The following is a 56,732-nucleotide window of genomic DNA, read 5'->3' as shown; positions in this document are numbered from 1 at the left end:
CGGGCATCCCAGCCGGGCCTGGAGCGCGGTGGCCATGATCTGGTAGGCGGGCTTCAGCTTGGCCGGGTCCTCGTACGGTTCGATCCCGAACCGGACCCTGCCGCCCGGGCAGGCGGCCGAGGAGCCCCCGCCCTCCGGAGCGGAGCCGCACGCCGACAGGGCCAGGACCGACGCGGCCAGCGCGGCGACGGCACGTTTGGTGATCTTCATCGTCTCTCTCCAGGGAGGTGGGTCGCGGACTTCAGTCGAGAAGGTCGTCGAGGACCGCGGGGGCCAGGCCGAGCGCGGTGGTCATGCCGATCCCGGACGTCACCGAGACCACCCGGACGCCGTCCGCCGGGGTCTCGACCAGGAACGGCTCGGGGGCCGACGCGTACACCCCGCGCCACCGCTCGCGCACCCGCAGGCGCGGCACTCCCAGCAGCCGCGCGGCCTGGGCGAGCACCAGCTCGTCCAGCCGTTCGGCCCGGTAGGGGCTCGGGGTGCGCGCGTACGCGTGGGTGTCGCCGATCGTCAGGTCGCCGTCGGGGAGCTGGGTGAACATCAGGTTGAGGCCGCAGTCGAGCAGCTCCGCGTGCTCGCGCGACAGCCGTTCCCGGACCGCGCCGGCGCTCGGGCACTCGGCGAAGCCGCCGTAGCGCAGCAGCGAGAACCCGGTCAGCACCGCCGGGTCGACCGTCCGCCCGTGCGGGTCGGCGACCCGCAGCATGTGCAGCGAGCACCGCCGCACCCGCCGCCACTCGGCCAGTTCGGGGAAGTGGCGGTCCACGTCGTGTCCCACCGCGACCACGACGCGGCGGCCCCGCACGACTCCGCGGCTGGTGACGACCTCGCCGGGCCCGATGCCGTGCGCGGCGGTCGACCACAGGAACCGCACGCCCCGCCCGGCCAGCGCCGCCGCGATCGCGTGGACGGCCCGGCGCGGGTCGACCCGCAGGTCCAGCGGCAGGAACGCGCCGCCCACCACCCCGTCGCCCACGGGCACGCGGGCGCGCACCGCCGGCTCGTCCAGCAGCCGCGCCTGGTCGCCGCGCAGGGCGGCGAACTCCTCCAGCACCGCCATCTCGTCCGCGGCGCGCGCCACGACGACCGTGCCGCTCTCGCGCACCCGCACGTCCGCCTCCTTGGCGAGCGCGAGCCAGCTCTCGCGGGCGGCCAGCGCGTACTCCAGCGCCCGTCCGGACTGCGCGGTCAGGCAGCCGTGACCGAAGTTGCGCACCGAGGCGCCGCGGGCCCGCTCGTCGCGTTCGACCACGACCACCGACAGGCCGCGGCGGACGGCGGCGTACGCGTGCGCCAGCCCCACGATCCCGGCGCCGACCACGACCACATCACTTGTCATGACAAGAACGTTCGGGGCGCGCGATCGAGGTCGTCAACAGTACGGACGAGAAGTCCAGCAGCTGTTTACCCGTCGTTAACAATGCAGGTGAAAGCGTTAAACTCCCGACACAGCCCGCTTCCGCGACGTGTCATGACATGTATAGTCACCTCCGTGGAGACGCCGCTGCACGAGCAGATCGCCGACGACCTCCGGCGCCGCATCGCCTCCGGCGAGCTGGCGGTCGGCGCGCCGCTTCCGTCCGAGTCGCAGATGTGCGCGCAGTGGAACGCCTCGCGCGGACCGGTCCGCCAGGCGCTCGCCGCGCTGCGCGCCGAAGGCATGATCGGCGGCGGCCGCGGCAAGCCGCCGGTGGTGCGGCGCCGCGCGCTCAGCCAGCCCTTCGAGACCTTCCTGTCCTTCTCCAGCTGGGTCCAGGGCATGGGGCACACGCCCGGGCAGCGCACGCAGGAGATCGCCCTGCGGCCCGCCCCGGCCGACGTCGCCGACGCCCTCGACCTGGAGGAGGGCGCCCCGGTCGTCCAGCTGCTGCGCCTGCGCCTGATCGACGGCACCCCCACCATGCTGGAACGCACCACCTTCGTCGAGCCCGTCGGACGCATGCTGTTCGACTTCGACTGCGACTCCGGTTCGCTCTACGCCCACCTCGGCGCGCGGGGCGTGGATATGTCGGTGGCCCGCCACCTCATCGACGCGGTCGCCGCCGACGAGACCGACAGCCGCCTCCTCGGCGTCCCCGCGGGCTTCCCGCTCCTGCGCGAGAGCCGCACGGCGGGCGGCGTGGACGGCCGCCCCGTCGAGTACTCCGACGACCGCTACCGCCCCGACATGGTCAGCTTCACCATCGAGAACGTCCAGCAAGCGCAGCCCGCCCTGCTGCGGAGCTGGCAGGCATCCTAAGGAGACCAATGATCGAGCTCGTCGCCCTGGACATGGCCGGCACCACCGTCCAGGAGCACGGCGCCGTCTACGTCGCCCTCCGCGAGGCCGTCGAGGCGGCGGGCGGCGCCCCCTCGGCCGAGGACATCCGGCGCTGCATGGGCGCCGACAAGCGCGAGGCCATCACCGAACTCCTCGCCCATCCCTCCCCCGCGACCGTCGACGCCGCCTTCGACGACTTCCACCGGCGGCTGGCCGCCGCCTACCGCACCACCCCGCCCGTGCCGCTGCCCGGCGTCGAGAAGGCCCTGGCCGCCCTCCGCGCCGCCGGTGTCAGGGTCGCCCTCACCACGGGCTTCGACCGGACCGTCGTCGACGGCCTGCTGACCGTGCTCGGCTGGGACGACACCGTCGTGGACGCCGTCGTCTGCACCGACGACGTCCCCGCGGGCCGCCCCGCCCCCTACATGATCTTCCGGGCGATGGAGGCCACCGGCACCCGGTCCGTCGACCGCGTCCTCACCGCGGGCGACACCGTCCGCGACCTCCAGGCCGGGACCAACGCCGGCGCCGCCATGGTCGTCGGGGTCCTCACCGGAGGCCTGACCGCCGAGCGACTCGGCGCCGAGCGCCACACCCACCTGCTGCCCAGCGTCGCCGACATCCCCACCCTCCTCGACCACTGACCCCGGCCGACAACGCGCGGTTCACCATGCCGCCGCTTCCTCGCCGAGTGGATCCCGGCCACCACGTGACGGCCGACGCATCTCCACGTCAGCGACGACCGGGATTGCTTGTCACCAGGGGCAGAAAGACCGCTTCCGGCTCGGCACGATCGGCGCCCCGGCGTCTGGGCGTTGGAATCGGTCCCCAAGGCGGGTGACCGCACGGCCACCGGCTCCGAAGCCATGATCCAGATCATCGCGGTCCCTGGCCCGGCGCGGAAGTCCCGGCGACCGCCGGACGGCACGGCGATCGTCATGGTTCGGCGGCCCGTCGCCTTACCGAAATACCCGGGTCCGTGCCCGGCGCGGGAGTTCCGGCGGTCGCCGGACGGCGTGGCGATCGTCGTGGCCCGGTGGCCCGTCGCCTCATCGGGGACACCCGGGGTCACGCCCGGCGCGGGGTTCAGTGACGCCAGCCGGCGTGGCAGGGGGCGTCTGTGGGTTTTAGGGGTGCTCGCCGGGATCCGGTCGGCTGGGCCGTGCCGTTCCGGAGGGTCCCGTACCTCGCTGGTCGGGCGTGGGACGCCGGCGGGTCGTCTTTCGTCGTGCGGCGTGGCCTTCGAGGCCCCGCGCGGGTGGCTGTCGTGCCGCTCGCCCGCCTTGCGGGGGCGCGGTTCGGGTCGCGGGGCGCCGCGTGTCGGACGCCCCGCCGGTCGGGCGGGCGTTCAGGCGGCCGTCAGCATGCGGTCCGCGTAGGCCACCGCCACGGTCGCGAGCGCCCAGCGCATCCGGGGCGCGTACGTCTCGGGGTGGTCTCCCGCCTCCTGTGCGACCAGCCCGGCGTAGATCATCGGGTCGCCGCCGCAGGTGTGCAGCCGGTCGTCGATGGCGGCCCGCACCTGTTCGGGGCGGGGGCGATCGGAAGGCCGCAGGCGCGTCGTGAACAGAACCTTGGCCAGGTCCGCCCTGCTCATCGGGATGGTGCTCGTCGGGGACATGGTGCCCTCCTTCGCTGCGTGTTCTCCACGCTATCGGGGGGCACTGACATTTTCGGGGGCGTCGGCGGGGGCCACCGAGACCGGGATTCCGTTGAGGTGCGCCATGCCCGCCAGGCGTTCCAGATCCTCGGGGTCGGGCGAGGCGAGCACGTTGACGTTGGCCCCGCCCGCGGCGTTGGCGACGGTCCAGCCGCCGTCGTGGCCCCAGCCGTGCGGGACGGCGACCGTCCCCGGCGTCATCTCGTCGGTGACGACGACCGGCAGCTCGATCGCGCCGTGCGGCGAGGTGATCCGGCAACGCGCGCCGTCGGCGATCCCGTGCTCGGCCGCGTCCTCGGGGTTGAGGCGGGCGGCGTGGCGGCGGTCGCCGCGCATGAGCGCGGGGGCGTTGTGCATCCAGGAGTTGTGCGAGCGGATCTCCCGCATCCCGATCAGCCGCAGCGGGTACTCCGGCGGGGGCCCGGGAGCGGCGGCGAGCCGTTCGATCTCGGTCAGGATCTCCCGCGGGGCCAGGTGGACGCGCCGGTCGCGGTGCCGGAGGCGGCGGCGCAGCGTTCCGGTGGGCTGGTGGTCGGCCAGCACGACGCCGTGCGGTTCGGCGCGCAGTCTCCGCAGGCTGAGGCCGCCGCGCCGGAGCCCGTACCAGTCACCGCGCGGCCCGGTGCGCAGCAGCGCGTCCAGCAGGAACCGGGGCGAGGGCCGCACGCCGAGCCGGTGGGCGAGCCGCTGCGGGCCGAACGCCCCCACCCCGAGCCCCATCCGCCGCGCGAGACCGTCGATGATCTCCCACTCCTGGCGGGCCTCGCCGCGCGGCGGCACGACGGCCTCGGTCCACGTGACGTACGGGGTGAGGTGGAGCTGCAGGAACGGCAGCGGGAAGTCCTCGCGCTCCAGGAACGTGGTGGCGGGCAGCACGTAGTCGGCCTTCCGCCCGGTCTCGGTGACGTACAGGTCGATGCAGACCAGCAGGTCGAGTTCGTCGAGGGCGCGGTCCAGGGCGGCGCTGCCGGGCACGGTGAGCAGGGGGTTGCCGGCCGACACCAGCAGCGCGCGCAGCCTCCCCCGCCCCGGCGTGGTGATCTCCTCGGCCATCACGCCCGCCGGGAAGGTGCCCAGCACGTCGGGGAACGCCCCGACCCGCGACCGCGTCCGCCCGTAGGTCGCCAGCCCGGACATCCGCAGCAGCTCGTCCACGCGCAGCGGCGAGTCCCCGAAGATCGCGCCGCCGGGACGGTCGAGGTTGCCGGTCACCAGCGTCACCGCGTCGATGAGGAACGCGACCAGCGTGGCGTGCCGTCCCAGGCAGGTGCCGGTCCGGCCGTACACCACGGCGCGTCCGGCGGCGGCGAGGTCGCGGGCCAGGGCGCGCGCGGCCGCCGCGTCGACGCCGCTGCGCCGCCCGGTCTCCTCCGGCGGGAAGTCCCGGACCGCCCGCCGCAGCGCCGCGATGCCCGTGGCCTGCCGGGCGCAGGCGGCCTCGTCGGCCAGGCCCTCGTCGAACAGCACGTGCAGCAGCGACAGCAGCAGCCAGGCGTCGCCGTCCGGCGCGACCGGCAGGTGCTCGAACGCCCGCGCGGTCTCGGTGCGGCGCGGGTCGGCGACCACGACCCGGCCGCCGCGCCGCACGATCGCCGTCAGGTCCTCGCGGACGCGCGGCGCCGACACCAGGCTGCCGTGCGACACCAGCGGGTTGGCGCCGAGCATCACCAGCAGGTTGGTGCGCTTGAGGTCGGGGATCGGCACCAGGTGCGGCGAGCCGTACAGCAGGGCGCTGGCGGCGAACCGGCTGTTGGTGTCCTGCGACCCGGCCGAGTAGAAGTGCGGGGAGCCGAGGGCCTTCATGAAGCCGTTGAGCCACAGGGGGTGACTGTAGGAGAACGTCGCGGGGTTGCCGAAGTACCAGCCGATGGACTCCCCGCCGTGATCGCGGCGCAGGGCGTTGAGCCGCCGGGCGATGTCGTTCAGGGCCTCGTCCCAGCTCACCCGCTCGAACGTGCCGTCCCCGCGCCGCCGCAGCGGGTGCAGCACGCGGTCGGGGTCGTTCTGGATCTCGCTCATGGCGATGCCCTTGGGGCAGGCGAACCCCTTCGACAGCGGGTGCTCCCGGTCGGGCCTGATCCGGGCGGCCCTCCCGTCCTCGACGGTGACCGTCAGCCCGCACAACGGCTCACAGATCCGGCAGTAAGTGACCGCTTGCCTCGTCGCCATAAGGCGATTGTGCCTCAGTCCTCGGCGTCGCAGCGGACCGGACGGCCTGCGGACCGCGCCGGGCCCTCGTCCGGCCAGGCGTCGAGCCGGAGCAGGTCACCCCCGCCTGACCGGCCACGACGCCGTGGACGCGCCATGAACCGCGACCACCACGCGTCCGCGGCGTTCCGTTGCGAGAATGAAGTCACTCGCGACCCACCGGTCACTCCGTTCCCGGTGTACGGCATGTCGTGCTCTCGTACGATAGGTCTGTCTAGTAGCGTTCAACTGTTTTACTCCTTACGCAAGGGTTCACGTCGATCGCGGAAGGACGGCGTGGTGTGATCACTGCCCTGGTCCTCACCTCACTGGCCGCCCTGTTCGGCCTGTGTCTGCCACGCCTGCTGCGCCCGATGCCGCCGCCGGACGAACCCGCGTCGGCGGGCTACCCCGAGTCCATGACGGCCGAGCTCGACCCGGGCGACGAGGAGTACCTCGCCTGGCTGGCCGACCACCTGTGGCCCGAGGACGAATATCTCGACGTGGAGCCCACCACCGACGGCGAGGAGGGGTCCGGCGGCAGCGTGTGCCGCTGAACCGTCCACACCACGCCACCGTCGCCATTACAGTGACACTCCGTAGTCGCCCCCGACACTACGGAGGAAAGTGCCCGAGGATCTGGAGCCGCTGTGCGTGCACTGCGGCGTGGAGATCGCGACCATCGAGATCGGCGAACCCGGCCGGATCGAGAGCCTGGTCCACCGCCACCTGCTGCGCGTCGAGCCGTGGGACCACCCCCTGGAGATGGGCCTCGGCGTTCCCACGCCCCCTCCCCCTGCCTGCGACCTGTGCGGCGCGCCCGATCCGGCCTGGACCTACCCGCGCGGCCCGGCCCCGCGCGAGGAGCACGGCGACGGCACCCCCACCGTCGAGACGACCGACCTGGGCGGGAACGAGTTCGAGATCGCCCTGAGCTTCGAACGCCACCCCGACCTCCCCGCGGACGAGGCCCCCGCCCTCCTGCTGGAACTGCTCTTCCACGACTGGCGCGCCTGCGACCCGTGCTCGGTGATGATCGCCGACCGCAACCTGGACGGCCTGGTCGAACGCGCCCTGTCCCGCCGCCCGGCGGACGGCGAGGCGGCGATCACCCGCCTGCGGGGGACGTTCGGCACGTTCCTGAGGTTCAAGACCCGCCACCCCGAACCGGCACACGACTGACGCTCGGCTACCTCGCCGTCACAAAGCGGTCTACTTTTCGTGAAGCCGGGCGACAGCGCACCCCGGCCCGCGGAAGATGAATCCCTCGTCCGTCCCCCGCCGTCCCGCCCACCGACCGACGAGGACACGATGACGGACCATCCCTACCTCGGGACCGAGATCGCCCCCGCCGAGACCGACCGCCTCCTCCGCCTGCTGGCGCTGTTCCGCCGTGGTGACGAACGGGTGCGGGCGCTGGTGACCACCGTCCGGGCACTGCCGACGCTCACCCACGTGGCGATCACGGACCAGCGGATCCTCGGCTTCCGCGCGGCCGACCTCGCGCAGAAGGGCCCGCAACTGGCGGTGGAGCTGTCCGGGCTGGCCTCCGTCCAGACCCGCCCCTCCTACCAGCAGCGGCTCTCGCTCGTCGCCACGGACGTCACCGGCGAGGAGACGGACTTCGGCAACATCTCCGCCGCCGACGCGCCGCACGTTCTGCGCCTCACCCAGGCCGCCCCCGTCCCGGCTCCGCCGCCCGACCCCGCGGGCCGGCACTACAACCCGCCGCCCAACTGGCCCGCTCCCCCACCTGGATGGACCCCGCCGCCGGGCTGGCAGCCCGACCCGTCCTGGCCCCCGCCCCCGGCGGGCTGGCGGCTCTGGATCCCCGCCGCGCCCTCCGCTCCCCCGGCGCCGCCCGCACCGCCGCCCGTTCCTTCGGCGCCGCCCGCGCCCCTGGCCCCGCCCCCGCCTTCCGCGCCGGGCGGTCGCCCGCTCTTCGGCGGCAAGAAGCAGCGCATCACGGAGCTCGAAGCCGAGAACGCCCACCTGCGCGCCGAGCTGGCCCGTCTCGGCGCGCTGGAGGCGGTCCAGCTCCAGACGGAGATCGACGACCTGCGCGCCAAGATTCGCGAACTCCGCCAGGAGGCCACGGCCAAGCGCCGGGAGCTCACCCGCCTCCGCTCCGACATCGTCGAGACCAAGGAGGTCGCCCTCCTCCAGGAGGCCGGGATCTACCAGTACCGTCACCGCCTGGAGGACGCCGTCGCCTACAAGGCCGAACTCGACAAGCTCAGGAACCGCATCAAGGCCATGGCGCGCGACGACCGCGCCGTCGTCGGCGCCACCGACTGGACCGTCAACGGCTCGGCCACCGAGGGCCGCAGGATGGTGCGCGACTTCTCCAAGCTGATGCTCCGCGCGTTCAACGCCGAGGCCGACAACCTCATCCGCACGATGCGCCCCTACAAGCTGGACTCGGCGGTCGACCGGCTGGACAAGACCGCCCAGACCATCGAGCGGCTCGGCAGGACCATGCAGATCAAGGTCAGCTCCGAGTACCGGAACCTGCGGATCAAGGAACTCCGCCTCACCGCCGACCACCTGGCCAAGCAGGAGGAGGAGAAGGAGCGCGTCCGCGCCGAGCGGGACCGCCAGCGCGAGGAGGAGAAGGCCCGCAAGGAGTTCGAACGCGAGAAGGCCAAGCTCCTCAAGGAACGCTCGCACGTCGAGCAGGCCCTCGCCCGCCTGGAGGCCAACGGCGACACCGCGGCCGCCGCCGAACTGCGCGCCAGGCTCACCGACGTCGAGTCCGCCCTGACCGATGTGGAGAGCCGCGCCGCCAACACCCGCGCGGGCTACGTCTACGTCATCTCCAACATCGGCGCGTTCGGCGAGCGCATGGTCAAGATCGGCATGACGCGGCGGCTGGAGCCCATGGACCGCGTCAACGAGCTCGGCGACGCCTCGGTCCCGTTCCGCTTCGACGTCCACACGCTGATCTTCAGCGAGGACGCCGTCGGCCTGGAGAACCGCCTCCACCAGGAGTTCTCCTCCCGGCGGGTCAACCAGGTCAACCTGCGCCGCGAGTTCTTCCACGCGACGCCCGCCGAGGTCCGCGCGGCCCTGGAGCGCATCGGCGGCAGCCATCTCCTGGAGTACACCGAGTTCCCCGAGGCTTCCGAGTACCGCGCCAGCCAGGAGGCCGAGCCCGCGGCCTGACGCCTACCGCTGGTCCGCGTCCCGGGTCCCGGGCGCGGATCGCATGGCGGGCAGGTATCCCAGCTGGTGTCCGCGAGCCGTCGGGTGGAAGGAGTCGCCGAGCGGAACGGTCGTCCCGTTGAGCCATCCGTCGCCCGAGCACAGTTCGTGCCCGTCGAATTCGTCCCGCACATCGGAAAAGACGAACCCGGACCGCACCGCCGCCGCGCCCACAACGGTGGCGAGGGTGTCGGACGCCTTATTCAGCGCGTTCCGGCGCGTCGTGCTGACCCCGGGGCAGTAATCGACGTCCATGTAGAGATGCGGATATCCGAGCACGACCACCCGCGCGCCCGGAGCCCGCGCCGAGATCTCGCCGTAGAGCCCGTCGAGCCGTTCCGGAAGAACGGTCTCCATGAAGATCTCCGCCGCGCCGGCCTCCTTGACGCAGGCGGCGGTCGACTCCAGAACGCAGGCCTTCATGACCCGCCCGAACCCGGCGTCGTTGCCGCCCACGGTGATCGTCACGAGCGTGGTGGCCGCGTTCAGCGCCCCCAGCTGCCCGGCGCTGACGCTCCCCGTCGTGGCCCCCGCACACGCGACGAACGCGAACGACCCGACCTGACGCGACCGCGCCCACAACTGCGGATAGGCGTTACCGCTCCGCGTACAGCGCCCGCTGCCCTTGTCGTAGGCCCCCGCCCCGACCCCGGAGGAATAGGAATCGCCAAGCGCGACGTAACGCTCCACCGCGACTTCGACGGGTCGCGCACAACCGCCGACAAGCCCGGACAACGCCACCCACAAGAGGGCAGCACACCATCGCCCAACCCGCACCGAAACCCCGCCACGAGAACCCCAGAAATGTACCGCCCCGCTTATACCCGGCCCTACACTCACGGAATCCAGCTCACCAAAGAATAAGAAAAGTTCCTCAATCAAACCCCCGATGGAACTGTCCTTCAGATCCTTTCGGACTCCTCCAGGTCCAGCCTCTCGCAAGAACCACACCCGGACATCAACAAAAACGACAACAAATTATCCTGCTTGCGAACGTATTAACGGATCAGCGCGGCCTCGAACAAGAACAACGACCGTCGGCCGCGCGGCAACGTTCAGGAAGTCCCTCCGGGGCGCGCCGCACGAGCGCACGCCCATCGGCTGTCGGCCGGGCCCTAACCTGGCGGGATGCAGGAGATCGAGGAGTTGGCGGCGCGGCTGCGGGCGTTCGCCGAGGCGAGGGACTGGGAGCAGTTCCACACTCCCAAGAACCTGGCGATGGCCCTCGCCGGCGAGACCGGCGAGTTGCTGGCCGAGTTCCAGTGGCTCACCCCGGAGGAGTCGGCCACGATCATGGAGTCCCCCGCGGGGCCGCGGGTGCGGGCGGAGCTGGCCGACGTGTTCTCCTACCTGATCCGTCTGGCCGACGTCCTCGGGGTCGACCTGCCGCAGGCCGCACACGCCAAGATCGACGAGAACGAACGCCGCTACGACGCCGACGCCTATCGAGGATCGGCCAGAAAGGCCCCTCCGCTTTCGGGTGCGTGAATGTCGGTGATCGCCGATAGCCTTTGCCCGTAAGCGTTTGCGGCCCGACGGGCTTCCACTGATCCGCGTCACACCGGGTCCGGGACATGCCCCCATACCGCACGAGGTTCTCGTGCTGCCTGGGGGTAGGTTCGTTGACGGCCGTCCGTCTCACCGCCGAGTCCGTCCTTTCGCCCGTCGAGCGCCACCTTTCCGACCTCTTGGCCGAACAGCTGAAGATGAAGAGCGGTGTTTCGGTCTCCGCGTCCGAGAAGCGGTCCTGGGAACGCAGCCTTCCCGCGCTTGCCCGGGATCTGCTCGAGGCGGGCCTCGGCCAGGTCGAGATGCTCGTCGAGTACAAACTGCCGTTGACCAGCAGGCGGGTCGACGTGGTACTCGCCGGGGTGGACCGCAGGACCGGCGGTGACGCGTTCGTGGTCGTCGAGCTCAAGCAGTGGAGCCACGTCGAGGTCTGGGACGAGGACCCCAGCCGGGTGCTGGTGCACAACATGTCGGGCAGGCCCAAGCTGCACCCGGCTCTTCAGGCCAAGGGCTATACCGAGTACATCGACGGTTTCCTCACCGAGCTGGCCGACCACCCGGACGCCCTGCACGCCGTCGCCTACCTGCACAACGCCTCGAAGGCCGACGTCATCGACCTCTACGACGCGGTCGAGGACGAGAAGACCTTGTTGTTCACCCAGTCGACGCGAGGGGCTTTCGTCGACTATCTGAAGGACCGCTTCGCCCCGGTTCCGGGCCGTGCGGTGGCGGACCGTTTCCTCAACAGCGAAGTGCGTCCTTCCAAGCAGTTGCTCGCGCACGCGGCGAAGGAGATCAGAGAACGAGAGCAGTTCGTCCTGCTGGACAAGCAGCGTCTGGCCTACGAGCTGGTCATGCACGAGGTGAACAGGGCGCGGCGCTCCGACCGCAAGACCGTCGTGGTCATCACCGGCGGACCCGGCAGCGGCAAAAGCGTGATCGCGTTGTCCTTGCTCGGCGAATTGTCGCGCCGCAAGGTGCCCGTGCTGCACGCCACCGGGTCCAGGTCGTTCACCCAGACGATGCGACAGCACGTCGCCAAGGGTTCGACACGCACCAAGGCGATGTTCAGGTATTTCAACGACTTCATGGAGTTCGAGCGCAACAGCCTGGAAGTCCTGATCTGTGATGAGGCGCACCGTATCCGCAACGTGTCGGCCACCCGGTGGACCCCGGCGCGGCTGCGGACCGGGCGGCCTCAGGTCGACGAACTCATCGACGCCGCGCGCGTCCCGGTGTTCTTGCTGGACGCGCAGCAGAACGTTCGCCCCGGTGAGATGGGGACGTTGGAACAGATCCGCGAGCACGCCGAGGCCAAGGGGCTGACCGTCGAGCACGTGTCGTTGGACGACCAGTATCGCTGCGGCGGCAGCCGCGTGTACGAGGAGTGGGTGCTGCGGCTGCTCGGCCTGCATGAGGAGCCGATCCGGCCGTGGCAGGGTGATGAGGACTTCGACGTCTCCCTCGCGGACTCCCCGTATGAGCTGGAGGCGATCCTGCGCGACCGGTCGGAGAAGGGGCACTCGGCCCGGATGACGGCCGGGTTCTGCTGGCCCTGGAGCAAGCCCGTCGAGGATCCGATCAGCGGCGAACACTCGCTGGTCCCCGATGTGGTCATCGGGGACTGGGCGCGCCCCTGGAACGTCAACGGCGACCGAAGCGTCGGAGACGCCCCTCCCAGTGCGCTGTGGGCGACGGAACCCGGTGGGCTCGGACAGGTCGGCTGCGTCTACACCGCGCAGGGATTCGAGTACGACTGGAACGGCGTGATCCTCGGTCCCGACCTGGTGTACCGGAACGGCAGGATGGTCACCCGCCGCTCCGAGAGCAGGGACCCGGACCTGCGGCCGTCGAAGGCGACCGACGAGCAGGCCGACCGGTTGATCCGCAACACCTACAAGGTGCTGCTCACGCGGGGCATGGTCGGCACTGTGATCTGCTCCGTGGACGAGGAGACCCAGGAGTTCCTGGCCGGCCTGCTGCGCTGACCGGCTGTCGAGGGGATCGCCCCTCGTGTGGTTCCGACGCCGCCCGTTCCTGTGGGACGGGCGGCGTTCCCGTGTCGCGGCAGGGCGGTGGAGGAGCGTCACGGCTTCTGACATTCCGCGTTCGGCTCCGGTGCGCCGCCCCGCCGTCACGCCCCTGAGCGATCACGCTATGGACCTGCGAAATCACAGAATGTCACACCCCTGCGGCATGATGCCGGGCATGGAGGTGGTCGCCATGAGGAAGACGGCGAAGGTGGATCTTCGGTGCTCCCGGTGTGTCGTTCGCGGGGTCCGTAGGTCGGTGATCGGGGGTCGTGCGCCGCCGGGGAGGCGGTGGTACGGCGAGGAGAATCCCGGCGCGGATGCGTACTTGGAGTCGGGCGGCAACGGAAAGGAAGCGAGGCGTGTCATGAGTGGCAAGAGGATCGGCCTTGATGAGCTGGAGGCCTGGGCCGAGAGGAACGGGCGGTACGCGCCCGGGGTCACGTTGCTGGCGGTCGTCGCGGAGGAGCGGCTCGGGCACGGGCTGGGGAGACTCACCCCAGAGGAACTGCGGACCCTCTTAACCGAGGTGTATCCGGAGGAGCTGACGGTCGCCGGACGGGACGCGGCGGCCGTGGTGCTGGAGAACGTCGGCGATCTCATCGACTTCCTGGTCGAGACCGGGCGGATGGAGGCGACCGCCGCGGTGCGGCTGTACCAGGAGCTGGTGCGGTCGGGAACGTGGTTCGTCGAGGCGGTCGAGGCGCTGGCGGTGAAGGAGGTCACGCCGCCGTGGCCGCCCGTGCGGCTGCCGGAGGAGGGCGGGCTGGCCGCGTTGGTGGCGGCGGCTCCGTTGGCCGGGGTCCTGCTCGCGCTGGCGGAGTGGACCGGGGACGGCCGGGAGATCGGCGAAGGCGGCGAGCTGACGGAGGAGGGGGCGCGTGCCGCCGGTGAGGCGGTCGGGGTCGGTGACGCGGCGGAGCTGCGCCGGTTGTGGGAGGTGGCGTGCGATGCGGGGATCGTGGAGATCGACGCGGTGCGGGGCCTGGCCCGGCCGGGAGCGGGAGCCGAGGGGCTGCGCGGTGGCCCCGGAGCGGTCCTGGACGCGTGGCGGCAGGTCGTGCTCGCACTGCTGTTTCCCGGGGCGGCGGTGCACGAGGGCGGTACGTCGGTGGTGTGCTCACTGCTGATGGGCCTGTTCGAGCGGCGGGCGCCGGTCACGGTCGCGACCGTCCGGATGGAGCTGGAGGGGTCTCCGCCGATCGGTGAGGTGGAGGCCGCCGCGGGTGAGCTGGAGCGGGCCGGGCTGCTGGTGCGGTCCGGGGCGGAGCTGTGGCTGTCGCCGCTCGGGACGTGGGCCGCTGTCGTGTTCGTCGCGGCCATCGTCGGTGAGGACGTTCCGGTGCTGGGCGCGTACGCGCATGTGGGAGCGGCGGAGCTGCTGTACGCGATGCGGGGTTACGCGGAGTCGGAGCGGCGGGAGGAGCTGGCCGGGTGGCTGGCCGGACGCGGAGAGGAGGCGGGCGCACGGGAGATCGCGGGGGCGCTGGCGGAGGTGAGCCCGCTGGCTCGCCTGATCGGGCTGAGCGTGCTCATCGAGGACCTCGGGGAGGCGGGCCGGGCCGCGTTGGAGATGTTCAGGGACGATTCGTTCCTGGGGCGGCTGGTGACGTTGACGCTGGCCGCGCGGGGCGAGTCGTTCGAGTCGGCGAGTTCGGTCGAGGGCTCGTCGTGGGTGCTGGTGGACATGGTCGCGGCGGGGCTGGAGCTGTCCGGCGACCCGTTCCTGTCCATGGAGGACTGCGAGCCGACGGGCATCGTGCGTGTGGTCCGGAGCTTCGGGTCCGGTGGCCATCCCTGGACGGAGGCGGTTCTGGAGGCGATGGCGGAGTCCGCGACCGCCCCGGAGGTGACGCGGGCGGCGCGCGAGGAACTGCGCCGCCTCCGGAACGCCTCGCAGCGGCCTGCCGGCATGCCGGAAAGCCCCTTCGGCAAACGGAGGAAGGGAGACGACAAGAACAGCTCCCCGTGAGGAGACTCCGGCTGGCAGGGCCACTCCCGACTAGAACACCTCTCGGCCGGGCCCGCTCTCGACGAGACCTCGCGCCCAGGGCGCCTTCCGGAAAGGCGCCTCCCGGGGAGGACTCCGTCTGGTTACAGCCCTTGCTGCCGCCGAAGAGCGGTGCCGCATGGACGGGCGCTCGCGGCACCGCTCCAGGGCGACCCTGCCGACACATGACCACTGCTCACGCCAGCCCATCCTTCACGTCGGCCCATCCTTCACGTCGGCCCGCCCTTCACGTCGGCCCGCCCCTCACGTCGGCCCGCCCCTCACGTGCCGGGTCGCCCTTTACGGGGAGCCGTGCGGTTGGGATACGGATCTGCGGAAGAGGAGAGTTTGAGCAGGTAGAAGGAGCCTTTCATGCTGCCGGTCTCTGACGGTTCTTCAGAAGCGGCCTGCTTTTCCCGCCGAGATCCATGCAACGAGAACGTGTGCGTGTAGCCGATGGCTGCGTGCCGTCTATCGACGATGGCCGTCCGAGCGGCGATGGTGCTGTCCGGAGTGCGCAAGAGCGCGTTGGTGGAATCGCGACAACAGTTCCATGCTGCGGGGCGACAACGCGGGAGGCCGGGGGGTGAGCTGCGGAGTTGCTGGTCCATGAGGTCGAACAGCTCGGTCTCGAGTCGGCTTCCGGAGCGGACGAACGCCGTGTCATCGTCCGGCGTGCCCCCACGCACAGGCGTCCGGGAAACTTGTCGGAGCAGAGCGTCCACCGGCTGTCGGCTGCGTCCCTGACCAGCATCGTTCCGGTGCCGCCGTCCCGATGGATGACGGCCTCGGTGATGCGCAGCAGCCGTCGGGGTTCGACATACCAGGTTGACGGCTCAGGCGAACCCGGAATTCCGTCGAAGTCCTCTCGCCGCCGCTTGCGGGCATGGGTGCTCTTCGTCACCTGGCCATCAGGGAGGCAGGACCACGAACTCGATCACGGCAGGTGAGGGACGTCGAGCGAACAGGGCTCTGAACGCCCGGATTTCCCGGCGGGGATTCGCACTCGGAGCTGGTCGGTGCGTGGGGGGCGCTTCGTGAGGGGTCGTTTTGCGGGCGGGGGGTGGGGAAGGTCGCGGGGGGATGGTGATCGTTTGTTGGGCGTGTTCGGGGGGTCGGTGGCCGAACCGAAGATCGTTGACTGTTAAGGTAAGCCTTACCTATCTTCGACCATGGTTCGCTCACCCGCTGGGGGCCTCGTGACGACCGCAGTCGCCGTTTCCATGACCCGCGCCGATGTCCTGTGGGACACCTACGCGCGGCTTGGCGACGCGCTCGGGCCTCTCGTACGCCTGAGCCCCCGGCTCCGGGTAGGCGGCGAGCCGGTCACCGGTGAACGGCTCGTCCAGGACGGACCGCTGCGTGAACGGCTCGTCGACGCCGCGCAGCGCCGGATCGCGGATGACCATGGCGTGACCCCCCGGCGCGACGTGGCGGCCATGGACGTGCTGCACCGGTACGCCTTCTTCGCCACGGTCTCCATGAGCGGTCCCTGGTTCCTGGAGCGGCGCGTGCCGTGGGTCGGCCTGGACGGGATCGCCTACAACGAGGAGTCGTCCTCGTTGGCGGTCTCCCCCGCGCGCGTCGACTGCCTCCCGGACGACCCGGTGGCGGGGAGCCCGGGGACGCGCGTCGTCGCGGACGAGGAGCGGCTGCGCCGGGAACTGCGTGGCGCGGTGGCCGCTCACCTCCAGCCGGTGCTGGAGGCGTTCCGTCCCCTGATGCGCCGAGGACCACGGGCCATGTGGGGCCTGGCCACCGATGAGCTGGTGGAGGGCCTTTGGTACGTGGGCCGGGTCGTCGGAGAGGAGAAGCAGGCGGTCCGCGCCGCCGAGGAACTCCTGCCGGGCGGCACCTCGCCTTTCGTGGGCGCGACCGGGTTCCGTTCCTGTGGGGACGAGGAGGGGAGCGGAGGCGGCGAGACCACACGCACCCGCATCAACTGCTGCCTGTGGTACACCGTCACCCCGCAGAAGCCCTGCGCGACCTGCCCGCGCCGCACCCGTCCGTAACGCGCGTCCGTAAGACGTCCCAGGCGTTCCACGTTGCGTCCGACTTCGTGCGGTGCCTGGCCCCTCGTGTCCGGATTGCTCACGAGATGTTCTCGTCACTGGGGTACGGGCGGTTGAGGCTACGCACGTCTGGATGAGCTGTTGCCTGGGGCGCGATCTCTCTTCGCAGGGGCCAGGTGCGATCCGCCCACGTCGTGTGTGTTCGTGAGGTGTTTCACGATGTGCGTAACCACGCCGCGTGGTGTTCGTTTGCTGGCGTGCGGACCGCTCGGAGGTGGCTCCCGGGGGAAGGCGGGGGCGGTGCGTGTTGGCGCGGTGGCGTTTCTCACGTTCGAGATCGGGTCGGACGTCGTTCTGTGGGCTGAGCGCGGCCGCAAGTGGCCATCAGGTGTTCGGCGCGTCCGGTGCGCGAGCGGATGACCGGGGTGAGGTCGCACGCGAAGGCCGGGTGAGCCCTGTGGGGCTCACCCGGCCTTCGTCGCGCGGTTACCGGGTCAGGCTCGGGCCGCGTCGACCTCGTAGGTCTTGGCCACGTCGTCGAGGACCGCGTTGGCGCCGTAGAGGCCCACGGCGATCATCCAGGTGATGTCGTCGACCTCGTGGACCTTGCCCTTCAGCTGCTTCCACAGCGGGTTGGCCTGGAACTTCTGCTTGCTCTTGGCCGAGGCGCCCTGCGGGTCGGGGAAGGTGGTGACGAAGATGTCGTCGGCGTCGACCTTCTTGATCTGCTCCTCGGAGATGTCGGCGTTGAAGCCGGTGCCCTGGGCGTCCTTGGGCTTGTCGAAGCCGAGGTCCTTCACGATGACGCCGATGTAGGTGTCCTCCTTGTACAGGCGCGTCGGCCCGTCCACGAAGCGCACGACGGAGACGGCGGGGTTGGCCCCCTTCTTCTTGCGGACCTCGTCGCCGATCGTCTTGGCGCGCTTCTCGTAGGCCGCGACCTTCTGCTCGGCCTGCTGCTCCTTGCCGAGCGCCTTGCCGACGAGCCGCAGGTTGTCCTTCCAGGTCGCGCCGGTGTCCTCGGTGAAGACGGTGGGCGCGATGCCCGAGAGCTGCTTGTACAGCTTCTCGTGGCGGACCTTGGCCGACAGGATCAGGTCGGGCTTGAGGGCCTGGATCTTCTCCAGGCTGGGCTCCTCCAGCATGCCGACCGGGGTCGCCTTGCCCGCGTACTTGGCCGCGTCGCCGCCGAAGTAGGGCGGCAGCTTCTCGTTCGGGGCGGCGAAGGTGGTGTAGCCCACGACCTCGGTGCCCAGCGCCAGCGAGGCGTCGACGAAGGTCATGTCGAGCGCCACCACGCGCTTGGGCTCGGCCTTCAGCTCCGTCTTGCCCATGGCGTGGTCGATGGTGCGGGGGAAGGCGGTGCCGGCGGCGCCCGAGGGCGCGTCATTCTTGCCGGCCGCGTCGGAGCCGCCGCCACAGGCGGAGGCGGCCAGCAGGCTCGCGGCGACGGTGACGGCTCCGAACGTGCGGCTGAAACGACTGAGCCAACGGGCTCTCATCGGCGGATCCCTTCTTCGGTCACATTGTGCGGGATAAGGATAGGCTCGCCTAAGTTTCAGATACGTCGCCGGGGAGGGGATCGTGACCGAAGCGCTACCTGCGCCGCCCACGAAACGTGGGCGGACACGGCAGGTCGCGTCCGAAAGCGCGACACGGCGGGGGGTGTGGACCGTCGTTCTGGTGAGCGGGCTGGTCCTGGCCGTCATGCTGAGCATCGCGCTGGGCGCCGAGCCGCTCAGCCCGGGTGAGATCTGGCACGGGCTGTGGCACGCCTCGGGTTCCGAGGGCGACGTCATCGTACGGTCGCTGCGGCTGCCCCGCACGGTGACGGCGGTCGTCGCCGGTCTCGCGCTGGGCGCCGCCGGGGCCCTGATGCAGGGGCACACCCGCAACCCCATCGCCGACCCGGTCGTGCTCGGCATCAGCGCCGGCGCGGGCATGGGCGTCGTGGCCTCGATCTTCCTGGTCGGCGTCACCGGCCTGTACGGCTATGTGTGGTTCGGGTTCCTCGGCGCCGCGCTCGCCGGGGCCGGGGTGTACGCGGTGGGCGCGCTGACGCGCGGCGGCGCGACGCCGGTGACGCTGGCGCTGGCCGGGGCCTCGGCGCACGCGCTGTTCACGGCGCTCACCGCCGGGATGGTGCTGTTCGACCGGCAGGCGCTGGAGACCTACCGGTTCTGGACGGTGGGGTCGGTCAGCGGCCAGCCTCTGGAGCTGACGGTGAAGGCCCTTCCGTTCATCGTGGTCGGGCTGGTGGTGGCCGCGCTGAACACGCCGGGGCTGAACGCGCTGTCGCTCGGCGAGGACGTGGCGCGGTCGCTGGGCGTGCGGGTCGGGCTCAACCGCGCGCTGGGCATGACGGCGGTGACGCTGCTGACCGGGACGGCGGTGGCCGTGTGCGGGCCGATCGGGTTCGTCGGCCTGGTCGGCACGCACATCGCCCGGTACCTGTCGGGGCCCGACTACCGCTGGATCACCGCGCAGGCGGCGCTGATCGGGGCGGTGCTGATGGTGGCGGCCGACACCCTCGGGCGGCTGGTGGCCCGGCCCGGTGAGCTGCAGGTGGGCATCGTGCTGGCGCTCATCGGCGCGCCGGTCTTCATCCAGCTGGTGCGGCGGCGCGGGGCGGTGCGGATATGAGTGTCGTGCCCGGACGCGCGGCCCTGCGCGTCGGTCCGGTCTCCGCTCCGTGGCGGCCGCGTACGGTGCTGGTCCCGCTGGTGACGCTCGGCGTGCTGTTCCTCGGGGTGGTCGTCAACTGCGGGCGCGGTGACATCGACATCCCGTTCGGTCAGGTGGCCCTGGCGTTGTTCGGCGGCGGGGACGAGGCCGACCGCCTGGTGGTGACCGGGCTGCGCCTGCCGCGGTCGGCGACCGGCGCGCTGGTCGGGGCGTCGCTGGCGCTGGCGGGGGCCATCATCCAGGGGCTGGGCCGCAACCCGCTGGCCAGCCCCGACATCCTCGGGATCACGGCGGGCTCGGGGGTGGGCGCGGTGACGGTCATCGTGTTCGGCGGCGCCTACGGGGGCGTCGGCGGCGCGGTGGCCGACGTCGGCATCCCGGTCGCGGCGGCCGTGGGCGGGCTGCTGGCGGCCGTGGCCGTCTACCTGCTGGCCGTGCGGCGCGACCTGTCGGGGTACCGCGTGCTGCTGGTGGGGGTGGGCGTCAACGCCGTCCTCACCAGCGTGCTGTCGTGGCTGCTGCTCAAGGCCGACATCGTCGACGCCGGGCGCGCGCTGCTGTGGCTCAACGGCAGCCTCAACGGCGCGTCCTGGGACACCGCGCGGGCGCCCCTGTGGGCGCTGGTGGCGCTGCTGCCGGTGGCCCTGGCGCTGTCGTTCCCCTTCGGGGCGCTGGCGTTCGACGACGACACCGCGCGCGGCCTGGGCGTCCGGATGAACGCGACCCGCGCGGTGCTGCTGCTCACCGCGGTGCTGCTCACCGCCGCCGCGACGGCCGCCGCCGGTCCGATCGCGTTCGTGGCGCTGGCCAGCCCGCAGCTGGCGGTCCGGCTGGTGCGCGCGGGTTCGCCGCCGCTGCTGGCGTCCGCGCTGGTCGGGGCGGCCGTCACGGTGTGGGCCGACGTCCTCGGCCGCACCGCCTTCGGGAGCGTCGAGCTGCCCGTCGGCATCCTCACCGCCGCGCTGGGCGCGCCGTATCTGCTGTACCTGCTCGTTCGAAGCGGAAGGGCCCGCACGTCATGACCGACACCACCCCCACCCGGTCCGCGAGCGCCGCGCCGCCGGAGGAGGCCGGCCCCTCGGTGCGGCTGCGCGCGCAGGGGCTGACGCTCGCCTACGGCGACCGGACGGTCGTCCACGAGCTGGACCTCGACGTCCCGGACCGGACGGTCACCGTCATCATCGGGCCGAACGGCTGCGGCAAGTCCACGCTGCTGCGGGCGTTCGGGCGGCTGATGAAGCCCGCCGCCGGGTCGGTGCTGCTGGACGGCCGGCCCGTCCACCGCATCCCCACGCGGGAGGTCGCCGAACGCGTCGGGCTGCTCCCGCAGTCGCCGATGGCGCCGGAGGGGCTGAGCGTCGCCGACCTGGTGGCGCGCGGGCGTCACCCGCACCAGACCTGGTACCGGCGGTGGTCCTCCGACGACGAGGCCGCCGTCGCGGAGGCGCTGCGCGCCACCGGCATGGTCGAGCTGGCGGGGCGGACGCTGGACGAGCTGTCGGGCGGCCAGCGGCAGCGCGCGTGGATCGCCATGGCGCTGGCGCAGCAGACGGAGCTGCTGCTGCTGGACGAGCCGACCAACCACCTGGACCTGGCGCACCAGGTCGAGGTGCTCGACCTGGTGCGCGACCTGCACCTGACGATGGGCCGGACCGTCGTGATGGTCCTGCACGACCTGTCGCTGGCGGCTCGCTACGCCGACCGGCTGGTGGCGATGCGGCAGGGGCGCGTGGTCGCGCAGGGGACGCCGTCGCAGGTGCTCACCGAGGAGCTGGTGGAGGAGGTCTTCGGGCTGCGGGCCCGCGTGCGCGTCGACGAGGAGACCGGCGCGCCGCTGGTGATCCCGCTGAGCCGCCACACCGGGCTCGTCGAGGGGCCCCGGGACGAGCGGATGTGAGCAACGACGCGGGGACCGGGGCGTCCGGCCGGTGGACGACGGCGCACATTTTGCTAGGTTAGCCTTACCTAAGTCTGCGGGCGGTGAGCCGCCTCCTTCCCAGGCTTGTCCCCGCCAGGCTTGCCCCGGCCCTCCCGTCCCCGCTCGTGACCGAAGGATCCCCCATGCTGCGTGCCCGTCTCCTCGACCGACAGGCGCAACGTGAGTCCGCCGCCCGGACCTACGCGCGGTCCCTCCCGGTGGCGCCCGTCTCCGCCGCCGGCGCCCGCGTGACCGGAGCCGACGGCCGCGCCTACCTCGACTGCCTCTCCGGGGCGGGCACCCTCGCCCTCGGCCACAACCATCCCGACGTGGTCGCCGCCCTGCAGGAGGCGCTCGGCTCGGGCGCCCCGCTGCACGCCCTGGACATGATCACCCCGCAGAAGGACGCCTTCAGCGGCGAGCTGCTGCGGCGGCTGCCGGGCACCCTCCGCGACAACGCCAAGCTGCACTTCTGCAGCCCCGCCGGGACCGACGCCGTCGAGGCGGCGCTCAAGCTGGCCCGCAACGCCACCGGACGCCAGGGCGTGTTCGCCTTCACCGGCGCCTACCACGGCATGACGCTCGGCGCCTCCTCGGTGTCCGGCCCCGGCCGGATGCGGCGCGGCTCGGCCGCGTTCGGCCCGGCCGAGGCCCAGCCCGTGACCCGGCTGCCCTACCCCTACGGCTACCGCTGCCCGTTCGGCGTCGGCGCGGACCGGGCGGGCGAGCTGTCGGCCCACCTGATGGAGAGCTACGTCACCGACCCCAGCAGCGGCGTCGGCACGCCCGCCGCCGTCATCCTGGAGGTCGTCCAGGGCGAGGGCGGGGTCGTGCCCGGCCCGGACGCGTGGCTGCGCGAGGTGCGCCGCATCACCGCCGAGCACGGCATCCTGCTCATCGTCGACGAGGTGCAGACCGGAATCGGCCGCACCGGCGACTTCTGGGCCTGCGAGCGCGCCGGGATCACCCCCGACATCCTCGTCACCTCCAAGGCCGTGGGCGGCGGCCTGCCGCTGGCCCTGATCGCCTACCGGCCGGATCTGGACACCTGGCAGCCGGGCGACCACACCGGCACCTTCCGCGGCAACACCCTGGCCATGGTCGCCGGGGAGGTCACGCTGCGGACCGTCGCCGAGCAGCAGCTCGCCGAGCGCGCCGCCAAGCTGGGCGAACGCCTCCGCGCCGGGCTGCGCGAGCTGGCCACCGAGCACCCGCAGATCGCCGAGGTGCGCGGCCGCGGCCTGATGATCGGCGCCGAGCTGGTCGACCCGGCCGCCGAGCCGGACGCCCGGGGCTCCCTGCCCGGCGACCCGGCCTTCGCCCGCGCGCTCCAGGCCGCCTGCCTGGAGCACGGCCTGATCCTCGAACTCGGCGGGCGCGGCGACAGCGTGCTGCGGCTGCTGCCGCCGCTGGTCCTCACCGACGAGGAGGCCGACTCGGTGCTGCACCGCATCGCCGACGCGCTGGCCGACGTCGCCGTGGAGCGTGCCGCGTGAGCGAGACCGCCCGTCCCGACCCGATCCGCCCCGACGCGACCGCCGATCCGGCCGCGCCGCACGCGCTGCGCCGCCTGGCGTCCGTCGCGCTCGACGCGCTGGCCGACGGCGCCGCCGCGCGCGGCGGGCCGCTGCCCGCCGGCGGCCCGGAGGCGGTCGCGGCCCGCACCCGCGCCCGGTGCGTCCCGATCCTGCCCGAGGAGGGCCTGCCGGTGGAGGAGGCGCTGTACGGCGTGGCCCGCGCCGCCGCCGAGGGCGCCGCCGACCCCTCCGCCCCCCACTGCGTGGCGCACCTGCACACCCCGCCGCTCGCCGTGGCCGCCGCGGCGGACCTGGCGGCCTCCGCGCTCAACCCCTCCATGGACTCCTGGGACCAGGCGCCCGCCGCCGCGGTCGTCGAGGACGAGGTCACCGCCGTCCTCGCCCGGCTGGTGTACGCCGGCCGCCCCGCCCCCGACGCGGTCATCACCAGCGGCGGGACCGAGTCCAACCTGGTCGCCCTGCTGCTGTTCCGGGAACGGGCGCTCGCCGCCGGGGCCCGCGCGCCGCGGGTGTTCGTCGGCGCCAACGCCCACCACAGCGTGCGCCGGGCCGCGTGGCTGCTCGGCCTTCCCGAGCCGGTGGTCGTCGACTGCCCCGGCGGCCGGATGGACCCCGCCGCGCTCGGCCGGGCCCTGGCCGCGCACGCCGGACGCGACGGGTCCCCGGCGCTGGTGGCCGCCACGGCCGGGACGACCGACGAGGGGCTGGTCGACCCCCTGCCCGAACTCGCCGAGGTGGCGCGCGCGCACGGCGCCGAGCTGCACGTCGACGCGGCCTACGGCGGACCCCTGCTGTTCAGCGAACGGCTGGCGCCGCGGCTGGCCGGGATCGAGCACGCGGTGTCGGTCACCTACGACCTGCACAAGCTGGGATGGCAGCCGGTGGCCGCCGGGGTGCTGGCGGTCGCCGACACCGCCCTGCTGGAGCCGCTGTCGCTGACCGCGGACTACCTCAACGCCGACGACGACACCGAGGCCGGGCTGCCGGACCTGCTCGGCCGCTCCATCCGCACCTCGCGCCGCCCGGACGCGTTGAAGATCGCGGCGACGCTGCGGGCCCTGGGCCGCCGGGGCATGGGCGGCGCGGTCGAGCACTGCGTCGGGGTGGCCGAGGAGTTCGCCCGCGCCGTCGACGCGCATCCGGCGCTGCGCCGCCACGCGGGCTCCCCCGGCATCAGCACCGTGCTGTTCCGGCCGGTGGCGGCCGACGCGCTGGCCGCGACGGCGGGCGAGGAGGCGGGCGACGAGCTCGTCGCGGGCATCCGGCGGGAGCTGCTCGCCGAGGGGCGGGCGGTCCTCGGCCGGGCCCGGGTCGCCGACGGCGACGGACGCCGCCGCCTGTGGCTGAAGGTGACGCTGCTGCACCCGCGCACCACCGCCGCCGACCTCGACGCCCTGCTCAAGCTGGTCGCCGAGCGGGCGGAGAACCCCGCCCCGGCCGGTACCGGCCACTAGCGGCCCCGTCCCCCAGCCGGGGACGCCCGGCGGCCGCGCGCCGCCGGACGCCCCCGGCCGACCCCCGGAGAAGGACCATGACCGAACTGCTCACCGACGCGGGCCCCGCCCCCGCCTCCCTCCCGAACGCCCCGGCCCTGCGCATGGAGCGCCTCGACGGCCCGGCGGCCGGGGAGCGGCTCGCGCTGTGGGTGGACGCCTACGAGGACGTCTACGCCCACGCGCTGGACCTCAGCGACCACAACGACCCGCCGATCGGCGAACGCCTGGAACGCCACCGCGGGCGGCCCGGCTTCGAGCTGGTCGCGGCCTTCGACGGCGAACGCGTCGCCGGGTTCCTCTACGGCTACACCCTCCCCGAGGACTCCCTGTGGTGGGAGGGCCTCACCCCCGCGCCCGACCCGGAGTTCGTCCGCGAGCACCCCGGACGCACCGTGGGGCTCTGCGAGCTCCTGGTCGGCGTGCCCTGGCGGCGGAGCAGCGTCGCCGCCACGCTGCTGGAGTCGTTCCTGGCCCACCGTCCGGAGGAGCGGGCCGCCGCGCTGGTCACCGACGGCAACGCCGTCGTCCTCGGCCGCTACGCCGCCTACGGGTTCACCCCCGTCGGCACCATGGAGCCCTACCCCGGCTGGCGCCCCCACACCATGATCGTGCGTTCGCTGCGCCCGGCCTGATCCGCGCCGCGCGCCCGTCCCTCCCCGCGTCCCCTCCCACCAGCAAGGCAGCCGTCGTGTCCATAGAACTCCCCCCGTCCGCCGCGCCCCGCTCCGCCTACCCCGCCGACGTCGTGCCCGCGCACGTGCGGCGGCGCGTCCTCGACCTCGCGCGGGCCGGGACGCCGGTCGCGGCCTACCTGTACGACGGCCGGGTCGCGGCGGGGCGCGCCCGCGAACTGCGCGCGGCGCTGCCCGCGTGGGCGGCCGTCTACTACGCGGTCAAGGCCAACGCCTTCCCGGGGATCGTCGAGGCGCTGGCCCCGCACGTCGACGGGTTCGAGGTCGCCTCGCTGTCGGAGCTGGCCCTGGCCACCGCCGCCAGGCCCGCCGCGCCCGGATCCCCCGCGCCGGTCGTCGCGGCGGGACCGGCCAAGTCGGTGCCCGTCCTGACCGGGCTGGTCGAGGCCGGGGTCGAGGCGATCAACGCCGAGAGCCCGCTGGAGCTGCACCGCGTCAGCCGCATCGCCCGCGAGCGCGGCACGACCGCGCGGGTCGCGCTGCGCGTCAACCCCGCCGAGATCCCCGTCACCGGGTCCCTGCACATGGGCGGCGAGCCCTCGCAGTTCGGCGTGGCCGAACCGGACGTGGCCGACGCGGTCGCCCTCGCCCGCCGCCTGCCGGGCATCGACCTGGTGGGCTTCCACATCCACGCCGCCTCCAACAACCTCGACGCCGAGACCCACGCGACCTACCTGCGCTGGTGCGTGGAGTGGAGCCTCGCCACGGCCGCCCGGCACGGCGTGGACCTGCGGCACGTGGACGTCGGCGGCGGCATCGGCGTGAACTTCGAGGGCGAGAAGCCCTTCGACGTGGCCCGGTTCGGGGAGCTGGCCGCCGACGTCGCGGTGCCCGAGGGGGTGAGGGTGGCGCTGGAGCCCGGCCGGTTCCTGGTCGCCGACTGCGGCTGGTACGCCGCCGAGGTCACCGACGTCAAGCACTCCTACGGGCGGTCGTTCGCCGCGCTGCGCGGCGGCATCAACCACTTCCAGCTCCCCACCTCCTGGGACATCGTCCACAACGTCGCGGTCCTGCCCGTCGAGGAGTGGCCGGAGGACTGCCCGCGCCCCGAGGCCGCCGACACCCGCGTCACGTTCGTCGGCGAGCTGTGCACCCCCGAGGACACGCTGCTGCGGGACGTGCGGGTGGACCGCGTGCGCGCGGGCGACATCGCCGTGTTCCCCTACGCGGGCTCCTACGGCTGGGAGTTCGCCATGCACTCCTTCCTCGGCCACCCCGTCGCCGACCGCGTCCTGCTCTGACCGGGCCCCGCCCGTTCCCCTCCCCGGAGTCCCCGATGCCCCTTCCGCCGCCCCCGCCGACCACGGTCGGCCCCGGCCCCCTCGACCACCGGACCCCCGCCGGCGGGCCCGACCCGCTCGACCACCCCGACGCCGCGCGCGCCGCCGACGCGGCCGCCGTCGAGACGCTGCTGCGCGCCTACGTCCGGGAGACCGGCACCAGGGTGCCCGCACCCGGCCGCGACCTGCTGCTCGACTTCCCCGCCAGCGGCCTGCGGCTGAGCGTGCCGGTCCGGTACCGCTCGGCCACCGGCTGGCACCGCTTCGGCGTGCCGACCGTGCTCGGCACCGGCCGGGACGACGCGCCGCCCGCCGACGTGGCGCTGGTCGCGGCGGCGGCGGTCCGCGAGACCACGACCGGCCGCGGCCACCCCGCCCACCTGGGCGCCGACGCCGTCGGCCGCGTCATCGGCTCCGCCGCGCGGATCGCCGCCCACCTGGCGTCCCGCCGCGCCGAGCCCGACGGGGCCGCCGGGCCGACGCCGTTCCTGGACGCCGAGCAGGCGCTCCTGCTGGGCCACCCCTTCCACCCGGCGCCCAAGAGCCGCGAGGAGGCCACCGAACGGGAACTGGCCGGCTTCTCCCCCGAGCTGCGCGGCTCGTTCGCCCTGCACTGGTTCGCCGCCCGCCCCGAGATCGTGGTCGGCGACAGCGCCGACGGCCGCGCGGTGGCCGACCTGCTGCTCCCGCTGGCGGGCGGCGTCGACCTGCCGCCGGGCACCGTGCCGGTCCCCGCGCACCCCTGGCAGGCGCGGGAGGCGGCGCACCGGCCGGAGCTGCGGCGGCTCGTGGACGAGGGGCTGCTGATCCCGCTGGGGCCCGGCGGGGCGCCCTGGTTCCCCACCTCCTCGGTGCGGACGGTCCACCGGCCCGACGCCGAGGTGATGCTCAAGCTGTCGCTGGGCATGCGCATCACCAACTCCCGCCGCAACAACCTGCGCGGCGAGATGCGCCTCGGGGTCAGCGCCGCCCGGCTGCTGGCGGCGGGCCCCGCCGACTGGCTGCGCGCCGAGCACCCCGACTTCGCGATCCTGCGGGACTTCGCCTGGGTCTCGGTCGGCACCTCGGGCGCCGAGACCGGCCTGGAGACCGCCGTGCGCGACAACCCGTTCCGGGGCGGCGGCCGCGAGGGACTGTGCGTCGCCGGGCTGCTGGCCGAGCGGACCGGCCCCGGCGACGGGTCGGCGCCCCGGCACCGCAGCCTGCTCGCCGCGGCCGTGGCGCGGGCCGCCCGCGTCCACGGCACCACGGTCGCGGCGGCCGCCGCGCGCTGGCTGGAACGCTACCTGGACGTCCTGGCCGTCCCCCTGATCCGGTTGCAGGCCCGCTACGGGATCGCCCTGGAGCCGCACCACCAGAACACCCTGGTCGCCCTCGGCGACGACGGCCTGCCGGACGCGGGCTGGTACCGCGACAGCCAGGGCTACTACCTCGCCGAGTCCCGCCTCGGCGAGGTGGAGCGCCTGCTGCCCGGCGCGACCGACGACGTCGAGCTGGTCTTCGACGACGCCTTCGTCGACGAACGCGTCGGCTACTACCTCGGCATCAGCAACCTGCTGGGCCTCGTCGGCGCCCTGGGCTCCCAGGGCCTGGCCGACGAGGGCGACCTGCTGGCGGTGCTGCGCGCGCGGCTGGAGCGGCTGCGCGCCACCGAGCCCGGCGCCAAGGGCCTGCTGGACCTGCTGCTCGACGCGCCCGCGCTGCGCTGCAAGGGCAACTATCTCACCTGCGTGGACGGGCTCGACGAACTCGTCGGCGACGTGCACACCCAGTCCGTCTACATCGACCTTCCCAACCCCCTCGCGGAGGAGCGGCGTTGAACCCCCAGACCCCCCATGACGCCCCGCACGGCACCCCCTACGACCTCGTCGGCGTCGGCATCGGACCGTTCAACCTGTCCCTGGCCGCCCTCGCGGACGGCGTGCCGGACCTGAAGGCGCTGTTCCTGGACGCCAGGCCCGCCTTCTCCTGGCACCCGGGCCTGCTGCTGGACGGCACCACCCTCCAGGTGCCCTTCCTCGCCGACCTGGTCACGATGGCCGACCCCACCAGCCCCTGGTCGTACCTGAACTACCTGCGGCACCACGACCGGATGTTCCCGTTCTTCTTCTCCGAGCGGTTCCTGATCCCCCGCCGCGAGTACGACCACTACTGCCGCTGGGTCGCCGAACGGCTGCCCTCCTGCCGCTTCGACGCCGAGGTCACCGCCGTCACCTGGGACGACGCCGCCGGGGCGTTCGCGGTGACCCACCGGTCGGCCGACGGCGCGACCGAACGGGTGCTGGCCCGGCAGGTCGTCCTCGGCGTCGGCACCACCCCGGTGGTGCCCGAGCCGCTGCGGCCCCTGCTGACCGACGCGCACCGGGGCCGCGTGCTGCACAGCGCCGACTACCGCGACCACCGCGACACCCTGGCGGAGGCCGACGACGTGACCGTGCTCGGGGCCGGGCAGTCCGGCGCCGAGGTCGTCCTCGACCTCATCCGCCGCCAGGACGGGGACGGGCGCGGCGGCCCGTTCGTCCGCTGGCTGGCCCGCACCCCCGCGTTCGCCCCGATGGAGTACTCCAAGATCGGGCTGGAGCACTTCACGCCCGACTACATCCGCTACTTCCGCGGGCTGCCCGAGGAGCGCCGCGAGCGGCTGGTCCGCGAGCAGTGGCAGCTCTACAAGGGCGTCAGCGTCGAGACCCTCGCCGAGATCCACGACGAGATGTACGAGCGCACCATCGGCGGCGGGCGCCCCCGCGTCGACCTGCACCCGGGCGTCGAGCTGCGCGCGGTCGAGGCCGACGGCGACGGGTACGCGCTGACCTGCCACCACGGCCAGCAGGACCGCTCCTTCACCTTCCGCACCTCGGCGATCGTCGCGGCCACCGGCTACGCCGCCACCCGCCCGGCGTTCCTGGACGCCATGGGCGACCTGGTCGACTGGGACGCCCGGGGCCGCTACCGGATCGACGACCGGTACCGGGTCGCGCTCGACCCGCGCGTCGACGGCACCCTGTACGTCCAGAACGCCGAGATGCACACCCACGGCGTCGGGGCCCCCGACCTCACCCTCGGCGCCTGGCGCGCCGCGAAGATCCTCAACGCGGTGTGCGGGCGGACCGTCCTGCCGGTGCCCGAGCGGGCCGCCTGGACGACGTTCGGCGCGCCCGAGGGCCCCGCCGTCACCGGCTCCCCCGCCGCCTCCGGCGACGACGTGCCCGTCCCGGCCGAACGCCTGCCGGACCCGATCGGACCCCGGCGGTGACCCCTTCCCCGGCGGCCGGGAAGGCCGCCCCCGCGCGGCCCGGGGTGCCGCTGCGGGCCCTCCTGATCGCGGTGATCGCGCTGTACCTCATCGCCGAGACCGCGCTCGCCCCCTTCTTCCCCCAGCTGTTCGAGCGCCTCTACGACGTCGACGACCCCGAGGCGACCGGCCTGTACCTGTGGGTCTGCCGCATCATGGGGCTGGCCGCGCTCCCGCTGTGGGGGCTGGCGGCCCGCCGGTGGCCGCTGCACCAGTGCGTGGTCGCCGGGCTGTGCTCGGCCGCCGCGGTGGACGTGATGCTGGGGTTCGCGCCGAGCTACGTCGCCTTCACCGCCCTGTCGGCCGTCTCGGTGGCGTGCAACGCCGCGCTGCTGCTGGCCTATCCGGCCTTCGTCGCCGAGTGCACCCGGAAGGCGGCCGAGGAGCAGGGCGACGCCGAGCACGCCGAGCTGGCCGCGGTGCGCTCCATCGTCGTGGTGTTCCACGTGACGGCGGTGGCGGCGACCCTGGTGGGGGCGGCCGTGCTCGCGCTGCCCGACCCGCGCCTCGGCGTGTCGGCGTTCGCGGTGGCCGACGTGCTGCTGGCGGTCCTCATCCTGCGGGCGCTGCGGCGGCTGCCGTCCGGCGAGCGGCGGCCGGCGCCGTCGTCCGGGAACGCGGGCGGGGGGCGGGCCGCCGTCCCGCGCCGCCGCTGGTGGCTGCTGCTGGCGCAGGCGGCCCTGATCGGTGTCGCGTTCGACTTCGCGCTCGCCGTGGCGCGCCCGTTCTTCACCGAGTTCGCCGAGGGCCTCGGCAGCGGCTCGCTGGGCGGCGCGGTGCTGTTCTTCCTGCCGAGCCTGGGCGCGCTGGCGACGCTGCCGCTGGCGCGGCGCTGCCACGACCGGTTCGGCCACCGGCTGCTGCCGGTGGCGGCCACGGTCTGCGCGGCCGGGTTCGTGTGGCAGTACGCGGCCGACGGCCTGCCGGAGCTGGTCTGCGGCCGGCTGCTGACGGGGCTGGGGCTGGGCCTGGCGCAGGTGGCCGTGGAGATGCGGATGTTCCACTCCACCGGCACCGCCGGGCCCGCCTTCACCGCCGTGGAGACCGTGCGTTCGGCCGGGCTGCTGGCGGCCCCGCTGGTGTCGGCGGCCATGGTCTCCCACGGCCTGGCCCTGCCGCTGACGGTCGCCGCCGCGGCGCTGCTGTGCGTCGCCGCGGCCGCCCTGCCGCGGGCGCGGGCGTCCGGTCCCCCCGCCCCCCTTCCGGCCCCATCCGACACCGCTTTCGCCGCCGTCCCCGGCGAAGCGCCCGTGCACGCCTCCATGCGAGTCAAGGAGTACGACCGATGAATCCCGTCACCCGAGACGCCTGGGCCGAGGCGGGCCGCCGGCTGCTGGTCAAGGCCGTCGAGGAGTTCGCCTACGAGGAACTGCTGGTCCCCGAGCCGGACCCGGCGGGTGGCGCCGGCGCCTACCGGCTGGAGTTCGGCGACGGCGTCCGCTGGACCTTCCGCGCCGCCCGCGGGACCTTCGGCACCTGGCGGCTCGCCGGGCCGCCCGCGCGCCACCCCGCCCCCGGCGACGGCGAGGCGGGTCCCGAACGGTTCCTGCTCGACGCCCGCGGCGTGCTCGGCTGGGACGGCCCCACCACCGCCGAGGTGCTGCGGGAGCTGACCGCCACCCGGCGCGCCGACGCCGGGTCCCTGGCCCGCGCCCTGCCCGCCGCCGACCTGGCCGACCTGGACCACCTCGCCCTGGAGGCCCACCAGGACGGGCACCCCTGCATGCTGCTCAACAAGGGACGGCTCGGCTTCTCCGCCTCCGACTCGGCGGCCTACGCGCCCGAGACCGCCGCGGCGGTCCGCCTGGTCTGGGCCGCCGTCCATTCCGGCCTCGCCGGCTACTCCGGCGTCCCCGGGCTGGACGCCGAGACCCTGCTGAAGGAGGAGCTGGACGAGGAGGTCCGCGAGCGGTTCGCCGCCGCGCTGGCGGCGGCCTGCGCCGGCGGCCCCCACCGCCCGGCCGACTTCGTCTGGATGCCGGTCCACCCGTTCCACTGGGACGAGGCGGTGGAGACGCTGTTCGCGCCCTACCTCGCCGAGGGCCGCATCGTGCGGCTCGGCGAGAGTCCCGACCGGTACCGCCCGCTCCAGTCGATCCGCACCCTCGCCAACCTCGACCACCCGCACCGCCGCAACGTCAAGGTGCCGCTGCTCATCCGCAACACCCTGGTCTGGCGCGGCCTGTCCACCGAGCCCACCTCCGCCGCGCCGGACGTCACCGCCTGGCTGCACGGCGTCCGCGCGGCCGACCCCTACCTGCGCGACGAGCTGGTCTTCCACCCCCTCGGGGAGGTCGCCGCCGTCGCGGTGCGCCACCCGCTGTACGAGTCGGTCGGGGACGCCCCCTACCGCTACCACGAGCTGCTCGGCGCCGTCTGGCGCGAGCCCGTGGACGCCCTGCTGGGCGACGGGCGGCGCGCCCGCACCATGGCGGCCCTGCTCAAGGTCGGCTCCGACGGCCGCGCCCTGGCCGCCGAGCTGGTCGCGCGCTCCGGGCTGCCCGCCGACCGGTGGCTGGAGGCGTTCCTGTCGGCCCTGCTGCCCGGCCTGCTGCACTACCTGTACCGGTACGGCGTCGCGTTCTGCCCGCACGGCGAGAACACCGTCGTCCTCTACGACGAGCGGGACGTCCCCGTCGGCATCGCCGTCAAGGACTTCGCCGAGGACGTCAACCTGCTGCCCGGCGACCACCCCGAGTACGCCGGCCTGCCCGAACGCGCCGACCGCGTCCTGCTGCGCTGGCCCGCCCACGAGCTGGCCCACTCCCTGCTCAGCGCGGTCTTCGCGGGGCACTTCCGGTTCTTCGCGCCGCTGGCGGCCGAGCACCTGGGCGTCCCGGAGCAGGAGTTCTGGGCCATGGTGCGCCGGGAGGTCGAGCGCTACCACGCCCGCTTCCCCGAGCTGGCCGACCGCTTCGCCGGATTCGGGCTGCTGGCCCCCGAGTTCGACCGGGTCGCCCTCAACCGCGAGCAGCTTCTCGGCGGCGGCTTCCACGACCGCGCCGAACGCGACGAGGGCTTCGACGTCGTCCACGGCCGCGTCGCCAACCCGCTCGCCACCGCGCTCCCCGAGGAGAAGTGATGTCCGCCCCCTCCTTCGACCCTCTGCGCGCCGAGGCCGAGGCCGGCCGCCTGGAGGAGGTCGTCGTCGCGGTGCCCGACCTCCAGGGACGGCTCCAGGGCAGCCGCCTGTCGGCGCCCTACTTCCTGGACGAGGCCGCCGGCGACGGTTTCAACGCCTGCGTCTACCTGCTGGCCACCGACGTGGAGATGGACACCGGCCCCGGCTACGCGATCGACGCCTGGCAGAGCGGGTTCGGCGACTTCGTGCTGCGCCCCGACCCCGGCACCGTCCGGCTGCCGCCCTGGGACCCGGGCACGGCCGTGGTGCTGGCCGACGCCTCCTGGCCCGACGGGCAGCCGGTGCGGGTCGCGCCCCGCCGCGTCCTGCGCGAGCAGCTCGACCGGCTCGCCGCCCTCGGCCTGACCGCCCTCGCCGGGACCGAGCTGGAGTTCCTGGTGTTCGGCGAGTCCTACGCGCAGGCCTGGGAGCACCGCTACCACGGGCTGCGGCCCGCCACCCGGTACAACGTCGACTACTCGTTGCAGGGCCTGGAGGGCGTCGAGCCGCTGGTGCGGCGCGTCCGCCGCGAGATGACGGCGGCCGGGCTGCGGATGGAGACCGCGCGGGCGGAGGTCCACCCCGGCCAGTACGAGATCGTCTTCCGGTACGACGAGGCGATGCGGACCTGCGACAACCACGTCTTCTTCAAGAACGGCGTCAAGCAGATCGCCGCCGCCGAGGGCCGCGCGGTCACGTTCATGCCCAAGTTCGACGAGGGCGAGGGCAACTCCTGCCACGTCCACCTGTCGCTGCGCGGCACCGACGGCGCGGCCGTGCTGGCCGACCCGGCGGCCGGGGACGGCATGTCCGACCTCATGCGGCACTTCATCGCCGGGCAGCTCGCGTGCATGGCCGACTTCGCGCTGCTGATGGCCCCCAACGTCAACTCCTACAAGCGGCTGCGCCCCGGGGCGTTCGCGCCGACCGGCATCGGCTGGGGCCGCGACAACCGCACCTGCCCCGTCCGGGTCGTCGGCGCCGGTCACTCCCTGCGCATCGAGCACCGGGTGCCCGGCGGCGACGCCAATCCCTACCTGGCCGTGGCCGCGATCATCGCGGCCGGGCTGCACGGCGTCGAGAACGAGCTGCCGCTGCCCGCGCCCCACCGGTCCAACGCCCTGGCCGACCCGGCGGTCCCCCGCCTGCCCGGCACCCTCACCGAGGCCCTGCGCCGCTGGGAGAACAGCCCCGTGGCGGGGAAGGTCTTCGGCGACGACGTGGTCGGGCACGTCGCCCAGGCCGCGCGGGCCGAGCTGGAGGCGTTCGAGGGCGCGGTCACCGACTGGGAGCGGGTCCGGGGCTTCGAGCGGCTGTGAGGCGGGCCCGCGGGACGAGCGCGGCAAAAGAAAAGGGTGCGGGAGCCGTCCCCCCGGCGACCCCCGCACCTTGACGCCGTGTTGGCGACGTCACCGGTGTCAACGCAGGCAGTAGGGGGTTTGTTCCAGTTGGCACGGTTTTTACCCGGGCCCGCCGCCGCGCGGCGTCCGGGCGGGCCGCGTCACCGGCCGCGTCACCGGCCGAGGCGGGTCAGCGCGGCCCGGGCCACGCCCCGGGCCGAGGCCGCCAGGAGCGTGGCCCAGTCGAAGTGGTCCCGCCAGAGGGTGATCTTGCCGTCGTGGACCTCGAAGGTGCCGCAGACCCAGAACTCCGCGCGCCAGGGGCCCGCGACCAGCACGTCGGTGCGCTCGGTCAGCACGACCGGGCCGTTGGCGGCGATGTGGTGGACGCGGGCCTCGAAGCCGGTGCCGTAGCGGGCCATCGCGCGCAGCGTCCGTTCCACCGCCTCGCGGCCCCGGGCCGGGGGGAGGGGCACGTTCTGGTAGACGATCCCGGGGGCCGTGAAGGACAGCGCGTGGTCGACGTCCAGGGCCTCCAGCGCCTCGAGGAAGTCGGTGACGGCCTGGATCTCGGTGGGTGCGTCGGTCATCCTTCGCACGCTAACGCGCCTTCCGCGCCCCGTACACCGCGCCGGGCCGTACGCCGGGCCATGCGGAAGAATCGGGCCATGCGGTTCGGCATTCTGGGGCCCGTGGAAGCGCGCCGCGGGGACGACGTCATCGCCGTGGGCGGCCCGCGGGTGCGGGCGCTGCTGGCGTTGCTGCTGCTCGACGCCGGGCGGCTCGTCCCCGCCGAGCGGCTCATCGACGGGCTGTACGGGCAGGACCCGCCGGCCGGGGCCGCCAACGCCCTGCAGTCGCAGGTGTCGCGGCTGCGGCGGGGGCTCGGGGACGCCGGGCTCGTGGAGGGGCACGCGGCCGGGTACCGGCTGGCCGTCGAGCGCGACGCCGTCGACGTCCACCGGTTCGAGCGGCTGGCCCGGGAGGGGCGCGAGGCCCTGTCGAAGGGGGCCCCGGGGCAGGCGGCCGCGCTGCTGCGGGAGGCGCTGGAGCTGTGGCGCGGGCCGGCGATGGCCGATCTGGCGGCCCCGTTCGCGGCCGCGCGGGCGACCCGGCTGGAGGAGGCGCGGGCCGCGGTCGTCGAGGACCTCGCCGAGGCGTCGCTGGCGACCGGGCGGCACCCGGAGGCGCTGGGCGCGTTGCGGGGGCTCGTCGCCGAGCACCCGCTGCGGGAACGCGCCCGCGGGCTGCTGATGCGGGCCCTGTACCTGGACGGGCGGCAGGCCGAGGCGCTGGCCGCCTACGAGGACGCGCGCGCGGCGCTGGCCGAGGAGCTCGGCGCCGATCCGTCGCCGGAGCTGGCCGCGGTCCATCTGGCGGTGCTGCGGGGCGAGGTCGCCGCCGCTCCCCCGGCGTCGGTGCGGTCCCACCTGCCCGCGCAGCTCACCAGCTTCGTCGGGCGCGAGGAGGAGCTGCGGCGCGTGGGGGCGCTGCTGTCGGAGGGGCGCCTGGTGACGCTGCTGGGGCCGGGCGGGGCCGGCAAGACCCGGCTGGCCGTGGAGGCCGGGCAGCGCGAGCCCGGCGAGGTCTGCTTCGTCGATCTGGCGCAGGTCGGCGACGGGCGCGACCTCCCGCAGGCGGTGCTGGGCGCGCTCGGGCTGCGCGAGCACGGGATCCGGGACGGGGCCCCGCAGGGCGACCCGGTGGAACGGCTGGTGTCGGCGCTGGCCGACCGCGCCCTGCTGATCATCCTGGACAACTGCGAGCACGTCGTGGCCGACGCGGCGCGGCTGGCGCACCGGCTGCTCAGCGCGTGCCCGGCGCTGCGGGTGCTGGCGACCAGCCGGGAGGCGCTGGGGATCACCGGGGAGCGGCTGCGGCCGCTGCCGCCGCTGCCGCTGCCCCCGGCCGGGACGGCGGCGGAGGACGTGCTCGGCTACCCGGCGGTGCGGCTGTTCGCCGACCGGGCGGCGGCGGTGCGCCCCGACTTCGCGGTCACCGCGGGCAACGTCGGGTCGGTGCTGCGGATCTGCGGCGCGCTCGACGGGCTGCCGCTGGCCATCGAGCTGGCGGCGGCGCGGCTGCGGTCGCTGCCGGTCGAGGAGGTCGCGGCGCGGCTGGACGACCGGTTCCGGCTGCTGTCGCGGGGGAACCGGGCCGCCGCGCCCCGGCACCAGACGCTGCGCGCGGTGGTCGAGTGGAGCTGGGACCTGCTGGACGAGGACGAACGGGCCCTCGCGCGGCGGCTGACGGTGTTCTCCGGCGGGTTCACCGCGGAGGCCGCCGCGCGGGTGTGCGGGCTGTCCGGCTTCGCGCTGGACGACCTGCTGGCCGGGCTCGTGGACAAGTCGTTCGTGCAGGTGGACGGGGTCCGGTACCGGATGCTGGAGACGGTGCGGGCGTTCGGCCTGGAGCGGCTGGCCGAGGCCGGTGAGCGGGAGCGGTTCCGGCGGGCGCACGCGGCGTTCTTCCTGGACCTCGCCGAGACCGCCGACCCCCGGCTGCGCTCGGCCGAGCAGCTCGACTGGCTGGCGCGGCTGGCCGCCGAGCACGGCAACCTGCGGGCCGCGCTGCGGTGGGCGGTGACGGCCGATCCGGGGACCGGGCTGCGGCTGATGGCGGCGGCCTCGTGGTACATGTGGCTGCGCGGGCGGCGCGGCGAGCTCGGCGGCCCGGCGGCCGGGCTGCTGGCGGCGGTCGGGCCCGTGCCGCCGGAGGGGCTGGCCGAGGAGTACGTGACGTGCGTGGTGAACGCGCGCGCCACCGGTGCGCTGGGCGCGGACGGCGCGGCGCACCTGCGGGCGGCCGAGACGGTCATGGCGACGATGCGGGGCGTGCCCCGGCGGCCGGGCTGCCTGGTGCTGTGGGCGATGGTCAACCCGCTGCCCGCCGCCGACGACGTCGCCGAGCGGCGCTCCCACCTGCTGATGTCCGAGGACCCGTGGCTGCGCGCGCTGGACGCCTTCAGCATGGGCTACCAGATCCTGTTCTCCGGGGAGACCGATCCGGCCGAGCCGCTGTTCGAGCGGGCCACCGTGATCTTCCGGGCGCTCGGCGACCGGTGGGGCATCGCCAACACGCTGGACGCCCAGGCCCAGCTGGCCGAGCTGCGGGGCGAGGTGGAGCGCTCGCTGACGCTGCTGGCGGAGGCCCTGGAGCTGGTCGAGGAGCTGGACGCGCGGGAGGACCAGAGCGACCTGCTGGTCCGGCGCGGCGACCTGCTGCTGCGCGGCGGCGACCTCGACGCGGCCGGGCGCGACTACGAGCGGGCGGCCGGGCTCGCCGCGCGGGCCGGCGCGCAGCCGAAGGCGATGACCGCCCGGCACGGCCTCGCCGAGATCGCGCGGCTGCGCGGCGACACGGCGACGGCGCGCCGTCTGTACGAGGAGGTCCTGGCGGCGCCGATCGCCGAGTGGGGCTGGAGCGGCGACACACCGGTGCGCGCGCACGCCGGGCTGGGCTGGCTGGCGCTGGCGGAGGGCGACCCGGAGCGGGCCAGGGGCCTGTTCCGGCGGGCGTTCGACGGGACCGGCGGGATAGGCGGGACCGATGGGACCACGGTCGCCCTGTCGGGAGGGGACACGGCGCTGGGGATGGCCGCGGTCGCCCTCGCCGAGGGACGGCCCGAGCGGGCGGCGGTGCTGCTGGGGGCGGAGCGGACGCTGCGCACCATCGGACGGCTGCTGTCCCCCGACACCGTCCGCGTCGCCGCGGCCGCGCGGGAGGCGCTCGGGGACGCCGCCTACGAGAAGGCGTTCGCCCAGGGAGCGGCGATGACCCGTGAGGAGGCGGCGGACGCGGTGCTGACGGCGTGACCGAGGACGGCGCGCGAGGACGGCGACCGCCTCCTCTCGCGGGCGGGACGTCCTTGCGACCCGCGCGTTGACCGTGCCGCCGCCCGACCTCGCCACGAACGACGCCGCACCGGGCCGCTGAGCCGGTGCGGCGTCGTTCGTGGTGGTGGCTGTACCGGCCTCCCCACCGTGGCCGCCATGTCCGTTCCGTGGTGTTCGGCGGGGAATCCCTCTGGCGAAAAGTGATATCACTTTGCTAGATTGGTGCCATATCCCAAGGAGGGCTCATGACAGAGCTGAACGCGGAGGTCGCGCCGGTGGAGATGCCGCGACCGCAGATCGTGGAACGTCCGGCGCGCAACGTCAGTGGCTGGCCGATGCTGGGCCTGGCGCTGCTGCTGGTCCCGGGAGGGGTGGCGCTGTTCCTCTGGGGGATCTCCGCCGAGGGCGGCGCGGCGGTCGCCGGGGTCGCCGGCGGGGTGCTGCTGTTCCTGGCCGGGCTGGTGGTCGGTGCGGGGCTGACGCCGGTCGCGCCGAACCAGGCCCGCGTGCTCCAGGTGCTCGGCCGCTACACCGGGACGGTCCGCGAGGACGGCCTGCGCTGGGTCAACCCGATCACCGACCGGCGGCGGATCTCGACCCGGATCCGCAACCACGAGACCGGGCTGGCCAAGGTCAACGACCTGGACGGCAACCCGATCGAGATCTCGGCGGTGGTGGTGTGGCAGGTCGAGGACACCGCGCGGGCGGTGTTCGAGGTCGACGACTTCGTGGAGTTCGTGGCGTTCCAGACCGAGGCCGCGGTGCGGCACATCGCCGGGAGCTTCCCCTACGACGCCGCCGACCGGACCTCGCTGCGCGACAACGCCGACGAGATCACCGCGATGATGTCGCAGGAGCTGTCGCTGCGCGTCGCGTCGGCCGGAGTGAAGATCATCGAGTCGCGGATCACGCGGCTGGCGTACGCTCCGGAGATCGCGCAGGCGATGCTGCGGCGGCAGCAGGCCGGGGCCGTGATCGCCGCCCGCAAGCAGATCGTGGACGGGGCGGTCGGCATGGTCCAGCAGGCCCTGGCCAGGCTGGAGGAGGACGACGTGGTCGAACTGGACGAGGAGCGCAAGGCCGCCATGGTCAGCAACCTGCTGGTGGTGCTGTGCGCCGACCGCGACGCGCAGCCGGTGGTGAACGCCGGTTCGCTGTACCAGTGAGCCGCGAGCGCAAGAAGATCCTGCTGCGGCTCGACCCGGCCGTGCACGACGCGCTGGCCCGTTGGGCCGGGGACGAGCTGCGCAGCACCAACGCGCAGATCGAGTTCCTGCTGCGGCGGGCGCTGGCCGACGCGGGACGGATGCCCGGCGACGCCGGGCGGATGCGGCGGCCCGGCCGGCCGCCCAAGAACGACGACCCGGACGAGACCCCCGAGGAATAGGTCATGGTCCCCACGCCCGACTCCCTGCCCGCGAGGATGTTCCTGCTCGCCTACGACCCGAAGAAGCAGCGGCTCACGCGACGCGACAAGCTCGGCTACCTGCTGCGCGCGGCGGCGCTCACCGAGCTGTACCTGGACGGACGGCTGGTCGACGACCGGCGTCGCCCGTGTCCCGACACCCCCGGCGCGGACCCCTACGGGGTGTGCGCGCAGATCGCGGCGTCCCGGCCGAGGTCGTGGCAGCACTGGGTCCGCAAGGACCACCGCGCCATGGTCGCCACGGTCCGCGAGGAGCTGCGGCGGGACGGCTGGATCCGGGTGGAGCGGCGCAGGGTGCTGGGGCTGTTCCCGGTGCACCGGGTCACCGTCCGCGACCCGCGCGTGGTGAAGACGCTGTGGGGCGGCGCGTCGGCGGCGCTGCGCGGCAAGCCGTCGGCGCACGTCAACAGCTACGACGCGGCGACGGCCGCGCTGGCGGCGGCGGCCGACCTCAGGACGGTGCTGCCGCGCGGCGACCGGCGGCGGTACAAGCGGCGCATCGCCGAGCTGACGGCCCGTTCCGGTCCGGCGGTCAAGGCCATGCGCAAGGTGATCCAGGCGGAGGAGGCCGCCGCCGCCGCGGCCGGCTGACCGGCGGGCCGGCCCGCGGGGGCACGACGTCACCGGCTCGTAAGATCCGGCGGCCCCCGGCGCGGTTAGCCTGCCGTCATGAACAAGCTCCTTCCCCTGGTCACCGGCGCGATCCTGCTCGCCGGATGCGGGGGCTCCGGCGGATCGGGCGCGGGCGGGGGCACCCCGCCCGCGCCCGTCCCGTCCGCCACGGCGCCCTCGCCGTCCGGTTCCCCTGCCAAGGAGCAGCAGAGGCTGCGCAAGCTGCCGGACAAGCTGCGGTTCGAGGCCACCACGCTCGACGGCAGGCCGTTCACCGGGGTGAACCTGGCCGAGAAGCCCGCGGTGTTCTGGTTCTGGGCGCCCTGGTGCCCCAAGTGCCGCGCCGAGGGCCCGGCGGTCGCGAAGGCCGCCCGCGCCAACGCCGGGCGCGTCGAGTTCGTGGGCGTCGCCGGGCTCGACCAGAGCACCGCCAGGATGAAGGAGTTCGTCACCCGGACCGGGACCTCGGGCCTGCCCCACCTGGACGACCGGAACGGACGGCTCTACCGGCACTTCGGCGTCACCACGCAGTCGTCGTTCCTGTTCATGAGGCCCGACGGGACGGCCGAGCGCGCGTCCGGCCCGCTGGGCGAGGACGAGCTGGCGGCGCGGGTGCGGGCGCTGGCCGGTGGCTGATCCGGGCGTGCTGTCGCTGGCCCTGGCGGCGGGGCTGGTGGCGGCGTTCAACCCCTGCGGGTTCGCGCTGCTGCCGTCGTACCTGGCGCTGCTGGTCGCCGCGCCGGGCGCGGGCGGGGTGTGGCGGGCGCTGCGGCTGTCGGCGGCGATGACCGCCGGCTTCGTCGTGGTGTTCGGGGCGTTCGGGCTGGTGGTGACGGTCGCGACCACGTCGGTGCAGGAGTACCTGCCGTGGGTGACGATCGTGGTGGGCGCGGTGCTGCTGGGGCTGGGCGTCCGGCTGCTGGCGGGCCGCGAGCTGACGGTGCGGGTGCCCCGGCTGAGGGTGGGCCGGGTGGACGGCTCGGTCCCGGCGCTGTTCGGCTACGGGGCGTCCTACGCGGTGGCGTCGCTGTCGTGCACGATCGCGCCGTTCCTGGCCGTCACGGGGGTCGCGGCGGGCGGCACGGTGGGCGACGGCGTGCTGGCGTTCGTCGCCTACGGGGCGGGCATGGGCCTGGTGGTCGGGCTGCTGTCGATGATGGTCGCGCTGGCGCGGGGCGCGGTGGTCGCGCGGACGCGCCGGGTGCTGCCGTACGTGTCGCGGGCCAGCGGGGCGCTGCTGGCGCCCGCCGGGCTGTACGTCGCCTACTACGGCTGGTACGAGCTGCGCGTCAACGCGGGCGGCGCGGCCGACGACCCGGTGGTCGGGGCGGTGACCGGGGCGCAGGGCGCGGTGACGGGGTGGCTGGAGTCGGTCGGGGCGGGGTGGGTGGCGGTCGCGTTCGTCGCGTGCGCGGCGGCCGGGTGGGCGGCCGGACGGGCGGCCCGCCGCCGCGCACGCGACCGCGACGTCACTCGATGACCAGTTCCACGGGGATGTTGCCGCGGGTGGCGTTGGAGTAGGGGCACACCTGGTGGGCGCGCTCCACCAGCTCCTTGCCGGTGCCGTCCTGGAGCTCGTCGGGGAGCTCGACCCGCAGCACCACCGCCAGGCCGAAGCCCTGCTCCAGGTTCCCGCCGATGCCGACCTCGGCGGTGACCGACACGTCCTTGACGTCCTGCCTGCTCTTGCGCGCGACGGCGGCCAGGGCGCTGGCGAAGCAGGCGGCGTACCCGGCGGCGAACAGCTGCTCGGGGTTGGTGCCGTCGCCGCTGCCGCCCATCTCGCGGGGCGGGGCCAGGGGCAGGTCGAGCCGGCCGTCGGAGCTGACGGCGCGGCCGTCCCGGCCGCTGGCGGTGGCGACGGCGGTGTACAGGGCGTCCATGGAACCTCCTTGAGTTGTACGCAACTAAACATAGCACAACTTAGTTGCGCGCAATTGAATTGTAGGATGGAAGCCATGGACACCCCGACGAGCTGGGACGACGCCTCCCCCGACGAGCTGCTGAGCCTGGACGGGCAGCTCTGCTTCGCGGTGCACGCCACGGCGCGCGCGTTCGACGCGGCCTACCGTCCGATGCTGCGCGAGCTCGGCCTCACCTACCCCCAGTACCTGGTGATGCTGGCGCTGTGGGAGCAGGGGGCGCTGACGGTCAAGGAACTGGGCCTGGCGCTGCGGCTGGACTCGGGAACGCTGTCGCCGCTGCTCAAACGGCTGGAGACCGCCGGGCTCGTGCGCCGCGAACGCGACGCGCACGACGAGCGCTCGGTCACCGTCTCCCTCACCGCGCAGGGCGCGGCGCTGCGCGGGCGCGCGGTGCGCGTGCCGCGCCGGATCCTGACCGCGACCGGCCTCGGCCCCGCCGAGCTGACCGAGCTGCGGGCCTCCCTGGAGCGCCTCACCACCGCCCTGGACACCGCCGCGCGCGACTGAGGCGCAAGCGCCGATCCCTACAAGATCGCAGGCGCTCCTTTTGTACGGCGTGGTCAGCGACCGGCGAGTAACGAAAACCTAGCCTTCTCGGACATGACTCCCGAACGCCTGGTCTACCCCCTGCTGAAGCACGTCCTGCTCGGGCCGCCGATGCGGCTGGCCCTCCGCCCCGAGGTGACGGGACTGGAGTCGCTGCCGCGCACCGGGCCGGTGATCCTGGCCGCCAACCACCTGGCGGTCTGCGACTCGTTCGTGCTGCCGCTGGTGGTGCCGCGCCAGGTGTTCTTCCTCGGCAAGCAGGAGTACTTCACCCGGCCGGGCGTGGCGGGACGGGCGATGGCCGCGTTCTTCCGGGGCGGCGGCGCGATCGCGGTCGACCGGTCCGGCGGGCGGGCGGCGCTGGCCGCCCTCGACGCGGCGGCGCGGGTCCTGGAGCGCGGCGACGTGTTCGCCCTGCACCCCGAGGGGACGCGCTCCCCCGACGGGCGGCTGTACCGGGGGCGCACCGGGGTGGCGCGGCTGGCCCTGCGCACCGGCGCGCCGGTCGTCCCGGTGGGGCTGCTCGGGACCGACCGGGTGCAGCCGCGCGGCCGGGTCGTGCCGCGGCCGGGCCGGATCGAGGTGCGCCTCGGGGAGCCGATGACGTTCGCCGGGCGCGGGCCCGCCTCGCACCGCGACGTGACGCGCGCGGTCACCGACGAGATCATGCAGGCGATCCGGAGGCTGTCGGGCCAGGAGTACGTGCCGTCCTACGCGCCCCGGCCCGGTTCCTGAACTTTTCCCCTCCCTCCGGCATAACACCACCAAAGCGGGTATGGCGGTGTCGAGCGGCGGAGGGAGAACGCGATGGCGAACCGTTCCGGAACCGGCGGGCTGGCGCTCGGGATCGTCTCGGCCACCTGCTTCGGATTCTCGGGGCCGCTGGCCCGGATGCTCATCGACGCGGGACTGAGCGCGGTCCAGATGACGTGGCTGCGGCTCGGCGCGGGCGCGCTGGCGCTGCTGGCCGTCGGGCTCCTGCTGCGCCCCCGCGACCTGGTCGTCCCCCGGGGGCACCGCTGGTTCGCCGTGCGGTACGCGCTCGTGGGCTTCGCCGCCGTGCAGGGCCTGTACTACGCGACGGTGGCGCGGCTGCCGGTGAGCCTGGCGTCGCTGCTGGAGTTCACCGCGCCCGTCATCGTGGTGGCGTGGCTGTGGCTGGCGCGGCGGGTGCGCGTCCCGGCGTCGGCCGCGGTCGGGGCGGTCTGCACGCTGCTGGGGATGGCCCTGGTCACCGAGGTCTGGACGGGGCTGGCCATGGACCCGCTGGGGCTGGTGCTCGGGCTGGCCACCGGCGTGACCGCCGCCGCCTACTTCCTGATGACGCAGAGCTCGGGGGAACGGCTGCCCCCGTTCACCGCCGTCACCTGGGGGCTGACCGGCGCGGCGCTGGCGCTGACGGTGCCCGCCCGCCCCTGGGAGATCCCGTGGGAGGTGCTGGCCGGGGACGTCCCCGCCGCCGGGCACCGGGTGCCCGCGCTCCTGGTGCTGGGGTGGCTGGTGCTGGTCACCACCCTGCTCGCCTACTTCCTCAACCTGGCGGCGATCCGGCGGCTGTCGGCGGCCGTCGGGGCGCCGGTGGCCGCGCTGGAGGCGGTGGCCAGCGCGGTGCTGGCCTGGGTGCTGCTCGGGCAGTCCCTCGGCCCGGCGCAGATCGCGGGCGGGCTGGTCATGCTGGCCGGGATCGTCGTCGCGCAGCGCGCCGTCGCCCGGCTCACCGCGCCGCGCGCGCCCGCGCCGGCGGAAAACCGGTCGTCCCGGGAGAAGGCCGCTCGGTAGCTTGCCGCCCATGGAAGAGATCGGGCGTTTCCTCAACGTCGTCGACGTCGAGGCCACCTGCTGGAACGGGCCGCGGCCGCGCGACCAGGTCAACGAGATCATCGAGATCGGGCTGTGCGTGGTGGACCTCAGGGAGCGGAGGCGGGTGGAGCGGCACGGCATCCTGGTGCGGCCGCGACGCTCGCGCGTCAGCGCGTTCTGCACCGAGCTGACCGGGCTGACGCAGGAGAAGGTGGACACCGGCGTCACGTTCGCCGATGCGTGCGCGCTGCTGGAGCGCGAACACCGGTCGCGCTCGCGGGCGTGGGCAAGCTGGGGCGACTACGACCGCAAGCAGTTCGAGCGGCAGTGCCGGGAGACCGGGACGCGCTACCCGTTCGGCCGCCGCCACACCAACGCCAAGGCCCGCTACGCCGAGGCCCGCGAACTGCCGCGCAAGCCGGGGATGGCGGGGGCGCTGCGACACGCGGGGCTGCCGTTGGAGGGGCGCCACCACAGCGGCGAGGACGACGCGTGGAACATCGGCGCACTGGTGCTCGACCTGCTCGGAAGCGGGGCGTGGCCGTCCTGGGACGAACTGTCACACCGGTAGGCGAGGTTTGGTCCGCCCGGGACGGGCAGGGATGAGAGCGCGGGGCCACAGCAGGAGATGCCGAACGGGACGACGGAGGCGACGGTGGAACTCAATCTCGACCTTCGATTGCCGCGTGACGCGGCGAGCGTGCCCGCCGTCCGTCGGCTGCTGGACGCCGCGCTCCAGGCCCTCGGGGTCGAGGAGACGATCCGCGGCGACATCGAGCTGATGCTGAGCGAGGCGTGCGGCAACGTGATCCGGCACGCCCAGGCGGGCGACGACTACACGGTGAGGGTGACGATCCTCGGTGAACGGTGTGTCATCAAGGTGATCGACTCCGGGCAGGGGTTCGACCCCGCCCGGGCGGAGGGGGAGGCGGCCGGGGAGTCCGACGGACGCGCCGAGCACGGCCGCGGCATGATGATCATGCGGACGCTCGCCGACGACGTGCGGTTCCGCAGCTTCCCCGAGAGCGGGGCGCTGGTGGCGCTGGAGAAGCACCTGCGCTACGGGCCGGGCAGCCTGGGCGGGCAGCTCCACGTGGACGAGTCGAACGGGCTGAGCAGTAGGGTGCGTTCCATGAACGGCACCGACTCCGACCTGGAAGAGTTCGCGACCCGGCTGTTCGACATGGCCCGCACCGGGCAGACCGGGCCGCTGGCCGCCTACGTGGACGCGGGGGTGCCGCCCAACCTCAGCAACGAGAAGGGCGACACCCTGCTGATGCTGGCCGCCTACCACGGCCAGGCCGAGACGGTGCGGGCGCTCGCCGAGCGGGGGGCCGACCCCGAGCGCTCCAACGACCGGGGCCAGCGCCCCCTGGCGGGCGCGGTGTTCAAGAAGGAGCCCGAGGTGGTGCGGGTCCTGCTGGACGTGGGCGCCGACCCGTGGGCGGGCGAGCCGTCGGCGGCCGACACCGCGCGCATGTTCGGCCACTCCGAGTTCCTGGCGTGGTTCGAGGAGCGCGCGCCGCGCGGCTGACCGCGTCCGGCCGTTCCCGCCCGGCCGTTCCCGCCCGGTGGCGGCCCGCCGTCAGTCGACGGCGACCGGGCGGGCGGCGGGGCGCACGCCGTCGTTCATGACGCGCAGCACCGGGAACGGGATCTCGATGCCCTCGGCCCGGAAGCGGCGGTGCAGGCGCTTGACGAACTCGTGCTTGATGCGGAACTGGTCGCCGAACTCGCTGGTGCGCAGGATGACGGTGAAGCCGATGCCCGAGTCGGCGAAGGTGTGGTAGCGCACCAGCACCTCGGCCTCCTTCACCCCGCCCTCGACCTCGGCCATGACCTCCTGGCCGACCTCGATGACGACCTTCTCGACGCTCTCCAGGTCGCTGTCGTAGGACACGCTGGCCTGGATGAGCAGGCCCATGTCCTGGGCGGGCCGGTGGAAGTTGGTGAGGATGGTGTCGGAGAACCGCTGGTTCGGGATGACCTCGATGTTGTCCGACAGGGTGCGGATCGAGGTGTTGCGCCAGTTGATGTCGACGACGTAGCCCTCCTGGCCGGTGGCGAGCTTGATGTAGTCGCCGGGCTCGATCGTCTTGGACGCCAGCACGTGCACGCCCGCGAACAGGTTGGCCAGGGTGTCCTGGAGGGCCAGGGCGACCGCCAGGCCGCCGACGCCCAGCGCGCCGAGCAGCGGGGTGATCGACACCCCGAGGCTCTGCAGCATGACGAGCATGCCGATGCCGAGCACCAGGACACGGGTGATGTTGGCGAAGATGGTGACGTTGGCCGCCACGCCCTGGCGGGCCGAGGCGACCGAGGTGACGACCCCGGCGAACAGCCGGGCCAGCGCCAGCGCCACGATGATGATCGTGATGGCGGTCAGCACCTTGCCGGTGTAGTCCAGCGTGCGCCGGTTGACGATGAGGATCTCGGCGGCGATCCAGGCACCGCCCAGCAGGGACATCGGCACCGCCAGGTCGTGCAGCAGCTTGGCGGCCAGGTCGTCCCAGGCCCACCGGGTGTCCCCGGCACGGCGGTTCAGCCGGCCCGCCAGCACGCGCGAGATGACGGCCACGGCGAGCGCGACCGCGAGCACCGCGGCCGCCGCGATCACCTTGGCCCAGTCCCACGACTCAGGCATGGTGAGGATCTCTCCTTGGATGGGGGATAGTTCGGATATCGCACGATCGTAAGTGAAGTGCCGCACCTTACCGGCCGGTCGCGGAATGCCGGGGATACGATCTGTGGAGTGGTAGGCGAGGAGAAGGTGCGTCGGCTGGGGGTCACGGCGCTGGGCTTGCGGAACGGCCCCCATCAGGTCCGGGTCGAACGCGACCTGGAGGTGCCCACCACCGACGGGGTCGTGCTGCTGGCCGACCACTACGCGCCGGTCGGCCTGGAGCGGCCGCCGACGGTCCTGGTGCGTTCGCCGTACGGGCGGCGCGGGCCGTTCGGGCTGATGTGCGGGCAGGTGTTCGCCTCGCACGGGTTCCAGGCCGTGGTGCAGAGCGTGCGCGGCGGGTTCGGCTCCGGCGGGGTGTTCGAGCCGCTCGACGAGCGCGAGGACGGGCTGGCCACCATCGAGTGGCTGCGGGCGCAGCCGTGGTTCGGCGGGACGTTCGCGATGCACGGGCCGAGCTATCTGGGCTACGTGCAGTGGGCGGTGGCCGCCGAGGCGGGACCGGAGCTGCGGGCGCTGTCGATGCAGGTCACCGCGTCGCAGTTCCGCGACGCCATCAACGTCGGCGGCATGTTCGCGCTGGAGTCCACGCTGACCTGGGTGGACCTGACGGCGCGGCTGAAGCACCCACTGTCGGGCGTCACCACCGGGATCATGTCGCCGCGGCGGGCGCGGCGGGCCGCGCTGTCGGGCCGCCCCCTCGCCGAGCTGGACGTGCTGGCGACCGGCAGCCAGCAGAAGTTCTTCCAGGACCTGCTGGTCAACGAGCCCGACAGCCCGTTCTGGGACCGCCGCGACTTCAGCCCGAGCGTCGCGCGGGTCGAGGCCCCGGTGAACATGACCGGCGGCTGGTACGACATCTTCCTGCCCTGGCAGCTGAAGGACTACGCGGCGCTGCGCGCGGCCGGGCGGCGTCCGTACCTGACGATCGGCCCGTGGTTCCACGCCGACCAGCGGATGATGCGCGGGTCGGTCGGCGAGGCGATGCGGTGGTTCCGCGCGCACCTGCTGGACGACCCGTCGGAGCTGCGCGAGCAGCCGGTGCGGCTGTACGTGACCGGCGCCGACGAGTGGCGGGAGTTCCCCGACTGGCCGGTGCCGGGGATGCGCGGGCGGCGCTGGAACCTCCAGCCGGACGGCGGGCTCGGCACCGCCGAGCCGCCGGAGTCGGAGCCGGACCGCTACCGCTACGACCCCGAGCACCCGACGCCGTTCCTGGGCGGGCCGTCGCTGCTGGGCGACAACAAGCCCGTCGCCGACCAGGCGCGGGTGGAGGCGCGCCGCGACGTCCTCGTCTACACCTCCGACGCGCTGGCCGAGGACGTGGAGGCGATCGGGCCGGTGACGGCCGAGCTGGTCGTGCGGTCCGACCGCGCGCACACCGACTTCGTGGTGCGGTTGTGCGACGTCGATCCCGACGGCGTCTCGCGGAACCTGTGCGAGGGCATGCGGCGGCTCGTCCCGGGCGTGAACGACCCCGGGCAGGACGGCGTGCGGCGCGTTCCGGTGGAGCTGTGGCCGGTCGGGCACCGGTTCAGGGCCGGGCACCGCATCCGCGTGCAGGTGTGCAGCGGCGCCTACCCGCGGGTCGCCCGCAACCCGGGGACGGGCGAGCCGATCGGCACCGCGACCCGGATGCTGACCGCCGGCCAGGAGGTGTTCCACTCCCCCGGCCGGGTCTCCTCGGTCACCCTGCCGATCGTGCCCTGAGGACCTCCAGCGCCCGGTCGGCGTGCGCGGCCATCTTGATCTCGCTCTTGACGATCTCGATGACCCGCCGGTCGGTGTCGATGACGAACGTCTGCCGCCTGGTCGGCATCAGCGCCAGGCCGCGCTTGACGCCGAAGCGGGCGCGGACCGTCCCGTCGGGGTCCGACAGCAGCGGGTAGCCGAGGGAGTGCCGGTCGGCGAACTCCCTCTGCTTGTCCACGCCGTCGGCGCTGATCCCGACCGGGTGCGCGCCGACGTCGGCGAGCTCGGCCGCCAGGTCGCGGAAGTGGCACGCCTCGGCGGTGCAGCCGGGCGTCATCGCGGCCGGGTAGAAGAAGAGCACGACCGGGCCCTTCTCCAGCAGGCCGGACAGGGTGCGGGGGGTTCCGGTCTCGTCGGGGAGTTCGAAGTCGTCGACGGTGTCACCGATCTTCATGCCCCGACGCTAGCAGCGCCGCGATCGCGGCCGCGCTCCAGGCTCCGCGCGCGCCGGGGCGTCCGGCCAGGTAGGCGGCGGCGCGGACGGGCCGCCAGCCGTGCGCCTCGCGCAGCCCGTGGCCGAGCATGGCCAGATAGGGGGCGGTCGGCGGGTTGAGCTCCGCGCCGTCCACCCCGTGCGGGGCGGTGAAGGTGAGCATGGGGTGGCCGTCGCGTTCCCCGGTCTTCAGGACGGTCTCGTAGCGTCCGGGGCCGAGCCGCTGGCGGCCCTCGCCGAGCACCCGCGACAGGTCGGGGTCGGCCCCGGTCGCGCGGCGCATCTCCTGGGACATCACGTCGCAGAACTGCTGGAGGGTCAGCAGGTAGGCGCGCGCGGCGGTCCGGCCCGGCAGGTCGGGGTCGTAGAACGCCATGCCGCCGCCCCAGGTCAGCGACCGGTGGGCGAAGTAGATCCCGCCGGGCACGGTGACCGGCGCCTGCGCCCGGGCGGGGCGGGGGTCGCGGCAGCCGGTGTAGTGGCGCGCGCCTCCGGCGGGACGGCCGCCGGCCAGGTAGCAGGCGAAGCGCTCGGCGTAGAGGTTGGAGCCGTAGGCGACGTACCAGAGGCGCATGCCTTCCAGGATGCCCGGTCGGGAACGGGTGGGGTCAGGAGCGGGTGGGGTCGGCGACGCGGGCCAGGAACAGCGGCTCGCCGGTCCGGGTGTCGCGGACCAGCAGGACGTGCGGGCGGTCGAAGACGATCTTCTCGCCGCGGGGCGGGGCGGCCAGGGCCTCGATGCCGCTGCCCGTCGCCGCCGCGGCCTCGGTGCCCTTCTCGTCGACCAGCAGGGTCGCGGCGTGCTGGACGAACTGGAGGCGCACCGCCTTCGGGGACAGGCCCTTGAGATCGGCCTGCCCGCCGAACGCCTGCGCCATGCCCAACTCGCCGAGCAGGGGCTTGAGGTCGGCCTGGGCCTTCAGCCTCACCTTCGGGATCGACAGGTCCACGGTGGTGGGGCGCAGGGCGCCGGTCAGGGCGTCGAGGGTGGCCGGGGACAGGCCGGGGCAGCCCTTGGCGCGGGCGTCGGGGAGCAGGGCCGTCATGGACAGGCGGCCGTCCCGGTAGGGCAGGTCCACCGCCGTCCAGCCCCGGTGGCGGGCCACGCCGTAGTCGGTGGTCTTCCTCATCATCGGGGCGCTGACCGAGCGGCCCGCGGCGGTGGCGAAGGGGGCGGGCGCGGTGTCCTGTTCCTTGAACTCGGTGGCCCACTTCGCCTTCATGGAGAGGGCGTCGGTCAGGATCCAGCCGGTGTTCGCCCTGACCGAGTTCTCGGGGAGCAGCCGGGGGACCATCCCCTCGGTGATCTTCTTGATCTCCTCGTTGACGGTGGCGCGGGCGCCCTCGGGGTCGCTGCGGATGTCGAGCAGCTTCAGCGAGGCGTCGTAGGCCGTGGCCACCCGGTCCAGGTAGTCCTTGTGGGGGGTGAGCGCCCGGTCCGACCAGACCTGGTCGACCGTGCGCAGCTTCACGTCCTTGGTATTGAGGGCCTTCAGCGCCTGGGTGCGGGCCCTCAGGCCCGGGAGCGGGTCGCCCGGCGGGAGCCGCAGGGTGCGGGCCATCGCGGCGGCCGTCTCACCGCGCGCCGCCTGGTGGACCATGCCGAGGCCGCTGGACAGGCTGCTGGGCGACAGCACCACGTTGGCGGACGGGTCCCGGCGGCACCAGGCGTCCAGGACGGAGAGGCCGAACGCGGAGGAGGCCCGCGCCAGGGGTCCGGGGTCCGCCGCGGCGACCGGGGCCACCGCGCCCCGGACCGTGCGGACCTCCTGGGTCGCGGCGCCGCACGCGGTGACGGCGGAGGCCGCGGAGACGAGCAGTGCTCCCGTGGCGAGTCGGTGTCTGCGTAGGAGTCCCATGGACCTGGGACGCGGCCCGGCGGAACCGGGTTTCACGGCACCAAGAACTTTTTTCGCGACGAATCGCCATTAGCGGGTTTGCTTTCACTCAGGGGTGGGGTAGACATGTGACTGTAGGTGTCCAAGACGGAGATACCTCCCAGTTGCTCATGCCTTGAGTACGGAGGATCCGTCATGCGCCACCCTCTGAACATCGCCCTTGTCACCGCCGCCGACCTCGACGCCGAGACCGTTCAGGCGATCGCGGTGCGGGATCTCGCCCGTGCGCTGGCCGCTCCGCTGTCCGAGGACGCCGAGGGCCACCAGGTCAGCGTTTACACCCGGCGGTGCAACCCCGCCGCCCGCATGCGTTCCCGCATCGCTCCCGGTGCCACGGTGTACCAGGTCGACGCCGGTCCGGCCCGGCGGCTGAGCGATGACGACACGCTGCGGCACGTGCGGGACTTCGCCGACGCGCTGCGCCGCCGGTTCAGCGGCCCGGGGCGCCCCGACGTCGTGCACGCGCACGGCTGGATCGGCGGGCTGGTGGCCTGCGCCGTCGCCAAGGAGCTGGACATCCCGTTCGTCGCCAGCTACCACGGGCTGGCCGCCGGCGAGCGGCGGCTGGGGCACGAGGTGCACCCGGCGCGGATGCGGCTGGAGGCCGCCGTCGGGCGCGGCGCCGACCTGGTGCTGGCCGCGCACTCCGGCGAGCGCAACGCGCTGGTGCGGATGGGCGTCCCCCGGCCGTCGGTCGGCATCCTCCCCTACGGGGTGGACGGTGAGCTGTTCAGCCAGGTCGGCCCGGCCATGCCGCGCGGTGACCGGCAGCGGCTGGTGACGGTCTGCCGCGACCTGGAGGACGGCGGGGTCGCCACCGCGATCCGCGCGCTGGCGCACGTCCCGGACGCCGAGCTGGCGATCGCCGGCGGCCCGGCCCGCGAGGAGCTGGAGAACGACCCGGCCGTGCACCGGCTGACCCTGCTGGCCAAGGAGCTGCACGTCGCCGACCGGGTGATCTTCCTGGGGCGGCTGCCCCGCCGCTCGCTGCCCAAGCTGCTGCGCACCGCGCGGCTGGCGCTGGTGCTGGCGCCGTTCCAGCCGTCGTCGATGGCTCCGCTGGAGGCCATGGCCTGCGGCGTCCCGGTGGTCGCCACCCCGGTCGGCGGGAACACCGACAGCGTGCTGGACGGCATCACCGGCATGCACGTCCCGGCGGACCGGCCCGTGCTGATCGGCCGGGCGATCCGGCGGCTGCTGGCCGAGGAGACCACGCTGCACGGCTGGGCCATCGCCGCCGCCGACCGCGCCAACTCGCGGTACTCCTGGAAGCGGATCGCCGCCGAGACGCTGCGCGCCTACGAGCGGATCCTGCCCGCTCCCCCGGTCGAGGAGCCCGAGGTCGAGGACGAGACCGCGGAGCCCGTGGAGGCCGTGGAGGAGACCGAGCTGGCCGCCGCCCTGGCGGGCTGAGCCCCGCCCCGGCGGGGCGAGGACGGGTGACGCCCGTCCGCGCACGACGGGCCCTGGTCCCAGAGGTGGACCGGGGCCCGTGCCCGTTTTCGGGGTAGGTCACCGTCCAGACCATGATCCGTGCTCTGCGAACCGGGGGGTTTCCCATGCGCGCTGTCACCTACGACGCCTACACCACCGACGATTCCCGGCTGCGGGCGGGCGAGGTGCCCGATCCCCGGCTCGGCCCGGGACAGGTGCTGATCGAGGTGCGGGCCGCCGGGGTCAACCCGGTGGACTGGAAGATCATGGCGGGCGGCCTCGACGCGATGATGGACGCGGTGTTCCCCGTCATCCCCGGCTGGGACGTGGCCGGGGTGGTGCGGGCGGCCGGGCCCGACACCCCGGAGTTCGCGCCCGGCGACGAGGTGATGGCCTACGCCCGCAAGCACGTCGTCCACGCCGGGACGTTCGCGCAGTACGTCGCGGTGGACGCCGCCGCGTGCGCGCGCCGGCCCGCGGCGCTCGGCTGGGAGCAGGCCGGGGGTCTACCGCTGGCGGGGATGACCGCGCAGCGCACCCTCGACCGGCTGGCGGTCGGCGCCGGGGACGTGGTGCTGGTGCACGGGGCGGCCGGGGGCGTGGGGAGCCTCGCCGTCCAGATCGCGCGGACGCGCGGCGCCCGCGTCGTCGGCACCGCCTCCGAACGCAACCACGACCACCTGCGCGGCCTCGGCGCCGAGCCGGTCGTCTACGGCGACGGGCTCGCCGGGCGCGTCCGCGACCTGGTCCCGGGCGGGGTGACCGCCGTGGCCGACTTCGTCGGCGGGCAGCTCGACACGACGCTGGCGGTGCTGGCCGGGGGCGGCCGCCACGCCTCCGTCGCCGACAACACCGTGGAGGAGCACGGCGGCCACTGGATCTGGGTGCGTCCCGACGGGGCCAGGCTGGCCGAGCTGGCCGCGCTGGCCGACAAGGGCGAGCTCACGGTCGAGGTGGCCGGGACGTTCCCGCTGGAGGAGGTCGGCGCGGCGTTCGCGGCCAGCCGGACCGGGCACACCCGCGGCAAGCTCGTGATCACGCCCTGACCGGAAAGCCGGTTCCGGGTGGGATACTCGGCGGATGGAGGAGCTGATGGGGGAGCTGGTCGGGCGCGCCGCCGAGGCCGCCGCGCTCGGCGCCGCGCTGGACCGCGCCGCCGCCGGGAACGCCGGGATCGCGCTGGTCAGCGGTGACGCCGGGGTCGGCAAGTCCCATCTGGTGGGCGCGCTCACGCGGCAGGCCGCCCGGCGCGACTGGACCGTGCTGACCGGGCAGTGCGCCGAGCTCGGCGAGTCCATCCCCTACATGCCGCTGGCCGACGCGCTGTGGCGGGCCGCGCGCGAGCCGGGGGCCGAGGTGCTGCGGGAGGCCCTGGAGACGCGGCCGGTGCTGGGACGGCTGCTGCCCGACGGGGACGGCGCGCCGGACGGGGCGTCGGAGCTGGGGCAGCAGCAGCTCTTCGGGGCCGCGCTGGGGCTGCTGGGCGAGCTGGGGCAGCGGCGCCCGGTGCTGCTGGTGCTGGAGGACCTGCACTGGGCGGACCGCTCCACGCGGCATCTGCTGACGTTCCTCAGCCGCGTCCTGCAGCGCGAGCGGGTCTGCCTGGTCGGCACCTACCGCTCCGACGACCTGCACCGGCGGCACCCGCTGCGCCCGGTGGTGGCGGAGCTGGTGCGGCTGCCGAACGTGACGGCGGTGGACCTGCGGCCGTTCGCGCCGAGCGAGACCGCCGAGTACCTGGCGTACCTGGACGGCGGGACGCCGCCGTCCGCCGAGGAGGTCGCGCGGGTCCACCAGCGTTCGGAGGGCAACCCGTTCTACGCCGCCGAGCTGCACGCCGCCGCCCGCACCGGCGAGGACCTGCCCGCCGGGCTCGCCGACCTGCTGCTGGCCCGCATGGAGCGGCTGTCCGACGACGCCCAGCGCGTGGTGCGGGTCGCCGCCGTCGCGGGCCGCCGCGTCAACGACGAGCTGGTCCGGCGGGTGTCGGGGCTGGACGAGCGGGCCGTCGGCACGGCGCTACGGGAGATCGTCGAGCAGCGGCTGCTGGAGCCCGACGGTGCCGACGGCTACCGGTTCCGGCACGCGCTGCTGGCCGAGGCCGCCTACGCCGACCTGCTGCCGGGCGAGCGGACCCGGCTGCACGCCGCGTTCGCCGCGCTGCTGGCCGAGCCGCCCGCCTCGCTGCTGCCGCGCGCCGCCGCCGAGCGCGCCCACCACAGCCTCGCCGCGCACGACCTGCCGGTGGCGTTCGCGGCGTCGCTGCGGGCGGGGCGCGAGGCCGAGCGGATGGGCGCGCCCGACGAGGCCCACGACCACTACGACCGGGCGCTGGAGCTGTGGGACGCGGTCCCGGACGCCGACGCGGTCGCCGGGGCCGCGCGGGAGGAGATCTCGCTGGCGGCGGCGCGGGCGTCGGCCCGCGCCGGGGACACCCGCCGGGGCATCTCCCGGCTGCGCCGCCTGCTGGCCGTCACCGACCCCGCCGACCTGCGGCTGGGGGTCAAGATCAGGGAGCATCTGGGGTCGCTGCTGTACGAGCTGGACCAGGACGAGGAGGCCACCGCCGTGCTCCGCGAGGCCGTGGACCTGCTGCCCGCCGACCCGCCCACCCCCGAACGCGCCGGGGCGCTGGCCGCCTACCTGCGCACCCTGGTCTACAGCGAGGAGCACGCGCGGCTCTCGGCGCTGGCCGAGGAGGCGATCGCGGCGGCGCGGGCGACGGGGGCGACCGACGCCGAGGCCAGCGCGCTGATCTCCCTGGCGGTGTACCGGGAGTGGCGGGAGGGGGCCGCCGCCGACGCCGCCGCCCTGTTCGGACGGGCCCGCGACCTGGCCCTCGCCGCCGGGAACTACCCGGTCGCGATGCGCGCCGCCTACCACTACGCGCGCGTCCCGTTCGACCGGGGCGAGCTGGCGGCGGCCACGGCGGCGGCCGACGACGGCGTGCGGCTGGCGCTGGACCACGGCGTCGAGTGGAGCACCTTCGGCACCACGATGCGCTGCCTCCAGTACCTGATCCACTACACCACCGGCGACTGGGAGCGGGCCGACCGGCTGGCGGACGACTTCGCCGTCCAGGTGGTGCGGGCGCCCGAGGCGCTCGTGTCGGCGTACGCGCTGTTCTGCGAGGTCGCGCGGGGAAGCGACGGCGTCCGGGAGCGGTTGCGGTGGATCGAGCCGCTGTGGCCGCAGGATTCGCTGCTGGTCTACATCTCGCGGGGGCTCGCGGCCGAGCACTGCCTGTGGAACGGCGACCCGGCCACCGCGCTCGGCCACGCGGAGGCGGCGCTGGCGGCGTTCGACCACCACGACCCGCCGTCCATCCGGGCGGCCGCGACCGTGCTGTGGGCGCACGCCGAGCGCGGCGGCGTCGACCGCGCCACGGCCGACGCGCTGTTGGAACGTGCCCGTGCGGCCATGGTCATCGTCCCGGGCGGCTACCCGCGCGTCTGGATCGGCGTGGAGGGGCACGCCTGGCTGGCCCGCGTCGAGGCCGAGCACGCCCGCGCGCTGGGGGTCAACGACCCCGAGCTGTGGCGCAGGGCGGCCGAGGCGTTCACCTACGGCGACCCCGACGGCGGGTTCGTGTACGAGGTGGCGCGGTCGCGGTGGCGGCTGGCCGAGGCGCTGGTCGAGCGGGGCCGCCGCGAGGAGGCGGCCGAGGAGTGGCGGCGGGCGGTGGCGACCGCCGAGCGGCTGGGCGCCGCTCCCCTGCTGGCGGCGTTGCGGGACCTCGGCGCGCGGGCGCGGCTGCGGCCGGGCGCGGCGCCGGGGGACGGGCCGGAGGGCGGGTCGCTGACGGCGCTGACGGCCCGCGAGCGCGAGGTGCTGAAGCTCGTCGCCGAGGGCCTGGGCAACAAGGAGATCGCCGCCGCGCTGTACATCTCCCCCAAGACCGCCAGCGTCCACGTCTCCAACATCATGGCCAAGCTGGGCGTCACCAGCCGCGGCCAGGCCGCCGCCGTCGCCCACCGCGCCGGGCTGTGACTCCCGAAGCCCTGGCCTACGACTGCGGGCCCGCCGGTCAGGTAGCGCGCTCGCGTGCGGGCTGGGGTCCGCTGTAAGGCGGGCTCTAGGTCGTGTCCGGCAGATCTTGGTGTTTGGCTGAGGTTGATCAGTGGGCCGGGTTGTGATGGTGGCCATGGTGCGTCGTCATGAGCTCACCGA

Annotated in this window: 49 protein-coding genes (1 of these 49 running past the window's edge); 36 read left to right on the top strand and 13 right to left on the bottom strand. The window is 74.1% G+C overall.

All coding sequences use genetic code 11. From position 1 onward, the window contains the following. Both HNR61_RS31765 and HNR61_RS31760 read right to left on the bottom strand, forming a co-directional pair. A protein-coding gene (locus HNR61_RS31765; RefSeq protein ID WP_182846847.1) for a phosphate/phosphite/phosphonate ABC transporter substrate-binding protein crosses the window boundary here: on the bottom strand, positions 1-210 show its beginning. 696 nt of this gene lie to the left of the window's left edge; only the first 210 of its 906 coding nucleotides appear in the window; its start codon is at positions 208-210; its stop codon lies beyond the left edge, outside the window. Between the two features lie 31 nt (positions 211-241). Then, a complete protein-coding gene (locus HNR61_RS31760; RefSeq protein ID WP_182846846.1) occupies positions 242-1,342 on the bottom strand; it encodes a TIGR03364 family FAD-dependent oxidoreductase in 1,101 nt (366 codons plus the stop codon). Positions 1,343-1,495: 153 nt separating this feature from the next. Between HNR61_RS31760 and HNR61_RS31755 the strand changes: the two genes are divergently transcribed. Both HNR61_RS31755 and HNR61_RS31750 read left to right on the top strand, forming a co-directional pair. Next, positions 1,496-2,242, top strand: a complete 747-nt coding sequence (locus HNR61_RS31755; protein ID WP_220510051.1) for a GntR family transcriptional regulator — start codon at positions 1,496-1,498, stop codon at positions 2,240-2,242. Between the two features lie 8 nt (positions 2,243-2,250). Beyond that, the gene (locus HNR61_RS31750; RefSeq protein ID WP_182846844.1) at positions 2,251-2,907 is read left to right on the top strand and encodes a phosphonatase-like hydrolase; all 657 of its coding nucleotides are present in this window, start codon (positions 2,251-2,253) and stop codon (positions 2,905-2,907) included. Positions 2,908-3,611: 704 nt separating this feature from the next. On the opposite strand, the gene HNR61_RS31745 is transcribed toward HNR61_RS31750, so the two are convergent. Both HNR61_RS31745 and HNR61_RS31740 read right to left on the bottom strand, forming a co-directional pair. Next, the gene (locus HNR61_RS31745; RefSeq protein WP_182846843.1) at positions 3,612-3,884 is read right to left on the bottom strand and encodes a hypothetical protein; all 273 of its coding nucleotides are present in this window, start codon (positions 3,882-3,884) and stop codon (positions 3,612-3,614) included. A 30-nt stretch (positions 3,885-3,914) separates the two neighbouring features. After that, positions 3,915-6,092, bottom strand: a complete 2,178-nt coding sequence (locus tag HNR61_RS31740) for a molybdopterin-containing oxidoreductase family protein (protein ID WP_182846842.1) — start codon at positions 6,090-6,092, stop codon at positions 3,915-3,917. Between the two features lie 320 nt (positions 6,093-6,412). Here HNR61_RS31740 and HNR61_RS31735 point away from each other — a divergent pair, with 320 nt between their 5' ends. From HNR61_RS31735 to HNR61_RS31725, 3 genes are all read left to right on the top strand, one after another. Further along, positions 6,413-6,667, top strand: a complete 255-nt coding sequence (locus tag HNR61_RS31735; RefSeq protein ID WP_182846841.1) for a hypothetical protein — start codon at positions 6,413-6,415, stop codon at positions 6,665-6,667. Positions 6,668-6,737: 70 nt separating this feature from the next. Further along, positions 6,738-7,292 carry a hypothetical protein gene (locus HNR61_RS31730; RefSeq protein WP_182846840.1) on the top strand — a complete coding sequence of 185 codons (555 nt, stop codon included), beginning with the start codon at positions 6,738-6,740 and terminating at the stop codon, positions 7,290-7,292. A 129-nt stretch (positions 7,293-7,421) separates the two neighbouring features. Beyond that, positions 7,422-9,275, top strand: a complete 1,854-nt coding sequence (locus tag HNR61_RS31725) for an SNIPE associated domain-containing protein (protein ID WP_182846839.1) — start codon at positions 7,422-7,424, stop codon at positions 9,273-9,275. 3 nt (positions 9,276-9,278) lie between these two features. Here HNR61_RS31725 and HNR61_RS31720 read toward each other — a convergent pair whose 3' ends face one another. Continuing rightward, on the bottom strand, positions 9,279-10,055 hold the full coding sequence (locus HNR61_RS31720) for an SGNH/GDSL hydrolase family protein (protein WP_312898192.1): 777 nt from the start codon (positions 10,053-10,055) through the stop codon (positions 9,279-9,281). Between the two features lie 387 nt (positions 10,056-10,442). Between HNR61_RS31720 and HNR61_RS31715 the strand changes: the two genes are divergently transcribed. The 3 genes from HNR61_RS31715 (at position 10,443) to HNR61_RS31705 (ending at position 14,825) form a co-directional block, all read left to right on the top strand. Further along, positions 10,443-10,802 (top strand): nucleotide pyrophosphohydrolase, encoded by a 360-nt coding sequence (locus tag HNR61_RS31715; RefSeq protein WP_182846838.1) that lies wholly within the window; start codon positions 10,443-10,445, stop codon positions 10,800-10,802. Between the two features lie 134 nt (positions 10,803-10,936). After that, the gene (locus HNR61_RS31710) at positions 10,937-12,811 is read left to right on the top strand and encodes a DUF2075 domain-containing protein (protein ID WP_220510049.1); all 1,875 of its coding nucleotides are present in this window, start codon (positions 10,937-10,939) and stop codon (positions 12,809-12,811) included. 409 nt (positions 12,812-13,220) lie between these two features. After that, a complete protein-coding gene (locus HNR61_RS31705; RefSeq protein ID WP_182846836.1) occupies positions 13,221-14,825 on the top strand; it encodes a hypothetical protein in 1,605 nt (534 codons plus the stop codon). A gap of 1,199 nt (positions 14,826-16,024) precedes the next feature. Here HNR61_RS31705 and HNR61_RS31700 read toward each other — a convergent pair. After that, the gene (locus HNR61_RS31700; RefSeq protein ID WP_182846835.1) at positions 16,025-16,252 is read right to left on the bottom strand and encodes a hypothetical protein; all 228 of its coding nucleotides are present in this window, start codon (positions 16,250-16,252) and stop codon (positions 16,025-16,027) included. A gap of 3 nt (positions 16,253-16,255) precedes the next feature. On the opposite strand from HNR61_RS31700, the gene HNR61_RS31695 reads away from it, so the two are divergent. Next, complete coding sequence (locus HNR61_RS31695) at positions 16,256-16,855, top strand: iron-sulfur protein (protein WP_182846834.1); 600 nt, start codon at positions 16,256-16,258, stop codon at positions 16,853-16,855. Between the two features lie 494 nt (positions 16,856-17,349). Here the strand turns inward: HNR61_RS31695 and HNR61_RS31690 are convergent, their stop codons facing one another. Continuing rightward, positions 17,350-18,357, bottom strand: coding sequence for an ABC transporter substrate-binding protein (locus HNR61_RS31690; RefSeq protein WP_182846833.1), 1,008 nt, complete (start codon positions 18,355-18,357; stop codon positions 17,350-17,352). Between the two features lie 181 nt (positions 18,358-18,538). Between HNR61_RS31690 and HNR61_RS31685 the strand changes: the two genes are divergently transcribed. The 12 genes from HNR61_RS31685 to HNR61_RS31630 all read left to right on the top strand — a co-directional run bounded on the left by HNR61_RS31685 (position 18,539) and on the right by HNR61_RS31630 (position 34,196). Beyond that, entirely contained in the window at positions 18,539-19,498 is a 960-nt protein-coding gene (locus HNR61_RS31685) for a FecCD family ABC transporter permease (protein WP_312898191.1), read from the top strand. After that, positions 19,495-20,562, top strand: coding sequence for a FecCD family ABC transporter permease (locus HNR61_RS31680; RefSeq protein ID WP_182846832.1), 1,068 nt, complete (start codon positions 19,495-19,497; stop codon positions 20,560-20,562). The genes HNR61_RS31685 and HNR61_RS31680 overlap by 4 nt, the downstream gene beginning before the upstream one ends. Then, entirely contained in the window at positions 20,559-21,437 is an 879-nt protein-coding gene (locus HNR61_RS31675) for an ABC transporter ATP-binding protein (RefSeq protein ID WP_182846831.1), read from the top strand. Before HNR61_RS31680 ends, HNR61_RS31675 begins: the two co-directional genes overlap by 4 nt. A gap of 164 nt (positions 21,438-21,601) precedes the next feature. Next, positions 21,602-22,954 carry a diaminobutyrate--2-oxoglutarate transaminase family protein gene (locus tag HNR61_RS31670; protein ID WP_182846830.1) on the top strand — a complete coding sequence of 451 codons (1,353 nt, stop codon included), beginning with the start codon at positions 21,602-21,604 and terminating at the stop codon, positions 22,952-22,954. Beyond that, complete coding sequence (locus tag HNR61_RS31665; RefSeq protein ID WP_220510048.1) at positions 22,951-24,450, top strand: pyridoxal phosphate-dependent decarboxylase family protein; 1,500 nt, start codon at positions 22,951-22,953, stop codon at positions 24,448-24,450. Before HNR61_RS31670 ends, HNR61_RS31665 begins: the two co-directional genes overlap by 4 nt. A gap of 77 nt (positions 24,451-24,527) precedes the next feature. Continuing rightward, on the top strand, positions 24,528-25,124 hold the full coding sequence (locus HNR61_RS31660; RefSeq protein ID WP_182846829.1) for a GNAT family N-acetyltransferase: 597 nt from the start codon (positions 24,528-24,530) through the stop codon (positions 25,122-25,124). Positions 25,125-25,180: 56 nt separating this feature from the next. After that, positions 25,181-26,425 (top strand): alanine racemase, encoded by a 1,245-nt coding sequence (locus HNR61_RS31655; protein WP_312898190.1) that lies wholly within the window; start codon positions 25,181-25,183, stop codon positions 26,423-26,425. A gap of 35 nt (positions 26,426-26,460) precedes the next feature. Then, positions 26,461-28,284: an IucA/IucC family protein gene (locus HNR61_RS31650; protein ID WP_182846828.1), complete on the top strand. Its 1,824-nt coding sequence runs from the start codon at positions 26,461-26,463 to the stop codon at positions 28,282-28,284. Further along, positions 28,281-29,717: a lysine N(6)-hydroxylase/L-ornithine N(5)-oxygenase family protein gene (locus HNR61_RS31645; RefSeq protein WP_182846827.1), complete on the top strand. Its 1,437-nt coding sequence runs from the start codon at positions 28,281-28,283 to the stop codon at positions 29,715-29,717. Before HNR61_RS31650 ends, HNR61_RS31645 begins: the two co-directional genes overlap by 4 nt. After that, positions 29,714-31,045: an MFS transporter gene (locus tag HNR61_RS31640; RefSeq protein WP_182846826.1), complete on the top strand. Its 1,332-nt coding sequence runs from the start codon at positions 29,714-29,716 to the stop codon at positions 31,043-31,045. Before HNR61_RS31645 ends, HNR61_RS31640 begins: the two co-directional genes overlap by 4 nt. Then, positions 31,042-32,838 carry an IucA/IucC family protein gene (locus HNR61_RS31635; protein ID WP_182846825.1) on the top strand — a complete coding sequence of 599 codons (1,797 nt, stop codon included), beginning with the start codon at positions 31,042-31,044 and terminating at the stop codon, positions 32,836-32,838. The genes HNR61_RS31640 and HNR61_RS31635 overlap by 4 nt, the downstream gene beginning before the upstream one ends. Then, positions 32,838-34,196, top strand: a complete 1,359-nt coding sequence (locus tag HNR61_RS31630; protein WP_182846824.1) for a glutamine synthetase family protein — start codon at positions 32,838-32,840, stop codon at positions 34,194-34,196. The genes HNR61_RS31635 and HNR61_RS31630 overlap by 1 nt, the downstream gene beginning before the upstream one ends. Before the next feature lie 194 nt (positions 34,197-34,390). Here the strand turns inward: HNR61_RS31630 and HNR61_RS31625 are convergent, their stop codons facing one another. Continuing rightward, positions 34,391-34,807, bottom strand: a complete 417-nt coding sequence (locus HNR61_RS31625; RefSeq protein WP_182846823.1) for a limonene-1,2-epoxide hydrolase family protein — start codon at positions 34,805-34,807, stop codon at positions 34,391-34,393. 102 nt (positions 34,808-34,909) lie between these two features. Here HNR61_RS31625 and HNR61_RS31620 point away from each other — a divergent pair, with 102 nt between their 5' ends. The 6 genes from HNR61_RS31620 to HNR61_RS31595 all read left to right on the top strand — a co-directional run bounded on the left by HNR61_RS31620 (position 34,910) and on the right by HNR61_RS31595 (position 41,571). Continuing rightward, positions 34,910-38,032, top strand: a complete 3,123-nt coding sequence (locus HNR61_RS31620; RefSeq protein WP_312898189.1) for an ATP-binding protein — start codon at positions 34,910-34,912, stop codon at positions 38,030-38,032. Between the two features lie 266 nt (positions 38,033-38,298). Next, positions 38,299-39,219 carry an SPFH domain-containing protein gene (locus tag HNR61_RS31615; RefSeq protein WP_182846821.1) on the top strand — a complete coding sequence of 307 codons (921 nt, stop codon included), beginning with the start codon at positions 38,299-38,301 and terminating at the stop codon, positions 39,217-39,219. Then, positions 39,216-39,440, top strand: coding sequence for a type II toxin-antitoxin system antitoxin (locus HNR61_RS31610; RefSeq protein ID WP_067811056.1), 225 nt, complete (start codon positions 39,216-39,218; stop codon positions 39,438-39,440). Before HNR61_RS31615 ends, HNR61_RS31610 begins: the two co-directional genes overlap by 4 nt. 3 nt (positions 39,441-39,443) lie before the next feature. Further along, positions 39,444-40,070: a GOLPH3/VPS74 family protein gene (locus tag HNR61_RS31605; RefSeq protein ID WP_182846820.1), complete on the top strand. Its 627-nt coding sequence runs from the start codon at positions 39,444-39,446 to the stop codon at positions 40,068-40,070. Positions 40,071-40,148: 78 nt separating this feature from the next. Next, entirely contained in the window at positions 40,149-40,727 is a 579-nt protein-coding gene (locus HNR61_RS31600) for a redoxin domain-containing protein (RefSeq protein WP_182846819.1), read from the top strand. Then, complete coding sequence (locus HNR61_RS31595) at positions 40,720-41,571, top strand: cytochrome c biogenesis CcdA family protein (RefSeq protein WP_220510047.1); 852 nt, start codon at positions 40,720-40,722, stop codon at positions 41,569-41,571. Before HNR61_RS31600 ends, HNR61_RS31595 begins: the two co-directional genes overlap by 8 nt. Here the strand turns inward: HNR61_RS31595 and HNR61_RS31590 are convergent. Next, positions 41,561-41,974, bottom strand: coding sequence for an organic hydroperoxide resistance protein (locus HNR61_RS31590; protein WP_182846818.1), 414 nt, complete (start codon positions 41,972-41,974; stop codon positions 41,561-41,563). The genes HNR61_RS31595 and HNR61_RS31590 overlap by 11 nt on opposite strands. A 75-nt stretch (positions 41,975-42,049) precedes the next feature. On the opposite strand from HNR61_RS31590, the gene HNR61_RS31585 reads away from it, so the two are divergent. The 5 genes from HNR61_RS31585 to HNR61_RS50545 all read left to right on the top strand — a co-directional run bounded on the left by HNR61_RS31585 (position 42,050) and on the right by HNR61_RS50545 (position 45,896). Next, positions 42,050-42,523, top strand: a complete 474-nt coding sequence (locus tag HNR61_RS31585) for a MarR family winged helix-turn-helix transcriptional regulator (protein ID WP_220510046.1) — start codon at positions 42,050-42,052, stop codon at positions 42,521-42,523. Positions 42,524-42,616: 93 nt separating this feature from the next. Beyond that, positions 42,617-43,297, top strand: coding sequence for a lysophospholipid acyltransferase family protein (locus HNR61_RS31580; RefSeq protein WP_182846816.1), 681 nt, complete (start codon positions 42,617-42,619; stop codon positions 43,295-43,297). A gap of 72 nt (positions 43,298-43,369) precedes the next feature. Continuing rightward, positions 43,370-44,341: an EamA family transporter gene (locus tag HNR61_RS31575; RefSeq protein ID WP_182846815.1), complete on the top strand. Its 972-nt coding sequence runs from the start codon at positions 43,370-43,372 to the stop codon at positions 44,339-44,341. 10 nt (positions 44,342-44,351) lie between these two features. After that, positions 44,352-44,933: a 3'-5' exonuclease gene (locus tag HNR61_RS31570; protein ID WP_182846814.1), complete on the top strand. Its 582-nt coding sequence runs from the start codon at positions 44,352-44,354 to the stop codon at positions 44,931-44,933. 84 nt (positions 44,934-45,017) lie between these two features. Continuing rightward, entirely contained in the window at positions 45,018-45,896 is an 879-nt protein-coding gene (locus tag HNR61_RS50545) for an ATP-binding protein (protein ID WP_376770285.1), read from the top strand. 51 nt (positions 45,897-45,947) lie between these two features. Here the strand turns inward: HNR61_RS50545 and HNR61_RS31555 are convergent, their stop codons facing one another. Then, positions 45,948-47,006: a mechanosensitive ion channel family protein gene (locus HNR61_RS31555; protein WP_182846813.1), complete on the bottom strand. Its 1,059-nt coding sequence runs from the start codon at positions 47,004-47,006 to the stop codon at positions 45,948-45,950. 126 nt (positions 47,007-47,132) lie between these two features. Here HNR61_RS31555 and HNR61_RS31550 point away from each other — a divergent pair, with 126 nt between their 5' ends. Next, the gene (locus HNR61_RS31550; protein WP_312898188.1) at positions 47,133-48,755 is read left to right on the top strand and encodes a CocE/NonD family hydrolase; all 1,623 of its coding nucleotides are present in this window, start codon (positions 47,133-47,135) and stop codon (positions 48,753-48,755) included. Here the strand turns inward: HNR61_RS31550 and HNR61_RS31545 are convergent. From HNR61_RS31545 to HNR61_RS31535, 3 genes are read right to left on the bottom strand one after another with little or no spacing between them, the layout of a single operon-like run. Then, positions 48,733-49,191 carry a peroxiredoxin gene (locus HNR61_RS31545; protein ID WP_182846812.1) on the bottom strand — a complete coding sequence of 153 codons (459 nt, stop codon included), beginning with the start codon at positions 49,189-49,191 and terminating at the stop codon, positions 48,733-48,735. The two genes, HNR61_RS31550 and HNR61_RS31545, sit on opposite strands and share 23 nt — an antisense overlap. After that, positions 49,178-49,804, bottom strand: coding sequence for a histone deacetylase (locus HNR61_RS31540; protein ID WP_182846811.1), 627 nt, complete (start codon positions 49,802-49,804; stop codon positions 49,178-49,180). The genes HNR61_RS31545 and HNR61_RS31540 overlap by 14 nt, the downstream gene beginning before the upstream one ends. Before the next feature lie 34 nt (positions 49,805-49,838). After that, on the bottom strand, positions 49,839-51,089 hold the full coding sequence (locus HNR61_RS31535; RefSeq protein ID WP_182846810.1) for a serpin family protein: 1,251 nt from the start codon (positions 51,087-51,089) through the stop codon (positions 49,839-49,841). Between the two features lie 174 nt (positions 51,090-51,263). On the opposite strand from HNR61_RS31535, the gene HNR61_RS31530 reads away from it, so the two are divergent. The 3 genes from HNR61_RS31530 to HNR61_RS49490 all read left to right on the top strand — a co-directional run bounded on the left by HNR61_RS31530 (position 51,264) and on the right by HNR61_RS49490 (position 56,552). Continuing rightward, positions 51,264-52,541, top strand: a complete 1,278-nt coding sequence (locus HNR61_RS31530; RefSeq protein ID WP_182846809.1) for a glycosyltransferase — start codon at positions 51,264-51,266, stop codon at positions 52,539-52,541. A gap of 146 nt (positions 52,542-52,687) precedes the next feature. Beyond that, positions 52,688-53,608 (top strand): NADP-dependent oxidoreductase, encoded by a 921-nt coding sequence (locus HNR61_RS31525; RefSeq protein WP_182846808.1) that lies wholly within the window; start codon positions 52,688-52,690, stop codon positions 53,606-53,608. Between the two features lie 34 nt (positions 53,609-53,642). After that, the gene (locus HNR61_RS49490; protein WP_281400626.1) at positions 53,643-56,552 is read left to right on the top strand and encodes a helix-turn-helix transcriptional regulator; all 2,910 of its coding nucleotides are present in this window, start codon (positions 53,643-53,645) and stop codon (positions 56,550-56,552) included. Positions 56,553-56,732 lie beyond the last annotated feature (180 nt).

This window comes from Actinomadura kijaniata (genome assembly GCF_014138665.1).
Classification (GTDB): Bacteria; Actinomycetota; Actinomycetes; order Streptosporangiales; family Streptosporangiaceae; genus Spirillospora; species Spirillospora kijaniata.
Note: the sequence above shows the minus strand (reverse complement) of the source record. Positions and strands in the feature narration are given on the sequence as shown.

Coding starts and splice junctions, on each gene's coding strand:
- HNR61_RS31715 (WP_182846838.1), top strand. CDS start 10,443: ATGCAGGAGATCGAGGAGTTGGCGGCGCGGCTGCGGGCGTTCGCCGAG.
- HNR61_RS31740 (WP_182846842.1), bottom strand. CDS start 6,092: ATGGCGACGAGGCAAGCGGTCACTTACTGCCGGATCTGTGAGCCGTTG.
- HNR61_RS31760 (WP_182846846.1), bottom strand. CDS start 1,342: ATGACAAGTGATGTGGTCGTGGTCGGCGCCGGGATCGTGGGGCTGGCG.
- HNR61_RS31750 (WP_182846844.1), top strand. CDS start 2,251: ATGATCGAGCTCGTCGCCCTGGACATGGCCGGCACCACCGTCCAGGAG.
- HNR61_RS31690 (WP_182846833.1), bottom strand. CDS start 18,357: ATGAGAGCCCGTTGGCTCAGTCGTTTCAGCCGCACGTTCGGAGCCGTC.
- HNR61_RS31525 (WP_182846808.1), top strand. CDS start 52,688: ATGCGCGCTGTCACCTACGACGCCTACACCACCGACGATTCCCGGCTG.
- HNR61_RS31555 (WP_182846813.1), bottom strand. CDS start 47,006: ATGCCTGAGTCGTGGGACTGGGCCAAGGTGATCGCGGCGGCCGCGGTG.
- HNR61_RS31700 (WP_182846835.1), bottom strand. CDS start 16,252: ATGGTCATCCGCGATCCGGCGCTGCGCGGCGTCGACGAGCCGTTCACG.
- HNR61_RS31660 (WP_182846829.1), top strand. CDS start 24,528: ATGACCGAACTGCTCACCGACGCGGGCCCCGCCCCCGCCTCCCTCCCG.
- HNR61_RS31575 (WP_182846815.1), top strand. CDS start 43,370: ATGGCGAACCGTTCCGGAACCGGCGGGCTGGCGCTCGGGATCGTCTCG.
- HNR61_RS31590 (WP_182846818.1), bottom strand. CDS start 41,974: ATGGACGCCCTGTACACCGCCGTCGCCACCGCCAGCGGCCGGGACGGC.
- HNR61_RS31650 (WP_182846828.1), top strand. CDS start 26,461: ATGCCCCTTCCGCCGCCCCCGCCGACCACGGTCGGCCCCGGCCCCCTC.
- HNR61_RS31605 (WP_182846820.1), top strand. CDS start 39,444: ATGGTCCCCACGCCCGACTCCCTGCCCGCGAGGATGTTCCTGCTCGCC.
- HNR61_RS31600 (WP_182846819.1), top strand. CDS start 40,149: ATGAACAAGCTCCTTCCCCTGGTCACCGGCGCGATCCTGCTCGCCGGA.
- HNR61_RS31580 (WP_182846816.1), top strand. CDS start 42,617: ATGACTCCCGAACGCCTGGTCTACCCCCTGCTGAAGCACGTCCTGCTC.
- HNR61_RS31705 (WP_182846836.1), top strand. CDS start 13,221: ATGAGTGGCAAGAGGATCGGCCTTGATGAGCTGGAGGCCTGGGCCGAG.
- HNR61_RS31630 (WP_182846824.1), top strand. CDS start 32,838: ATGTCCGCCCCCTCCTTCGACCCTCTGCGCGCCGAGGCCGAGGCCGGC.
- HNR61_RS31570 (WP_182846814.1), top strand. CDS start 44,352: ATGGAAGAGATCGGGCGTTTCCTCAACGTCGTCGACGTCGAGGCCACC.
- HNR61_RS31545 (WP_182846812.1), bottom strand. CDS start 49,191: ATGAAGATCGGTGACACCGTCGACGACTTCGAACTCCCCGACGAGACC.
- HNR61_RS31540 (WP_182846811.1), bottom strand. CDS start 49,804: ATGCGCCTCTGGTACGTCGCCTACGGCTCCAACCTCTACGCCGAGCGC.
- HNR61_RS31745 (WP_182846843.1), bottom strand. CDS start 3,884: ATGTCCCCGACGAGCACCATCCCGATGAGCAGGGCGGACCTGGCCAAG.
- HNR61_RS31635 (WP_182846825.1), top strand. CDS start 31,042: ATGAATCCCGTCACCCGAGACGCCTGGGCCGAGGCGGGCCGCCGGCTG.
- HNR61_RS31530 (WP_182846809.1), top strand. CDS start 51,264: ATGCGCCACCCTCTGAACATCGCCCTTGTCACCGCCGCCGACCTCGAC.
- HNR61_RS31585 (WP_220510046.1), top strand. CDS start 42,050: ATGGACACCCCGACGAGCTGGGACGACGCCTCCCCCGACGAGCTGCTG.
- HNR61_RS31725 (WP_182846839.1), top strand. CDS start 7,422: ATGACGGACCATCCCTACCTCGGGACCGAGATCGCCCCCGCCGAGACC.
- HNR61_RS31625 (WP_182846823.1), bottom strand. CDS start 34,807: ATGACCGACGCACCCACCGAGATCCAGGCCGTCACCGACTTCCTCGAG.
- HNR61_RS31680 (WP_182846832.1), top strand. CDS start 19,495: ATGAGTGTCGTGCCCGGACGCGCGGCCCTGCGCGTCGGTCCGGTCTCC.
- HNR61_RS31675 (WP_182846831.1), top strand. CDS start 20,559: ATGACCGACACCACCCCCACCCGGTCCGCGAGCGCCGCGCCGCCGGAG.
- HNR61_RS49490 (WP_281400626.1), top strand. CDS start 53,643: ATGGAGGAGCTGATGGGGGAGCTGGTCGGGCGCGCCGCCGAGGCCGCC.
- HNR61_RS31535 (WP_182846810.1), bottom strand. CDS start 51,089: ATGGGACTCCTACGCAGACACCGACTCGCCACGGGAGCACTGCTCGTC.
- HNR61_RS31670 (WP_182846830.1), top strand. CDS start 21,602: ATGCTGCGTGCCCGTCTCCTCGACCGACAGGCGCAACGTGAGTCCGCC.
- HNR61_RS31615 (WP_182846821.1), top strand. CDS start 38,299: ATGACAGAGCTGAACGCGGAGGTCGCGCCGGTGGAGATGCCGCGACCG.